Origin of the sequence: Methylophilus sp. (assembly GCF_052437885.1) — a bacterium.
Taxonomy (GTDB): Bacteria; Pseudomonadota; Gammaproteobacteria; order Burkholderiales; family Methylophilaceae; genus Methylophilus.
Map to the genome: position 1 here is coordinate 229,544 of NZ_JBQVPB010000003.1, position 57,671 is coordinate 287,214.

The window sequence follows — 57,671 nt, forward strand, 5'->3', positions numbered from 1 at the left end:
AAGTTTTCATCAAACATCACCAAAAAGAAAAATCTTTATTCATTTTTAAAGAGCTAGTTGGTAGATATAATTTAAATATAAAAACTATACCAAGTTTGACTTTTAAATTAGAAAGTCTCGCTTGGAGTCATTCGATCGTAAATGTAGAGAGATTGCTAACTATAACTTGCAGATCAATTTCTGCGGATTTACGGCGAAATCGTCATTCATTAAGGTTTCTACCAAAACTATTCATGAATCGTCTTGATTATTTCTCTAATAAAAAAGCAGCTGGTGCTCAATTAGTTGATAATGGGGAATCGAAGCATAAATTTTTCTGGTCAATAATTGATGATTTTATCGAGCAAAACCTCTCGCTTAGTACCGGAACCATGAATTCATTGAGTGGTTTTGAATTAATTAATCTTTGGATGAATAAGCCAAAGATTGATATTAACTTGAGGCAGCTTATTAACTAAATCGAATTACAATTTGCACTGGGAATTGTATATTAGCGGAATATTCCGGCTAGAGAAAAATCTACTTTGATTTCACTATTGGATTGGTAGTCAATCCAAATGCACAACGTATTTTCAGGTGTAGCCATTTTTGAATACGTGAGGATGTGGAACCGAACCTTAGTTAAAATGTGGGTAAGCTGCTTGGTTCACTACTTATCAATCATAGGGGAGCAGGTTGCATTTAGTAGTCCGAATTGTCGTCAGGAACGATTTGCATCATTGCTCTTTGATAACTCTTTACTTACTTCCCGGGACTGCTTTTTTTCGATTTGTGTAGTTTATAGGCAAGAATAGCCAAACCTACAACTGAGATTGAAATTATTACACTAAGGAAAATTGCAACATTCAGCATATTTATGATTTCCTTTTCAAATCATCGTTAGCCCATCTATTTTGAATTGCCTTTTGAATTTCTTCAATGGTGGCTTTATAGATGGTTTTATAGCTGAGTGAGCCAATATATCCTGGTCTTTCAGCACTATTTATCATTGTTTGAAAAGTAATATTGGTACCAATAGAAACTTCTCGTTTACTCATTCGTAAAAGCTCTATCTCCTCATCGTTAAGCATGCCTAGGCCTTTACCTTTACGCAACTGCATAAGTTTACGTGTGGATGGAGTTAGATAGATGCCTTCTGATATCTCATCGATTTTATTAACCATTCATTAGACCTTTAAAAGCAGAGCGTTGAAAATTCACTGTCGTTATGATAATTGAATTTAGGCTTTATTTTGCAATGAAGTAAAGGTGGATAGACTAATCTAATTAGTAAAAATGTTCTTAAATTCTTTGAATATGCATTAACTTCCCTCTGATACTGTTTCTGTAACTGCATAACTCGTCAAACTTCATCCATGGACAAAACAGCTTCTTTGGTCACCTCTAACATGATTTATTATTGTTGCCCTACCGCAGTGCATATAGAGTTGGTCCTGCATATTAGCAATCAGTTCTGCTTGACCACATTCAGGCCATTTCATTTGAATATCACTTACAAGAAATTAGATCAGTATGTGGCTATATGAATGAAGCGCTACCAATCTTGATTGGCAGCGTTTTATTCATTAACTTACCGTATATCAGATATCGCAATAAAGCACCCTCATGTGTTGCAGCACCTCTCATGCATGAAAGCGTATATGCTGCAACAGGCTGTAGTTCCGTCAAAGTTGGCACTACTAGTAATCCCTATTACATTGAAGATGCATTGACTTCATTGTTGAACAGTTTCTGTAACTGCATTACACGACGAACTTCACCCATCCGTAAAACAGCTTCATTACATGCCGGACAATATTCACCCCTTACATGATTTATTATTGTTGTTTTACCTTTGTACGTATAGGATTGGTCACGCACATCTGCGATCAGTTCTACTTGACCACATTCAGGGCATTTCATGTAAATGACTCCTTTTAAAATAATTGATCAGTAACATTCTCGTTCGGGTAGCCCATTACAAAAAGATTAGTAGCAGCGTGGAGCATTTGTAGCACTCTTTCGGTTGCCCAGTGTTGCCTCAGAAATGATTAATGCCCAGTTTACACTACTCTTAATCCACTAATTAATCGTTCTAATTCCTTAAATACTAGACAGTTCTGTTAGCTTGATTTGCTAATACATTGTGTTTACTACTATGAGATGAGCATTAATTCCAATATATGCTGAGCACTCATTCCAGTTCAATTTAAGCAGTAATTCCAGTTGAATTGAGCAGTTGGATGACAATTGTTTAGTTGATCACCCAAGCGCCTTCTCGACTATAAACAAGAGCCTGGGTCTTGAGGCCCAACTAGCGGTCAGTAAGTTTTTTCTTTGCTCGCAGCTTCCTCATCGACTCCCCTTTCAAATGCAGTACATGAGACTGGTGTATCACCTGGTCGAGGATGGCATCCGCAAGTGTGGGGTAAGGGAATAAATCATGCCATTGATCAAATGGATATTGAGTTGTAAACAGTAACCTCTAAAAGAAAAACCCGCATATAGGGGTCGTCTCAGAAAACAGAAAATAAAGCACCTTAAGCCGGTTGCAGAGGTAAGCGGCCTAAACTTGCCCGCGCCAGAGGTAATCGCCGGTCTGGTTGATGTGTTCCCAGCCCAGCGGCGACAGGTACTGCAACAGCGTTTCATCGACGGCATTGCCGTTGCCACGCAGCGCATGCGCTGCACCAGACAGACCGTGTTCCACAGCACAACGGCGGCCGAGGCTGCCGAAACTAAACCGCGACACGCTACTTTTTCGTTTCTAAATCTTGAATATAACTTTTCATTTCGCCGATTTCCTTGCGCTGTGCGGCAATGATTCCATCCGCCAATTTCCGAACCCTCGGATCAGTGATCTTTGCCCGCTCGCTGGTCAAAATAGCGATGGAATGGTGAGGAATCATCGCTCGCATATAATCTAAATCATCAACAGTCGTTTGGCTGCGTACCAGCCACAAGGAAACGGAAAAGACAATGACGCTAGCCGCAAAAATAGAGAGATTTACCCCCTTGTTGGGATACATCTTCCACATGAAGGCTAGCATTACCACAGCCATGGTAGCCCCCATGATAAGGGCCATATAGGCCCGAGTTTCGCTAAAGAAAACGTGATCAAGCGAATAGGTATTTAGATACATCAGGCCAAACATGATGATTGTTCCAGCCGCAATCATTTGTGCAAATGTTGTGTATTTCATCGATGCCATCGCATGGCCTTGATTAGATGAAGAGGATTTTTCCATTAGCTTCTCCTTGTTGGGTTATCAATCTAACAAAGACACTGTTTCAAGTCAGGCAGTTCATTTGTACCCCGTGATGACAATGGAGTCATCCCACAGCTTGAAGTGTCTTAACGGGCTTTATTTTCCGTTTTCTGAGACGACCCCATATAGCGGGTTCATTTTATTGTGCAACTGGCATATCAAGGCGGGTTTCAAAAAAATCTAAGCTAAATAGTCTTCATCTGCGACTCAAATTAACAGTTTTGTGCAATTGCAGTATGTGGAGTCTAAAGTTGCACATTATGAGGTCCAAACTGCAAGTTATGATGCTACTCACAGGAGGCGTTGTTTGATCTGGCTTAAAGTGTAACCTCATCGGATTCTTTAAATTAAAATAAAAATCAATTGACTTTCCCATTGTGGGAAGCTTTAGACTGATTTATATTTAATACAAGTTCCGGATTATGAGCATGTCTAAAAAGACTTTAAGTGATGCAATCCAAAATATCTCACTTCCTATCCAAGGGATGACATGCGCCAGCTGCGTTAGGCGTGTTGAAGCCTCCTTAACAAAGGTCCCTGGCGTAGAAAGTGTCTCAGTCAACCTGACAACTGAGCGAGCGACTATTCACGTTACCGAAGAGGTAAATCGCACAGCCTTGATCGAAGCTGTTCGTAAGGTTGGTTATGAAGTTCCAACATCCAAGATCGAACTCAATGTTATTGGGATGACCTGTGCGTCATGTGTTGGCCGTGTTGAGAAAGCGCTCAGGTCTGTACCAGGAGTTCTTGAAGCAACAGTTAACTTGGCCACTGAACGTGCATCCATTGAGGGTTCAGCCGCGCCAACAGCATTGATTTCCGCGATCGAGCGTATCGGTTACGAAGCTAAGGTCATTGACTCTCTATCCTCCTTACAGGCTGTAGCAGAAAGTCAAAAAGAGATTGAATTACTCAAATTGAAGCGGGACCTAATTCTGGCAGCAGCGCTGTCGTTACCAGTGTTTTTAATGGAAATGGGAGCGCATTTGATATCAGGTGTTCATGAATTAATCATGGATACCATTGGTATGAACACTAGTTGGTACATGCAGTTTATGTTGACGGCTTTGGTACTGGCTTTCCCTGGTAGACGCTTTTACCAGAAAGGCTTTCCTGCACTGCTTAGGCTTGCTCCAGATATGAACTCGCTCGTAGCAGTAGGTACCGCTGCGGCTTTTGGATATTCAATAGTCGCGACCTTTGCTTCTGGACTGTTACCGGAAGGAACCGTCAATGTCTATTATGAAGCGGCTGCAGTCATTGTCGTTTTGGTATTACTTGGCCGATTTCTGGAGGCCCGTGCCAAGGGGCGCACTTCCGAAGCAATCAAGCGCCTGGCAAAAATGCAGGTCAAAGAAGCGCATGTCATGCGCAATCATCGCTTTTTGGATGTCCCTATCAATGAAGTGGTGCTCAATGATGTGCTCGAAGTGCGACCTGGCGAGAGAGTGCCGGTAGACGGTGAAGTCACCAATGGTAAAAGTTTCGTTGATGAATCCATGATCACTGGTGAACCCATCCCTGTTGAGAAAACCCTGGGTAGTTCTGTAGTCGGCGGCACCGTTAATCAGAAAGGAATATTGGAGATGCGTGCGACAGCCGTTGGTAATCAAACCATGCTGGCTCAGATCATACGTATGGTGGAACAGGCACAAGGATCTAAGCTACCAATACAGGCGCTCGTAGATAAAGTGACTATGTGGTTTGTACCTGCCGTCATGGGTGCTGCTTTGCTCACATTTATCAGCTGGATGATTTTTGGTCCATCCCCTGCATTGACCTTCGCATTAGTGAATGCAGTCTCCGTGTTGATCATTGCTTGTCCATGCGCCATGGGGCTGGCTACACCTACTTCAATCATGGTTGGAACCGGGCGAGGTGCCGAACTGGGCGTATTGTTCAGAAAAGGCGAAGCATTACAGTTGCTCAAGGATGCCAAAGTCGTCGCAGTGGACAAGACTGGTACGTTAACAGAAGGACGGCCAGTGCTTACCGACCTTGAAGTTGCGGAGGGCTTTGAGCGGATTAGTCTTCTTGCAAAAGTCGGGGCGGTTGAATCTAAATCTGAGCATCCAATCGCCCGCGCTATTGTGGCCGCTGCCTCTGAAAATGGACAGTCGCTACCGTCTTTAACAGACTTTGAGTCTGTGACTGGTATGGGCGTAAGAGCAAATGTTGAAGGTGCTCTTGTTGAAGTGGGAGCTGATCGCTTCATGCGACAGCTGGGGTTAGATTTGAACGTCTTTGCACAAACTGCTGAGCGACTGGGTAAAGAGGGTAAGTCACCCTTATACGCCTCTATTAATGGTCAGCTAGCTGGCATTATTGCAGTTGCTGACCCTATAAAAACTTCGACACCGGGGGCAATTGACGCATTGCATCAGTTAGGTCTCAAAGTGGCTATGATTACTGGAGATAATGCCAAGACCGCACATGCAATCGCCCGCCAGCTTGGCATTGATGAAGTTATTGCCGAAGTCATGCCTGAGGGGAAAGTTGACACTGTACGCCACTTGAAAGCTACTTACGGGAAAATCGCCTTTGTGGGAGATGGCATTAATGATGCACCAGCGCTTGCAGAAGCAGATGTAGGCCTGGCAATTGGGACCGGTACAGATGTAGCAGTAGAATCAGCAGATGTGGTCTTGATGTCTGGAAATTTACAAGGTGTTCCAAATGCGATTGCTTTATCCAAGGCAACAATAGGCAATATTCATCAAAACCTGTTCTGGGCATTTGCCTATAACACGGCTTTGATTCCGGTAGCGGCGGGTGCACTTTATCCTGCCTGGGGCCTATTACTATCACCAATATTCGCTGCCGGAGCAATGGCATTTTCCAGCGTGTTCGTTTTAGGTAATGCCTTGCGCTTACGGAAATTCAAACCACCTTTAGTAGAATTCAACAGTCCACAATCCTTGAATAATAATGCTTGACCTTACCATTATTGGAACCTTTAAGGTTATATCACTACCAATTATTGTTAAAGGAGTTGATGATGGAATTTCATATTGAAAATATGACCTGCGGTGGATGTGCAAGAGGTGTGACAAGTGCCATTAAAGCCATAGACCCAGAAGCAAGCATTACAACGGACCCTTCAACCAGAACGGTCAACGTTGAAAGCAGTGTTGCAAAAGACGAGATCTTTTCAGCGCTTATAAATGCTGGTTTTCCACCTGCAAATAAGTAATTTTATCTGCCTGCCGAGCAATATCGGCAGGCTTTTTACCTATCACTTGGGCATCAGCGATGAGTTTATTTAATATTGGGCAAGCTGCAAAGGGGTCGGGTATATCGACCAAAATGATCCGGCATTATGAAAGCGTGGGCTTGTTGCCTGCCGCTTCCAGAACTTTTGCTGGATATCGTCAATATTCTAAAAAAGATATCCATACGTTGAGTTTTATTCGACACTCCCGTGACTTAGGCTTTTCTATCAAGCAAATTGAGGAATTATTAAGCTTATGGCAAGACCCGCATCGGCCAAGCAGTAAAGTGAAAGAATTAGCAAATGCCCATGTTGAAGCGTTAAACCAAAAGATTCAAAGCCTGATGTCGATTAAGTCGGAGCTACAAAAGCTAGTACATTGCTGTCATGGGGATGATCGCCCAGAGTGCCCAATCCTGGAGCAACTTGCGCTTAATCAAACATAGGGTAATTCATAATAGGAAAATTTCAGTTTGGCACTGAATCATTTTTAATTTAGGGGTATCATAACCTCATCGTGAGAAAACTCATTCAGATCTTCGCTATTTGGCTCATCGCAATCATTCTACCGGTGCAGGGATTTGCAGCGGTCAGCATGATGAATTGTGAGAAGCCACAAAACCAGCACATCCATGAAAGTATTAGTGGTCATAGCCATGAACACCACGAGGGTGCTGCGGAGAGTCGTGCTCACAAACATCAAGATGATGCTAAACACGCTTGTAATCATTGTTCCAAATGTTCAGTCTGCTGTTCAGGCTTCGCCTTTGCAGGGTCGGGTGATGACCTGAAGCATCATTTGATTGTTGCAGGTACGGCAATCGGTTTTATCATCCCAGATTTCACTAGCCACATATCCTCCGGTCCTGAGCGACCTCCGCGTTTTATCCTCATTTAGTCTGTTATTGGCTGAAGTCCTATCAGGTCTTTAGCCACCACACTTATGCTTTTGCCTGCTCACGGGAGGCAAAAGAATGCGTTTCCAATGGATGTTGGGAATTCTAAATGAGAGGTCTATATGAAATTTCCTACCCCAAAGAGAGCCTGGCTTGCCTCTCTCTATCAATATGTACTATGTCTTGCGATGACATTAGCATTGGGTATTGGCGCATCATTTGCGGAAGAAAGCTCCGCGCCATACCAGTCCACGTTTGAAGATTATAAGGCGACAAATAGTGACAATCAAACAGATTGGATTTCACTAGATTCTTCGATTGCAGACCAAGGGCATCAAATGTCGGGGATGCAGCACTCCTCGGATCAACCAATGAGTCATGAAGCGATGGGACATAGTATGTCTCATGGCGATACGCATGCTTCACATGACTCAAAGTCTCAGATGCCACCCATGGATCATGGCAATATGAAAGGCATGGATCATAACAGCATGCCGGGGATGGACCATAGCAAAATGCATGACATGAATAGTCAGGCTGAGGATATGGGCCACAGCATGGTAAGCATGGATCATAAATCATCTCCACCTGAAATGTCGGCACACACTCACGACCATGCCATGATGAACCATGCTGGTATGGATCATCACTCCATGCAAAATATGAGTCATTCAGGAAGTGATAGTGAAGAGGCTGTATCAATGACTCATGAGCATGGAAATTCAGAGGTTGAGCTTGCGGAAGAAGATCACTCAAGCCATATCCATGAGTCTTCAGAAGCCGTTAAACCAGAAGTGTCCTCAGAGCACACCGATTTCCAAATTATTCCAAATTTGCATCCGGCAGTCGTGCATTTCCCAATTGCGTTGACCATAGTGGCATTCATTTTAGGCCTAGCTGCTCGCTTGTTTCGCCAATCTGCATCATCCACTTCATTAGCCGCCGCAGGATATTACGTATTGATACTAGCCGCTGTGAGTGCTGTGGCTGCCGTTGGTTTTGGTTGGCTGGCATTCAACTCAACCATGAATCACGATGATGCTGGCCATGCTGCCATGTTGTTGCATCGAGCCTGGGCAATCCCTACTGCTGTTGGATTAGTGCTCCTTGCAATCTGGCATTCTTTTAAATCGCGTCAGGAGAGCCCGATGTCCATTCCTGTATTAGTTTGCCTGGCTGGTTTATCCATGTCTGTCGCGACAACGGCATGGCTGGGTGGTGAAGTAGTCTATCGTCATGGCATTGGTGTTCTATCTTTACCTGCCTCTGGTGGCCATCAACATGCTGGAAATCACCATGGTATGGCAAGTGAATCAGAAATGCCGGCTCAAGACAGCCATTCAGGTCATCAACATGAATCATCTGAAGGAGGTTCACATGAGCACTAATATTGGAAATCTCAGAGCACGCAGTGCCATTCTTGTTGCCGTAAGCTTGTTATTAAGTGGGTGCGCGACCTTCACAAAAGATGGCGGCATGAATGAGGTACAAAAACAAACTCAACCGCACCTGAAACAGGATTATGAATGGGCTAAGACTGAAGAGTCAAAGAAGTTCCTTCAGGACAAGACTCAGACATTGCTCACACAACCTTTGGATGTAGAGGGTGCAGTACAGGTGGCACTTTATAACAACAAAGGACTACAGGCTTCATTCTACGAACTGGGCATCTCGGAAGCAGACCTTGTACAGGCAGGCCGATTGCCTAATCCGCGCTTCTCTATGCTTTATGCCCGTAATGGTGGTGAGTATAAGATTGAGCAGGCATTCACGTTCAACGTCTTCTCATTGATGACTATGCCTAAAGCTGTAGAGGTTGAAAAAAGACGTTTTGCCCAGGCACAAGCATCTACCGCCATAGAGGTGCTGAAACTCGCCTATCAGACACGTGTTGCGTATTTCAATGCTGTGGCCGCCACTGAATTGGCTAAATATAGCGCACAAGTGAAAGAGTCTGCAGAGGCCAGTGCAGAGTTGGCTAAACGACTGCATGAAACCGGCAACTGGAATCGATTAGAGCAGATACGTGAGCAAAGCTTCTATGCTGATGCAGCCCTTGAATATGCCAATGCAAGAAACGCTGAAGTTAAGGCATATGAGGCCCTGGCCAGACAGTTGGGTGTGAAAGTCTCAGAGATCAAAATCCAATCCCGTTTACCTGATCTGCCTAAATCTCTTTCGGAGTTACAGGCTTTTGAACAAAATGCCTATGAACAACGTTTGGACCTGCTGGTTAAGCGCTCTGAAATGGATGCTTTGGCTAAGCAGCTTGGACTGACCAAAACTACGCGGTTCATTAATGTTATCGAACTAGGCCCTGCACGCGTATTAGAAGGCAGAAGGGGTGAGCCTTATAAAAAGGGTATCGATATTTCGTTTGAAATACCATTGTTTGATTGGAGTCAGGCCAAAGTGCCGCGTGCAGAGTCTATGTACATGCAGTCCGCACAGGAAGCTGCACAGTTGGTTATTAATGCGCAATCAGAGATTCGTGAGCGGTATAACACCTATCGCACCAAACATGATGTCACTCGTCACATCCGCGATGAGATTGTGCCCTTACGCAAACGCATATTGTATGAGGACCAACTACGCTACAACGGCATGCTCACAAGCCCATTTGAATTATTTGGCGATGCCAGGGCGCAAGTACAGAGCGTAAAAGGCTATATCGAATCATTACGTGACTTCTGGTTAGCGGATACTGAATTGCAAGCTACTTTAGTCGCCAGTCCTCGTTTGATGGAAGGTCAATAAGATGACAACTATGGATAGAAGAAATTTTTTTAAATATGCTGGACTTGGCATGGCTGGCGTTGCAGCCAGTGCGGTAAGTAAAGTGGCATTAGCTGCCATCCCAGAAATCATCACTTCTGAGGTGGCAAATACACAAGAGCCACTATATCCAGGTACAGGACGCCCATATCAGCCGGTCGTCACTTTGAATGGCTGGAGCCTTCCCTGGAAGATGAACAATGGTGTCAAAGAGTTCCACCTTGTTGCGGAACCTGTCGTAAGAGAGATTGCGCCCGGTATGAAAGCGAATCTTTGGGGCTACAACGGCCAAAGCCCTGGTCCAACGATCGAAGTTGTTGAAGGTGATCGTGTCCGTATTTTTGTGACAAACCGGTTACCCGAAAGGACAAGTGTGCACTGGCATGGTCAGCGCTTACCCAACGGTATGGATGGGGTCAGCGGGCTGACACAACCCGCCATTGAGCCGGGTAAAACATTTGTGTATGAATTCGAAGCCAAACGCCCCGGCACATTTATGTATCACCCTCATGCGGATGAAATGCTACAAATGGCCATGGGAATGATGGGAAGTTGGATCACGCATCCAAAAAATCCGAAATTCATGCCTGTTGACCGTGATTTCGTGTTTTTACTGAATGCATATGACATTGAGCCGGGCAGCTTCACCCCTAAAGTGAATACCATGCTTGATTTCAATTTATGGACATGGAATAGCCGGGCCTTCCCAGGAATTGATCCCATTGTGGTCCGTAAGGATGACCGTGTGCGAATACGGATTGGAAATCTTACAATGACAAACCATCCAATTCACATTCACGGCCATGAGTTTGAAGTCACAGGCACTGACGGTGGATGGGTGCCAAAAACTGCACGCTGGCCAGAAGTGACGACCGACATAGCTGTAGGGCAAATGCGTGCTATTGAGTTTATTGCTAACGAACCCGGGGACTGGGCTTTCCATTGTCATAAAAGCCATCACACCATGAATGCTATGGGACATGACTTTCCGACAATGATTGGTGTTAAGCAGAATGATTTGATGAAAAAGATCACTAATCTTGTACCTGATTATATGTCTATGGGTGGGACAGGAATGTCTGAAATGGCTGAAATGAGCGAGATGCAAATGCCACTCCCAAAAAACACGTTACCCATGATGATGGGCAACGGACAGTTTGGATCACTTGAAATGGGTGGGATGTTTACGACCGTGAAAGTCCGAGATGGACTCGCTAAAAATGACTATAAAAATCCAGGTGATTATAAACATCCAAGCGGCACGGTAGCTCATGCAGTTGAAGTGGATCTAACCAAGGTTGAACGTCAAAAGCCTCATACTGAAGGTGAGTTGGAAGTCAATGTCAGAAAACCAATTAACCATTCTGGTCATTAGTATCGTTGTGGCTTAGACTTTGGGTATTGCCCTTAACTAAGACAAACGGCTTGCAAATACGCAAGCCGTTTTGTTACTTACTCCAATGGCCTAAAACCCATTCCCATTGATGTGTTCCATAATTCCAACGCCAATGTGCTTTAACCCATTTTGTTTTACCCAGCGGACGTAACGTTTGCAAATTCTGTAGTCGATCTGCTGGTTTTGGTGGTTTTGGTGGTTTTGGTGTCTTAATTTTAAAAGTAGCCATATACACTCCGAATTAATGACAGTGATACCTACCGGTGTGGCGATCATGATGATAGCCGTTTTTATATGTGCCGCCGGAGTGGGCACGGTCAAGGCTTGAGCAAACTATGATGAGTACAGCAAATAAAGTAATAATCCCGCTTCATACCGAAACTCCCATTTTGAACATTTTAACCTGTTGCAAGTTGAAGAAAGTATGTACAGCTAGTTGCTAAGTAGGCTCTATGGAAACCTTACAGCATAATAACGAGATGAGTTTTGAACTGTAATAAGACATATTTAGTAGGATTCATATGGGCTGCTCTTTAGAACTGGAATGACTGCTCAACACGCTGGAATGACTGCTCAAAATCAATGGAATGCACAATACATTTCCTTGTAATTCAGCATCAATTGTAGAGTCCGATGGTAAATGTTCTTAAATCCCAATATCGGTTAAACTTTAATTGTCTAAAAAATAAGCTATTAACAATAATCTGATATTAAGGGAATGATACATTGGCTTTAATTAAACTTAATCCCAAAAGCTCACTCAATAAAGCTTTTCTGAAGGTCAAACCCAACAGACTTGAAATTGAGAAATTCAAAGCTTATTTAATCGGCCTCCTAGACAATATCAATGAAACTGAGTCAGAAGAGTTTCACAAAAATCTAATTTCTGAGTTTCTCAAAAAGACCTACTACGACCCAAGCTATTACATCAATACAAAGGGTAACAACGATCTAGTTATCCATAATGGTAAAGATGCAAAAGATAGTGTTGCGGTCATTATTGAAGCTAAAAAGCCTACTAATAAAGTTGAGATGCTTAAGCAGGAAAATATCAACACAAAAGGTTTTCATGAGCTTGTCTTATATTTTCTTCGTGAGCGAGTCATACATAAAAATCACGAAATCAAGCTATTAGGAAAAGCCATCGAGCAATCTGGGGCAAAAGCATGGTTCGATGTAGGGAATGCTATAAGCAAAGTTGCCAATAAACTCCCTCCAAAGAATAAATAATACATATTAGCAAGAGTAGGCCAAGATAATTCAAGGGAACCATATGAACCCGTTAGAATGTTCTTTCCGGCCAGACGTCTGCAACAGTCGGCAAAATTAATAATGAAATAACGTAATCAAAAATTGATTTGCGTTTGAAGTCAGCAACTGAGTGAATAGCTAAAACAAACTATCATTACTATGCCGTAATACTAGCCTTCCAATTCTTCAGGTCTTCCATAATCATGGACATTAGATCCTATACAGCATCTACCCTTCTTTTATGGCGTCATAATGAATTAGTCTTAAACCATTCATAACTACCAACAAACTGGCACCCATGTCCGCAAATACTGCCATCCACATGGTTGCGTTTGCAAAAAGAGCGAGTATTAAGAAAATAAACTTAATACCAAGAGCAATAGCTATGTTTTGCCATAAAATGGTATGGGTTTTTTTAGACAGGCGAATTGTTTCTGGCAAACGGCGAAGGTCGTCATTCATCACCAGAATATCAGCAGCCTCCATAGCAGTGTGAGTTCCAGCAGCACCCATTGCAAAACCAATGTCAGCTCTTGCCAATGCCGGTGCATCATTGATGCCATCGCCGGTCATCGCCGTTATGCCATATCTTTGCTGGAGGGCTTCAATTTCTTTAAGTTTATCTTCTGGTAATAAATTTCCTTTAATCTCAGTGATCCCAGCCTGCAGTCCAACGTTTTGTGCTGTTGCTGAATTGTCCCCAGTCAACATGACTGGAGTAACACCTAATTGCTTCAATTCTTGAATTGCAATAGTAGAGAATGGTTTGATAGTGTCTGCGACTGCAAAAACTCCCAGTACCTTCTCGTCATTCGCAAGCAAGGACACTGTTCTTCCGGCATTCAAATACGAACTAAGCTGAATTTCCAGGTTTTCAGTATTAAGATTAAGCTCTTTAATCCATCGATGATTGGCTAGGTAGTAAGTTTTATTTTCGATTAAGCCTTGGACACCTCTACCGGCGACTGCTTTAAAATCTGCCACATCTTTTAATGTGGCAGATGAATCTTCAGATATTGCTTTGGAAACAGGATGATCAGATCTATATGCCAAACTGACAGCAATACTCTCGATTTCAGCTTTATTTATATCACTATCAATGAGCGCAAAGGCCACTAACTTAGGTTTGCCTGCAGTGATTGTCCCTGTTTTATCTAATGCCACAGCTTTAATCTTGCGTGCTTCTTCAAGATAGACGCCCCCCTTAATTAAAATGCCTCGTTTTGCTGCCGCAGCTAAACCACTGACAACCGTCACAGGTGTAGATATTACTAAAGCACATGGGCAGGCTATCACTAACAATACCAAGGCCTTGTAAATGGATTGCATCCAGGTCCAACCCATCAACCAAGGCATCAAAAGTGCAACAGCAAGTGCGAGCACAAATACAGCGGGTGTGTAAACTGCCGCAAATCTATCTACAAACCGTTGAGTAGGGGCTCTTGACCCTTGGGCTTGCTCAACAGCGGTAATGATTCTAGAGATCGTGCTGTTTGTCGAAAGCGCAGTTACTCTGATTTCCAACTCAGCTGCTTGGTTAATGGTGCCTGCGTATACTTCGTCTGCAGGGGATTTATCAATCGGCAAGCTCTCTCCAGTAACTGGAGACTGATCAACTGCGCTTTGGCCTGCAGTAACAATCCCGTCTAGAGGGATACGCTCGCCTGGCTTGATACGTACTTTTGCGTCTAGCTGAATATTTTTAACTAAATCTCGTCCCCATGAGCCATCCGATTGTTGAACCTCTGCATTCTCAGGAGTGAGGGCCATCAAACTTTTGATGGCATTACGAGCTCTATCCACTGCCTTGGCTTCGATAGCTTCCGCAATAGCGTAAAGTGCCATCACCATTGCTGCTTCAGGCCACTGGCCGATTAAGAAAGCACCAGTGACGGCTACTGCCATTAACGCATTGATATTTAAGCGACCTTTTATAAGTGCTTTTAGGCCTTTCACATAAACATCCAATCCGGCCATGACAATTGCAATGCCTGCCAAGGCCATGCCCAGGTTGTTAACTTCCTGAGCGTCCGGGAACGAAAAATCAAGTATCTCAGCCACTGCCGACAAAGTTAATGCAACTAGTAATTTTCCCCAAGTTTCCCAAAAGCCCTTTTCCAGTTCTATCACGCTTGAGGAGTCAGAGTCTTCATCAATCAGATTTGGAGTAAAGCCTGCCTTACGAATGGCCTCCATGGCTTGTAAGACGCTTTTCGCATCCGCATCAATTACTAACTCCCTTTTGCCCAAGTTAAATCTAAGACTGCGTATGGTTTCGATTTTTCCTAAAGCACGACGAATTTCTGCTTCCTCGGCCGCGCAATCCATTTCATCAATTCTAAATTTGGCGAAGTCATTTCCTGTAGAAGGGCCAAGACTTGCTTCACTAGTACTATCCTCACTGATTTCAGTTGTCATCTCCTCAGGTGTACTGCTACAACAATCCTGACAGCTTTTATCATTGCTTTTAGTGCGTTTTGAATCATTCACGGCATGCTCCTAATGAATTCATAAAATTTAAATAATTTGTTGGGGCTGCAAGCACCCCTGAGCCTTGTACGGTAATTAATTATTTTTGCCAGTAGTTACTTTTTGATTTGCTTCTCTTCTGGTTTCCATCCAGTCATAAGCAACGGGTAAGAAAACTAATGTCAATGCTGTTGCAGTTAACAAACCACCAATGACCACCACAGCAAGTGGACGCAGAATTTCAGAACCTACGCCTGTCGCAAGCAGAAATGGAATCAGTCCGAAAATTTCGACCATTGCCGTCATCAACACGGGTCTCAAGCGAAGGGTTGTGCCTTCTAACACAGCTTCATCAATGGTTTTTCCTTCTTCACGAAGGCTATTAATGAATTCGACCAATACAATACCGTTCAACATGGATACCCCGAATACAGCTATAAATCCGATAGCAGCTGGTACTGAAAGGTATTGCCCTGCGATTGCCAGTGAGAAAATGCCACCAATCGCTGCAAATGGCACATTGGCGATAATCAGGCCTGCATATCGAAGTGAATGGAATGCCGTATATAGAAGGACGAAAATTAAGCCGATGGTGAGTGGGACAATGATTGCCAGCTTGGTCATTGCACGCTGCTGGTTCTCAAATGCACCACCCCATTGAATCCAATAACCAGTAGGCAGTTTTACTTTCTGATCAATGGCCGCTTGGGCTTCTTTAACAAAACCATCAATATCGCGACCTTGAACGTCCATTTGGATAACTGCATAACGCTGCAACTGCTCACGTCTAACAAACGAATAACCTTCTTCGGTCTCAACACTTGCTACTTGTGAGAGTGGTATTAATGCACCTTGTGCGGTCGAGATTGGAATGTCATTAATTGCTCGAATATCGCTTCTATATTCCGGCTGGAGCCAAACTTGGATGGCAAATCGTTTAACACCATCAATCAGCGTGGATACTGGTTTACCACCAATTCCTGATTGCACCACTTGGAGCACATCATCAGCGTTGATGCCATAACGCGCAATTGCCTCTCTATCAACGTTAATGATAAGTTGAGGCTTACCTACATTAGCCTCCAGAGCAAGATCAGTTACACCGTTCACCTTAGCAACAACGCCTTTTACCTGATTGGCAATACGGTCAATGGTAGCAAGATCCTCACCGTAGACTTTTGCAGATAAAGTCGCCCTGACACCGGAGATCAACTCTTCCACACGGGATTGAATTGGCTGCGAAGCCGATATCACAGCTTCAGGAACATCTTTCTCAACTTGTGCTTGTAGATTTGCTGCCAGCTCGCCATAAGTAATATGTTCAGGCCAAGCATCCACCGGCTTCAAGTGAACCAGAATTTCCATGTAGTTCACATCGGCAGTCTCACCTTTTTCAGGGCGACCAATCATGGCAAGGCTGCTTCGAACTTGAGGCATTTTTTTCAAACTTTTAGCCACACGATCTGAAACTGAAATCGATTGCTCCAATGAGGTGGAGGGGATGCCAGTCACTCGAAAGAGAATGTCCTGCTCTTGCAGATTTGGCATAAACTCTTTGCCCAAAAATGGGAACATCGCCAGTGCAGCTATAAAGGCAATACCAGTTGCACCAACAACGATTTTTTTGTGTGCAAGGCTTAATTTAAGAAGAGAGATATACTTAGGTTTCAACAGGCGAATCAGCCAGGGATCTTTTTCTTCCTTAGGTTTTAAAACCAGGGAGCAGAGAACCGGGATCAGCGTTAGCGTCAAAATCATCGAACCAATCATCGCAAACGTCATGTTGATTGCCAGCGGCTTGAACAGTTTTCCCTCTAGCCCAGTAAGAGAGAAGATGGGGAGAAATACGACTGTAATGATGAGCACGCCAAAGGTAATCGGATTGATGACTTCTCTTGAAGCGTCAAGCACGATTTTGGTTCTATCAACACTTTGGCCTGCATAATGGGCTAATCGACGGAAGCAGTTTTCTACAAGAACCAGCGGGCCATCAATTGTCATACCCAAGCCAATAATTAAGCCACCCAGCGACATAAGATTTGCAGATATCCCATATCTCTCCATGAAGATGAAGGCAATCAAGCGTCCCATTGGTATCGCAACTACAACAACCAGAGCAGAGCGTACCTCGCCAAGTAGCATGAAGAGCACAGCAATCACAAGTAAAGCACCTTCAACCATTGCTCGATCAGCCATGTTGATAGCTTTATCAATGATTGCTGTACGGTCATAAACCGTTTCCAGTATTACACCTTTAGGTAAGGTAGCTTTAACCAGCTTCAGTTTTTCTTTGGCAGCATCAACAACTTGCTGAGCATTTTCACCAATTCTGGCAAGCACCATGCCCAACACCACTTCTTTACCATCCTGAGTAACAGCTCCAAATCTGGGACCAGCACCTTCAATGACTTTGGCGATATTTTCTACATAAACTGGTGTGCCCTGATTTTCAGAAACAACGATACGTTCTATGTCGCGGCTATTTTTAACTAAACCCATACCGCGAACTAAGAATTGTTCTTGCCCAATATTGAGGTATTGACCTCCAACTTGATGATTGTTAGCGGTTAATCTCTCAATTACTTCTGAGAATGTCAGTCCATATTTAAAAAGGTTTTGAGGGTCGATTTGAACTTGGAATTGTTTCTCGTTGCCACCCCAAGAGGTGATATCGTCAACACCAGGTACAGTACGCATCACCATTCTTACATTCCAATCATGTATGGTCCGTAAGTCAGTGGTTGATTGGTTGTCCGACTTGAGGGTATACCAAAGCACCTGACCTAAACCAGAAGTGTTTGGCCCCAGGGTTGGTTCTCCATATCCTGCTGGCATTCTGGAGCGTGCATCTGCTAATTTCTCACTTACCAGGAAGCGAGCTTGCTGGATGTCTGTGGAGTCAGTGAAATAAACGCTGACATAAGACAGTCCAAAAAGTGAGACAGACCTGATTTCCTCAATCCCTTTTAAACCGGCTAAAGAGCTTTCTACTGGAAACGTAATAAGTTTTTCGACATCTTCGGAAGCAAGTCCTGGTGATTCCGTGTACACGTTAACTTGTACTGGTGTGACATCTGGGAAAGCATCTAATGGTACCAGCTGCCAGGCCCTGACACCAAAGAAGGCAGCAACGATAAATGCCAGAATGACCAGTAGCTTGTATTTAAGCGCAGCCTCTAATATCCAATTAAGCATATTGTTCTCCTAGTGCTCATCGCTAATTTGAGATTTGAGCTGCCTGGCTTTAAGAGCATACACGCCAGTCTGAACAACCATCTCACCTTCAGTGAGGCCAGATTTAATTTCAATTAACTCGTTATATCTGGCACCTAACTCAACTGCCCTCGAAATGAAGCCTCCATTTTTTAAGTTTACATAAACGTTGGGAATGCCTTGTACCATGACGACTGCTGCATTTGGAACTACCAGCACTTGCTTGGTACTAGTGTGGCTAAGTAGTACTTTCGCAAACATATCTATCCGTAGTTTAAGGTCAGGGTTGGGAAGCTCTATTCTCGCTTTGACTGTTCGAGTCGTCTTATCAACCATGCTTGATAGGTAGTTTACTTTTCCTTCAAAAACTTCATTTGGGTAAGCAGTCACTGTCACACTTGCTGATTTACCAACAGCTAATGATTGCAAGTCGCTTTCTGGTACATCTGCATCAATCCATACAGAGGACATGTCTGCAATAGTGAAAATGGTATTCGCTGGACTTGCTAACTCACCAATTACGACATTTTTCTCAATGACAGTGCCATCAAATGGAGCCTTGAGCAGATAGGTTGAGCCATTTTGTTCTGATAAGCCACCGTACATACGTAATCTCTCAGAGTCTGCATAAAGTGACGACTTAGCTCTCTCCAAAGCAGATTGGGATTCAATGAATTGTTTCTGTGGTACAACCTTATCTTCGTACAGCCTTGAAATCCGATCAAAATTAGCCTGAGCAAGAGCTAAATCTGTTTTTGAGCTTCTATACTGCGCTCTTGCTTCACCCATCTGAATACTGTCGATTTCAGCTAAAGTCTGGCCCGTCTTAACACGGTCTCCCAGATTGGCAATTACTTTAGAAAGCTTGCCTTCAATCCGAGGAGTGACGTGAGCAAGTTTGTTTTGATTCGCCTGAATGTTGGCGGTAAATATCAATTGATCTTGGACAGATTGCTTGAATACCGGGGCAATGGTTAATTGGCTCTGTTGGATGTCAGCATTGTTCAGCTTGATGACATTTTCACTGGGGTCACTCTCTTTGGTTGAAGAGGAGATTGTTTCAGTTTCAGGGGTTGAAGCTTCTTTAGAACTGCACCCAGTAAGAAGCATGAAAAAGATAATTGCTGAGAAAATCAGTGCAAATACATATAGTTGTTGGAGGAACTTTAGCATTATAGTTTCCTATTCTTTTACGGCCGAAGCCATTGGTGATAGCCAGCCGGATATATATTCCAGTTCAATCTGAACTAAGCGCAAATCCTTTTGTGCATCGATAATGTCGCGTTGTGCATCTACAACTTGTCGTTGCACAATCAATAATTGAGGCAGTCCTATTTCACCATTCTCAAAAGCTTTTTTGGAAAGAGTCAGGTTCTCCTCTAGTTTTGGATAAACCTCACTATTTAAGCGCTTAACTCGATCACGAATATTGTCTCGGCGCAGCCAGGCTGCTTCGATAGTAGCTTTGGCATTACGCGTTTCAGAAGTCAGGTTGATTTCCGACTGCGTGAGTTCGGCTGTTGCTCTGCCGATGCCCGCAGCGTTCCTACGGAAAATGGGCAAGGGCATGGATACACCGATGGATGAAATATTGTCGCTGCCTGCCAGACTTGCCTCAGTAGTGTTGATAAGAGACACAGTCAAATCTGGATAGCGCATGCTTTTCTGTAGTTCCAAACGTGATCTGGCTGAAGCTTCTTTACTCGTCAGGGATTGGATGCCTGGGCGAGTATCAAGCTTGGTGAATAGGTCCTGAAGTGTGTACTGTGTTTGAACAGGGGTTAATTCCCCAGCGACCTCGGGAAAATCATTTGCCTTAAGCTGCATGGTGGCTGCTAGTTGAGTTCTTGCACGTATTAACTGCTCATTTAAAGATATTAGTTGGTTACGCGCACGCTCAGCATCAACGATAGCCAGGTTTCCATCCAGCAAACTGTCTTCTCCGGCGCTCACTCGCTTTCTTGACAATTGAGTATTCTGTTCAATGAGTCTAAGGATATGCTGCTCAACTTCTATTCGTTTCTGGACAGCAAGCACAGTAATAAACTGCTCTTCTAATTGCGCATGCAATGCCCGATACTCTTCTGCAATGTCTTGGGCAATAGCGGTTTTGCTCTTATCAGCGGCTTGCCTACGAAAACGTTGCTGACCTGCAATCTCAAATGTTTGAGAAATACCTATGCCATATTCACCGCGATAAGGATCTAACGCACCTGTTTGAGCAATACGGCGCGTTCTGCCTTCAAGATTAAGTGTAGGATTGTAATAAAGAGGACCAGAAGCGTCTTGAAATTCACCAGCTGGAATACTCTGATTGGCGATTAAGCGTTTAAGACCTGGATTGCTCTGGGCAGCAATATTCCATGCCGCTTCAAGCGTTAATGGTTCAGCTTTGATAGCAGAGCAAATTAAGAAAGCTAATACAAATAGCCATCTTATAGATGTAGATTTATACAAGGTAAGACCTCATTCGTTAGTTCAATAATCAAGATGCGTGAATCTCTTCAGCATCTTAGAAAAATTGGCTAAACGAGCGCAGGGGGCCTGTAGAGGCTTTTCAGGACTGGATTGGTGAATTGATCATTAGATTCGACATTATAGATTGTCGTATCTAATGGTAAAACTTGGTTTGTGGCCTCGGCCGTAACAATGCCAAGAATGTGCGCAGAAATATGGCAAGCATGATTACAAAATGACTCAGGTAGAGTCGTATTGCTAACCTCTTTACCTGAATGCATTGCCGACCTCTGAATCAAATGAATGTCTTGCTTTACAGTTTGCGCAGTAACTGAATCATCAAATAAAACTTCAGGCGAGAATGCCCACGCCGTTGAGCTCAAGACTGAGATCAGCGTAAGAAAAGCCATGAATTTTTTGAAAATTTGAAGCATACACTTCAAATTTAACAATAACCCTTTGATTAGTCAATCATTTCCGTGTATCAAAATGTACTGAACCACAATGCATATTGATTTCCATAAATTGCTGCAAAATCTGCAGGGTAAAAATTCTTGATTCTGCAAAACTTGCAGGGTTTATGATAGTTTTATAAATAAACCCTTTAAAATCAAATAAATAAAAGTTGGCATATGGCTTGCTAATTACTAATGATTGCCATTAGACAGCTAAGCCAAATGTTTTTAGATAATTTAAAATCAAATATCACAAAGTATCTATCATTTCCACGGACTCAGACCGCATGGATCACACTGGCTTCGTTATTTATCATGGGCACTGGCAACATTTCGCTTTGTCAAAACCTGCTTAGAACATATCCACTTAGTTTTAACAATCTTCCATTTCTGGTCTCGTTATTCATATTCTTTTTCGTAACACTTGCAATTGTTACTCAAATACTCTGTGTAGGTAAATCTGCAAAATGGGTTTTGGCCATTCTTTTGATTGTTTCCTCACTCAATGCATACTTCATGGATAGCTTTGGAGTAGTCATTGACCACACGATGATGGATAACGTAGCCCAAACTGACGGTAGAGAATTGCAAGGATTAATTTCATTTGAGTTGATAGCTAGATTAATAATCTTAGGTCTTATTCCGGCATTTTTTGTGATTAGATATTTCCCTGAAAAACTGAATTTATCGCAAGAGTTAAAAAGCCGCTTCAAAACCATTTCCACCCTGTCTCTGACAGCTGTATTGGTAGTAATACCATTTACTGCTGGTTACGCTTCATTTATTAGAGAACACAAAATTGTAAGGTTTTATGCCAATCCAACATTTTCAATTTATTCGGCGTATAAATATATAAATCAAGAAGCCAAGGTATTTGAAGCCCGTAACGTCCCCTTAAAGTCTATTGCAGCAGACGCTTTCAGAAGTTCAGAAAGCAATCATAAGCGGAAGCTAATGATTGTCGTTGTGGGCGAAACTGCAAGGTATGACAGGTTCTCATTGAATGGGTATCAGCGATTAACTAACCCTAACCTACAAGCCACAAATGTGGTGAGTTTTAGTAACGTTTCATCCTGCGGCACCTCCACCAGTGTCTCTGTTCCTTGCATGTTTTCTTCATTAGGCCAACGTGGTTATGATAAGGAGTCAGCGCTTCAGCAAGAGAATGTGATAGATGTATTAGCCAGGAACGGCGTCGATGTTTTATGGCGTGACAACAATTCTGATTCAAAAGGTGTGGCACTTAGAGTTGAATATCAGAATTTTCAATCAACGAACCTGAATCCAATCTGTGATCCCGAGTGCAGGGATGTTGGCATGCTCGAAGGCCTTGATAAACATATTCAGTCGAAAGGTGAAAAGGACATACTCATCGTCTTGCATCAAATGGGTAATCACGGGCCTGAATATTTCAGACGTTACCCAGCAGCATTTGAGAAGTTTAGCCCGGTATGTAAATCGAATGAGCTCAAAGATTGCACTAAGCAACAAATCGACAATGCTTACGATAATGCGATTCTCTACACCGATTACTTCTTATCTAAAGTGATCAAGTTTCTGAAGCCATACGAAGAAAACTACGATGTCGGCATGATTTACATCGCCGATCATGGTGAGTCTCTAGGCGAATATGGGATGTATCTTCACGCAGCGCCTGTTGTGATTGCTCCCAAAGAACAAACAAAAATTCCACTGATTGTATGGACTGGAAACTCCTCCGCATTCCCAGAGAGCCATTTGAGGCAGCACAAAAATCTTGCACTGAGTCACGATGATGTCTTCTGCTCGTTGTTAGTGGTATATGACTTCAACAGCAAAATGTGTAAGCCATATATTGAAGCCGCAAGACATTTACAAAATTCATTAGATCATGATGCTGTTACTGCTGTAGAAGATAAAGATTTATCAAGTTAATTTTAAATATGCAATTTCGGGAGAAAAACGATGTTGAAAAAACTGGATGCCGAACTAAACATTCATCAAACCGCACTACGTATCCGCAGTCAGCGACAAGAATTGCTTTCTTCAAACATCGCAAATGCTGATACACCCCAATATAAAGCCCGTGATATTGATTTTAAAGCTGCTATGCAATCAGCTATGCAGCAAGCAGCTGGGGCTAATCCTGTAGAGCAACGAGCCAGCCTCTTAAATCAAACTAATAGTGAACATAAGAGTGGTGATGTAGATCAAGTAAAGGGGCACGCTGGAGATGTTCTATTTCGCTCCCTTGTACAAGGCTCTGTAGATGGTAATACTGTAGATATGGATTTAGAGAGAAATGCGTATGTGGACAACAGTGTTCGTTATGAAGCAGGCTTAACTTTTGTGACAGACAAAGTTAAAGAAATGATGACTGCGATTAAAGGTGAAAACTAACTGACAATATCTTTAGATAAAGGGTTGCATTCCAATCATATGCTAGACACCTAAATGGACGTAAGGCTCTGAGTCAAAAACGGATGAATGTCTCTAAATAAACTGCACCCAGTTTTAGAGGGCACTCCGATTGCTACTGCAGTATCATCCTCAGGATTTATAGAGATTGAGAAAATACTCAATGCTATTAGTGTTTAACCAGATTACAATTCTTTTTATTGTTATTTAAAGTCGCGGAATGTGAGTTATGAATTCAAAAAGCCATAAACCTACTGCACATTCTATAACGCCATCTACTGCAAAACTCATGCAATTGCGTGCAGGTAAAGGACCTGGGATGTTGAGTCAGGAGGAAGTGGAATTATTGCGAAAAAGTAAAAATGAGATTTCCGAAGCCTGCCAAAAACAGTTTAAGTTAATCGCGGATAATTCAAAATAGAAACTTGATGTGTTTAGGTTTATGGTCGAACACTCGTAGCACAATTGCTCCATCACTTATCGTGGCCCTCAAGCCAGAAAGACTGACTTGAGGGCCATCACAATTCCTTTCGATTAATTGTTATCTCGCTAATTCGTTAGAACCCACTGAACGATAGTTTTGATATCTTCGTCTTTGACGCGGGGACTATTAGGCGGCATCGGAATAGCTCCCCAACACCGCTCCCGCCAGCTTTCACTTTAGCAATTAGTCGTGGCTCAGCCTCTTTGTCTCCTTTATATTTTGCGGCAACTTCCTTATAGCTGGGCTCAGAAAGATATTCAGATAAACCGGTAGCAGTAGCATTTGGACCAATAAAAGGATTGGTGTTGCAGCAAGCAATAAACGCGCATCCGCACGGCCAAGATGCGAAAAGGTGACGACATAATCGATACAGGGTGTCAGTAGTACCAGCAAGAAACCCAGTTTTAACATGGAAATTTCAGGGAGTAACTGGATTAATAATCCAACCAACATTGGAATCACTAGAAAGTTAGTGATTAATAAAGCTGCTATGAATTTTGTTTGTTTAAACGCATTCTTAAGCTCTGCAATGGGGACTTGGAGGAATGTAACAAACAACATCAATGCCAATGCCGGATTAATTAAAGCCTCCATACTGGAAGTATTGATTGGCAACGTAAATGCCACTAATGCAGCGATGATGACCATCGAAAAATAAATGATGATCTGATGTTGTTCTAATTTTTCGCGGATGTGATTCATAGAGTTAACCAAAGAGTTGATTGGGTTTTGAGATAGCCTGCAAAAGATTATAATTATATTTCAACAATCATTGAAATATAATTCTCTGGAATGGCATTATTTTTTATAGCAAACATGTAAGACCAAACAAGGTAGCGAACATGAGAGTCATGAATGAGAAGCAGGCTTTATCCAGCTTTGCGGCGATATCGCAAGAAACACGATTAAAAATTGTCAGATTACTGGTTGTGGCTGGCGCAGATGGATTATCCGCTGGAGAGATTGCCGAAAAGCTCGGGAGTGCCGCTCCCTCACGCATTTCGTTTCATTTATCTCATCTTGAGAAAGCAGGACTTGTTATCAGTCGCAGAGATGGCAGATCCATTATCTATAGTGCTATTTTTACAGCATTATCTGATCTTGTGGCTTTTTTAATGCATGACTGTTGCGAAGGCCATTGCAAGTATTGCGATGATGCCATTGCATTATTTGCTAAATGCGAAGGTCGTCCAACTTAGAACTTAATGCAAGGCGTAGTCAGAACGGATCTGAATCCCTTGCGACGGATGCCTCCCACTAGGTAATTCTAATACTTCAGTATCAGACGCATTCTTTGCATTATGCATGTCGACTGAAATGCGCATACGCACGAACTTCATGTGGGAGAACTCGTACAGAATTAAGTGCCCCCTTTAAACAAAGCGCGAGCGGCAACATTCTTTGGTAATTTTAAATACGCTGGTAGTGAGCGTTCGTAACCTCCCTTATAGTGATATGTCGTATCACGAACATTAGGTACTAACTCGGCACCACCTATAGGACATTTCATCTTTATCATCCATTATCGAGACCCTGTTTCAGAATTTCAATCTGCCTAATTGCCGAGGCCGTTACCTCATCATAAATACCTTGATCTTTCAAAAAATCTTCGAAGTTCCCCCCTGCATGAGGGTTGTTTTTACTAGTGTCTGGCAAGCCTTTAAATAGCCCTATCATCTTTTGCAAGTTATCCAAATGTTCAGATGGTTCTTCTTGTACATCCCATACTTGTTCAACACTTATGCCCATAGCATTTGCAACTGCATTAGCTCCTATCGCTAAAAATACCGTATAAAATGCGTGGCTGTATTCGCTGATATCTTCCTCTTCTTCCACGATCCGGATATAAGCACTGATGTCTCTGTTATCAGCTAAAAAATGAGCTGCGTTGAAGTCTTTAAGGGATGCCACATTAATCTTCTTTGTCATTTTGAAGTATGAATATTTTCCTGTGTAACAACTTTCACTCTTTCCTAAGTTCTTGAGGAACCGGCTTAAGGATTATTGAGTTATCTTTAACTCGGATATCAACTTCATCCCCAATACGCAATTTTAGTAACTCAAAAAATTCATGTGGTATTTCTAATTCAAATCCATCATCAATTTGTTTTAAGGTAGTTCGCATCGACATAGGCAAATAAATGAACAATATATTGTTCATTATCCCATCAAATGGGTATCGTACCCTAGTGGTATGAGGTCAAATATTCGTTAATTATTAGAATTTATAATGGCTCATCCCAGAAATGACCAATATGTTGCGTGGTTATATATTGGTCGCAAAGGAAAGATGCAAGTTCCCCAAAAATAGGAATTTGCAATGGATCTCAAAAAAGCCTTTGGAAAGGTTTTTGCCCGATCAAGAAAACAAGCGGGCTTAGTGCAAGAGGATTTTGAGCCAATAACTTCACGATCGTATATTAGCTACATTGAGCGAGGAGAGGTGTCTATAACTATGGATAAATTGAACGCATTATCAGAAGTTATGGGCATGCATCCAGTATCTATGGTTTTTCAAGCATATCTTGCATACGATAAAGATATATCTGCTTTAGATCTAATGGCTAGAATTATGGAAGATCTTAAGAAGTTGGAAGATTAGTGTCACAACATAATAATGCTGTAACTCGGTAGATAATAACTAATGGTCAGTTAAGTGATAATACGCATTTGTTATGAAGCTTTAGCGGCCTCATCAATTCTTCTTATCAATAGGCTGGCAAACACTAAATATTGAGCTGCTTTAATTTCATCTAAGTCATGATTCAATGAATGAGCTTTAGGATTTCTAATTCCTTGATAGGCACCTTGAATTATTTGGATAAAACCTTTCTGGTCATTTTTACCAGATTCACTTTCTAATTCACTTAGTATCAAATAGGGGTTTTCTAATGACAAAGCTTGAATAACAAGCTTGGAGCCATCTTCTTTAATGCCCGTTCTGCTTCTAATTAAATCAAATATCGCTGTAATAGAGTTCAGTACAGCTTCACGAATATGGCCATCTTTATATTGAGTTAGGCTACTAGCAGTAATAATTGGATGTAGTAAGTCTTCAAATCCAATGACTCTTGGTTCGTTAGTGGCATTTCTCTCATATTCCTCGGCTTGCAATTCACAAGCAGGGATATCAAATTTGATAATATCTTTATAGTCTACAAATTGTCCAAACCTAATGTGCCTAGACATATTTCCAACATTGCTATTATCCAATTGTTTTTGAGTGAATAATTGATTTAACTGTTGCCAATCTTGTCTTAAATATCCTTGAACTAACCTGGCTGCTTCATCATTTTCATCATTTAGATGTTCAATGCAATCCATAGCCTTAAAGTTTATTTCACGGAGAATGTGGTAAACATTGGCAGTCCATTCAAGCATATTTATTCCTGGTTTTATAGATTGTTTTGATAGGGGCCTGTTTTTTGCAGACTGGTATCCGCAGATTTATTCAATAATGCGTCATTCATGATGCATGTAGTAGTCTTTAATTTTTGTTCTTTCTTCATCATCAACTCGCTTAATAATATCATTCATTTTATTTACGTCATCTTCAGTTAAATACCCTTGCTTCTTTAGGTTTATAGGTAATTCTCAAGAACATTTGATTTGGCTTAAATTTCTTGTGCAGAATATCGTGAGCGAAATAATGCGAAAGCTACACATACGGTGTTTGAATTGAAACCATATGCTAGGTATCTCTCTTTTAAAAATGAAAGATTTTCATTTAGAAACAATTCAAAACTTGTTGTTATGTGTTCTTTTTCAATATTTGGTTGATTGAGCAAAGCCTCAATATTTTTCTTATCACTTAGGTTTAACTTTTTATCTGTGCTGACCATTACTATTTTATTGTTAGCTGAAAGAGCACACTTTATTGATGTGTTCTCGACTCGAGCATAGTTTTTACTTATGGCTGCTCGAACATAACCCTGATGGTTTGTTATATCTTTTTTATTAAGTTTCGAAACGTAATCTAAATTTGCCAAGATATGGATTGGCGAGTGTTTTAACATAATGTGATCAACAACTTCTTGATTAAATCCAACCTTGTTTAGTTCTGATTTAGCTACACTTGAGTCGGCATTTTGAAATCTGATATGGTAAGGTTTTCGGCTTATTTCGAATGAAATTGCCGTTACATTTCGTCCAGTTTTGTGTTTTCGAAGAGATATATCGTATTCAGTATGTGTATTAATTTGTTTGATTGCAGGTTGAATCACTCTTGAGTTTAAAAATTTAAACTCAATTAAATACCCTTGGTGTTCTTTAATAGGTTGTAATTTGTTAACGAAATCTTCGATTGATGTGGGTTTTGTTGCATAAGTCTCATTCCCAATTATCATTTCGTATATCAAAGCAATGTAGTAACTTTTTAGTGCTTTTAAGCTTGAAATATCTAATGTAATAAATCTATGACTTGTTTTTTGAAGCTCAAAGAGTGTTTTATTTATTTCGAATCTAATACCATCATTTGATGTAAGTACTTTTATAGGTTGATTGATAACTTTGATCTGCCCAGCTTGGTTGCTAAATCGTAGATCATTTAGGCCAAGTAACGTGTCTCGAATATCTGAGTTGGAGGTTACCGATGCAATTTTCTTTATTGCAGAAACTTTAATCAAACCTGATTGCTGCTCTGAAATAAAGCCTACGCTGAGAAGCGCATTGAAAAACCTCCATTGAAGGATGGTGATAACTTTATTTCTATCATTAAAAAAAATTAAATCTACAAGGTTAATCCCTTTAAGAAATGGTTCAGGATTTTTCGTAGAGTTATGCATATGTTACTGAGGTAATTATCCAGCAGTCAGTGGAGTAGGGTGCTTTAACCAGGATTTCGTCATCGACAGATTTCCCAATACAAGCTCTTGCGATAGGCGAGTCAATAGAAATGTAGTCTTTTCTCTCATAAATTTCCTCAGGGCCAACAATCCTAAATTTAAGCTCTTTACCATTTTCATCTTCTAAAGTTACCCAAGCCCCAAAAAAGGCTTTTCCCTCTTGTTGAGGATCGTAGTCAACTACTTTAATGTCTCTTAAAGTGACCTCAAGAAATCGAATGCGTCTATCGATTTTACGTAATGCTTGTTTATTTGTTTGATAGTCAGCATTGTCTGATCGATCTCCTAGGCTTGCAGCCCACGCAACCATTTTTGTGATTTCTGGGCGCTCCTCTTTCCATAAGCGATTATGCTCAGCAATAAGCTTTTGGTAACCTTCTCTAGTAATTATTTTTGATTTCATTACATACTATCCAGTGCTTTTTTAATTGCCGATAACGTCCCTGCTTTAAAAATTATTTCGCCTCTCTCATTCTCATATTCTCCATATTCTGTAGGCTTGAAATTCCATTTGTTTTGAAATCTTTCGGAGATTAAATATTCGAGCGCTCTCCGTTCTATATCATCAAGTTTACACAATGGTTCCGACTGAGATTTGTGATCATACACATCAATTCTTAGGCTTGGCGGGAGGATTTCTTTTAACTTTTGATTTGCAGATTTAAGCTCTGCAGCCATTATTAGTACCAGTAATTTATGCTTGGGATTAGCAATTTCTTCAATCCAATCCTCATCTTTTCTAGGGGTATCTATTTTTATTTTTTTAGGGGTAGATTCTAGAAAAGCCCGTAAAAGTGCTCTATAGGGTTCTCCTGATTTATTTCTGATACTTTGCGCTTGTGGAACACCGCGCTTATGTCCAAGTTTTGCTATGGTGACTATAGAAAAGTCATCAAGCCCTCTCTCTTTTTGCTCAATGCAGATTTCGTAAATAGCATCCAAGGTTACTTGAGTCTTTTTCGAGGCATTTTCCTTTAGTTTTGATAGTATCTCAGCTGGATTCATTCATTCCTCCTAACATCCCGCTTTCAATTTTAGTTATGAATTTAATTTCTGTAGGATATATTTGTTCATCATCACTGAGATCTTGTAAGAGAATTTCTCCATGCAAAACTTGATTGATTTTCGACCAAGTTTTAAGTCTATTTTTTAACAGCTTGAACATTTCATTCCCAGCAATTAGCTGCTCTGATTCAGAAAGCAGAAACATTTGAGGAGCAATCCCATTAACGTATGCCATTTGATCAAGAAGTTGAGTCCTTGGTAAGATGGCATTTTTTGCAGATGCTGATCTATAAATTGTCGCATTTTCACAAACCTCTTGAAGTTGCTGAAAATACGAAGACTCGTTAATCTCGATTTGAAGCTCAGAGTCTTGCATGGTTATTAGAGAAAAAATATTTTCATCATTATTTTGTGTTGTTGATTCTTTATTTATGATGCTTTGGTTGAGTTTGACTAATTTGTAAGCTGATTGAATATCACATAAGTAAACATCAAGTTTTTTTGCTGCATTTTCATAATCTGATTCTAAAACTCTTATTGTCGATTCAAGCTCCTGTCTTTCAAATTGATTTAATTTTTCTCCACGAATGTTTGCTAGGTATTCTTCTCGATCAATAGCGTTTAATCTGTCCGTTACCACATTAATTTCTTTTTGCAGCTCGTTACATTTTTCAGTTTGAATATTTGCTTGTAGTAAGATTTCATTTGTTATGGATAAAAGTCCACCCAAGTAGGCGGGACCAGTCAAAAAATGTCTGCATCGAATGCAGTTTTGTGAACCAATGTATCCGGAAGGAACGGGTGATCTAACTTGGGATGCGCCAATAATATCGCCCCCATCATCACATCTTGAGGCAGCAAATGGGCAAATTCCGAAATCTCTAAATACAAAATTACCTGCGGGAATTGCATTCGTTAAGGATGCAAGCAATTCTGAGTTTGATGCTACTAAATGATTTTTAACTTCTTCAATTCTATTTTGTTCAATAACCTTTTGGGTAGAAATTGCTTGTGATTTGAGAGCAATTTTTTCTCCCTCCTCAAGCTTTTGTCTGATATCACTGTTTGTGACTTTGCAATAGTAGATGGTCATTACAACTGATGAGTGACCCACAATTTTCATCACAATTTCCACCGGCATACCCATTTCCATTATGTATGCGGTTATTAAACTTACTCTCATGGAGTGAGGTGTGTACTTGGATTCGTATCCAGATAGAGATGCCAAGCTTTTATTGCAAGTCGCTAACCTAAGGTTGCTTGGCTGAATGTTGTATAAAGTAGCTGCTAATCGGGGTGCAAGCGCATTTGATATGTTCTTAGGCTCTATATCCTTAAATGCCCTGAATAAAAAACAGTTTATACCCTTAGCTTTTAACTGAGTGACATTAAAATTAGTTCGCTTGCAATCGCTCCAGGTTGTTGGGCTGTTGATTGAGTTGTATTTTTGCTGCCACTTCCTGAGTATAATCAACCAATAAGCCAAGTCTTCTGGCATCCAAGGGATTGAGTAAGATTTTCCATCGTTTTTGGTTTTGTTCGTTGTTACAAATGTACCAAGTTGCCCATCCTCTGACATTTGCATAATGAACGATTGTTTTGATGTAAGACCAGCAAGTGGAGAAGGGTTCTTATGCCAAATAATCCGCCCTGTCTCATCGAGGTCAGCAATAAAGTTATCAGCTTCTCCTGAGTCGTTATATGCAATTTGAATGCCACGCAAAGGTATCTTGGTAAGGGCATATAAATGTAACCAATCAATAGGAACCCAAATATAAAACTGACTCCCAATTCTTTTATAAACGCAATTTTTGTCGTTTCTATCTATCAAACTCTCATCAACTTGAATCCAATCAGCATCGAATACTTGTAGATGTTTTAAGTCTTTGAATGATTTTGCATGATGAGGCACTAACCACTCCTGTGCTTTTTTAACAAAATGATATTGAAGATAGGGCTTTGTTGTTTCGTTTGGTGCGCTACTTGAATATTGGTTTGTTGGGACATATAAGAATGGATTCCTTGCATCTAATACTCTTTCAATTTCTCCAGTTTCTTCATCTTCAAATGTAAGCTCATTCTCGATTACATAATCAAGAAACTCATTAACTGCAACAATCATTTTTCTTTGCAAGTTTTGTGCTGCTAGATTGTTTACTAATTCTCTAAATGCTCTGACATCCACTTTTTCTTTGGTTAAAAGTTCAGTCGGTGATTTACTTTTATCAACTCTCTCAATAAAAAAACGCACGAATCTACATAGGTGACTTAGCTTGGTTTGCCCCCCCTTAGCTACCTTCATGAACTCATCAATTTTTATAGCCCATTGCCTAAAGTCTTGATGGATAAATATAGTTGTGAATGGCTCCTCTTTGCCAAGAAACTTATACCAATTCTCCCAAGTGTTCGCATATACACCTTGTGGATCTAAAGGAAATGTCGGGTCATTTAAGCTTAAAATAAATTTTTTGTAAGACTTTTGTGAGTCAATATTATTTCGTTGAACAACCCTTTTTAGGTCGCTGTAGGATAAAAACTCTGGAATATCAAAGAAATCTTTGTAACTTATCCATTCAAACGAATAAGTTCTCTCTGGGTGAGCTGGAAAACCATGGAGACTGTATTCTCTTTTGTAATCAACACTGTTACGAATGCCCAGACTCTTACATTCTGCTTTGAGTTCGACAAGAGTATATTTTGTGCCTCGAATGGCTTTAGTAATCGATCTGCTATCGTGCATTATTATTTTATGCCGTCCATTTTTTGTCTGATTTCTTCATAAGTCGGTTGCGTGTATACCAAGTGAGAGAGTGCACTCTTGTGATGCATGGCTTTTTGCATTTCAACTGGATCAAGGCCTAATAATTTTGCGCGATACCCATAAGCGTGCCTATGTCCATGTTCTGTAGTGCCATGGGATTTTTTAAGTTTGAGTCCGATTTTATTTATGGCAATTTCATATTTTCTTTGGAAGTTTTTTAAAGTCTCCGGGTCACCATTCAATTGAGTAAATGCAAAAGGGTGAGGTTTGCTTTTTGGAGGCTCAACTCTCTGATACTTCAAATAGCTTGCCCATATTCCTAGAAATCTCTCAGCCATTGCTGGCGGGCAAAATACAATTTCAAAATAGCCACTTTTACTTGTTAGTAGTGGTTCTTTCCAACCTGAGAACAATCTTTCTGTATTCCTATATTTGGTGCGACTAGTGTAGGTGGTTGTAGCTTCCAAATATTCCATTCTATTTTTATAGGTTGAGGTCGGGGACTCTCCAATCTCAGGATGGTATACCCGAATCATCGCTTCGTTTTTACGAATTGGGTGCAAAGTGATGTCGCCAACATAAAGGTGAAATAACTCACTTTTGCGTATTCCGCCAAAACTCATTAAAAAAATCATTGCTTGAAGTTGGAAGTCAGTTGTTCCATCTTTCCGTAGACAGCCAACCGTCAGTAAATTTTCTAAATGCTCATCTGGAAATCTAATTACGGGTTCTATATCGATGTATTGACTTTCAAATGTCTGAATCAGTCTTATCTGTTTATTCGCATGTTTTGCGTCATGACTTGAGGAAAGGTGATTTAAAAAAACATTTGCTTGTTTGTGATAATAGGCACACCAGTTAAGCCTCTCTTCATAAGAAGTCGCTTTTTTAAATGGATTGCTACGTGATTTCTCATGTCCTTCTTGAGCTGCTAGAAAGTCTGTATATTGAGTAATGTGCCCGAGTAGGCTGTTTGCATCAGCAGTTTTTCTTGGGCGCCAAAATAACCCAGTTTTATCGAACATATCCTTGTAGTCGATTGTGCCGGTAACAAGGCTTAGAGTGAAAGCTTTTAAGAGTTCTGTGGTTTTCTCAAAACTGTTATTTGCATTTATAAATTCAATTAGCAATCGTAATGCGAAAATCGAGCGCTCTCGCCAGGACTCACTTTTATTCGAGTTCCAGCTTAAATATCTTAGATGGCTAATGATGATTCCGGATTCAGTAATTAGAGCTGGAAATTTAAATTTTTGACCGCACTCACAATCCACATAATTGACATGAATTTTTGTAACAAAAGGCATAATAAATTTTATTTAGTAATCGGCTTTTTCATTGATAGACGATTCATCCTATCATTAGAAATTGGTAAATCAACACTCAAAAAGTATATTTCTTATAGGGGTTATAATATATCTATGGCAAAAAACGCTTGCGCCAGATCGATAGCCGCATCCGTTTTCTCACCAAGCGCATGGAGTCAGCCGAGATCGTCTATAGCCGCACGCAAACCAATACAGAAAAAGTTTTTTTTGGTGCCTGGGTGACCTTGTTCAACCTTGAGGATGACAGTGAGATTGTTATCCGCATCGTCGGCCAGGATGAACTGGACCCTACGCAAGGCTATATCTCGTGGGTGGCACCTATGGCGAAAGCTTTATTGGGCAAGAATCTAGGTGATGCGGTGCGTGTGGTCACCCCGGCGGCTGAAACCGAATACGAAATCACAGATATCCGTTATGAATAAGGATATCCGTTATGAATAAGCGCCTGACGGCACGACTTTTGAACTAAAATAAGCCTGGTACCTCTATACTGTCGCTATGAAACAACGTCTTTGCATTTTCCTGATCTGCTGGTTGCCATGCCTGGGCATGGCTGCTAACGTCATGTCCATGCAAATGATGCTGTCGCAGTTGCAGCCGCTAGCGGCGCATGCGCATGTGTCTGCCAGTGAGATGCCTTGCCACCAGCATGCAACAAACGCTGCTGAAAAGGCCAGCGAAACCGGCACGCCGCAGCCACATCACTGTGATGTATGCGGGTTCTGCGCCATCAGCGGCGGTGTAGCGCATTTTCATGCCTTGCCGCATATACCACTGATAGCTTCAGGTTCGGCTGCGCCATTATTCCTGGCCGCGCCTGTACACTCACTATCCTACCCCCCCGCCATTAAACCACCCATATCCAGCTAGCAGGCAGGACAGATCCGTCTGTTGATCTGTCCCCCATGTAGATCACGCTTTGCTTTAAAGCGTTTTTGACCAGTTGCATATGGAGGGTTTATGTATAAGCAATACACGATTGCACCTTTGTGCGTTTTCTCAGCGGGTTTCTTGTTTTTAAGCCAGTTAGCGTTGCCAGCCCAGGCGGCGGCACTGATGGGCTTTGAAGACAGCGCCATGCTCATGACCGAGATCGGTCGCTATAACCAGGAATGGATGTTGAACTACTCGCCCGCACTTGGGCATGCCATAGGCGTGGAGCAGATGCGCATGTCGGGTAAAGGCGAGCGGGCGACCACCATCACTGGTGTCAATTACACCGGGTTGATCAAACGCTGGAACCTGCCAGCCGCGCAAGCCAATATCTGGTTTAACGGCAGCGTAGGTGAGGCCAGAGGCCAGCACGATGGCTTTGCCTACACTCCCAGCCTGCAGTTTGATATGGAATCGACCCGGCTGTATTTTCTGGCCAAGGCGCGCATGGTCAGGGCGCCGGGCATGAACTATGACACAGCGGCGGTGCAGGCCGGTTTCTCGTTTTATGAGACCGGGTTTGACCAGACCCAACCGTGGTTCGTCATCGAAGCCAAAACCATGCGCAATAACGACCCTGGCCTGCAGCTCACGCCTGCATTACGCCTGATCAACAAAAACTATTTTCTCGAATTCGGTGTGACCAATCCATGGCAGGGAGAAGGCTTTGCGCCGCGCCTGAATGCCATGTTTGTGTTTTAACCAGTTAATTTTAAAAGGATATGACTATGAAAAAAATTCTGATCGCCCTGATGTTATCTGCCATGGCTACTCCCGCTTTTGCGGTGACCACTATCAAAGCCGAAGTCAATGGCATGGTGTGCGCGTTTTGCGCCAAAGGCATAGAGAAAAAGCTCAAGGCATTGCCGGAAGGGCAGGGCGCCTTTGTTGATTTAAAAAGCCGCGTGGTGGCCTTGCAATTGAAAGACGGCAAGGATGTCTCTGATGAAAGCTTTAACAAGGTGATTCAGGACGCCGGCTACTCCGTCAGCAAAATAGAGCGCGTGAGCCTGAGCCTGGCCGAAATACAAGCGCAGGTGGCGAATGCGGCAAAAGCAGGCGGCAAGTGATGGCTACCGGCATAGATAGTCTGCAGGCGTCCAGGCGGCTCAATCTGCTGTCACTATTCACCAGCGGCTCGACCTTGATCTGTTGCGCATTGCCCGCGACGCTGGTGGCGATCGGTTCAGTGGCGACGCTGACCAGTTTGATCAGCCAGTTTCCACAGCTGATCTGGATCAGCGAGCATAAACCACTGGTGTTCGGGCTGGCCGCTGCCATGTTGCTGCTGGCTGGCTGGCTGCAATGGCGGGCCCGCTCACTGCCATGCCCGGCTGACCCGGCATTAGCCGCCTTATGCACAAAAACACGCAGGCAAAGTTTGTGGGTCTACCTGTTTTCGCTGGCTTTATTCGTGATAGGCACGTTGTTCGCGTTTGTGGCGCCACTGCTGCTCGACTAGCGTTAAAGCGCCTGGTATCAGCATTTACTAAAACAAAAAAGCCGACCTCAGGTCGGCTTTTTTGTGAGCTGCAAGTTTTAGTGCGGCGTTGCCGGGTCGGGCTCGGCAACAAAGATCTCTACCCGGCGGTTTTTTGCACGGTTAGCGGCATTGTCATTCGCGGCAACCGGCTCATGCGAGCCACGACCATCTATGGTGATACGGCTGGTGGCAATGCCGCGCTCGGTCAGGTACTTGCGCGCACTGGCCGCACGGTTCACGGATAATGGGTCATTCACTGCATCCGAGCCGCTATTGTCGGTATGACCAACAATGGTCACGCGTGCTGCCTGGTTAGTTTGCAAGCCTCTGGCGAATTTATCCAGGATAGGGCGGAAGTTGGGTTTGATATCTGACTTGCCGCTATCAAACGAAATGTCGCTGGGAATCTCCAGTTTAAGCTGGTTGTCGCTGGTTTTAGTCACCGCCACCCCGGTTCCTGCGGTGGCCTGCTCCATTTCCTGTCTTTGCGCTTCCATTTTTCTGGACCAGATATTGCCGGCAATGGCACCTGCGCCCGCACCTACAGCTGCGCCTATCGCCGCACCTTTACCGCCATTGGCCAGGGCACCGACCACGCCACCTGCCGCAGCACCTATACCGGCGCCTTTTGCAGTGCCTTTCTGGGTTTCAGTCATACTGGCGCAACCGGATAAAGCGATGGCAGCGCTCAACAGGGAAACAGTCACTATCTTATGCATTTTTCCTCCCGGGGAAAGTGTTTGTGATTTTGGTTGGTCCTGAATGCGCCAGCTAAGTTCAGTCAGCCGGCGCCTGCTGGCGAATTTTTTTTGCTGCCGTGAGTCAGATTTTTTAAATGCGTTTAAAAATTATATTGATTGCGAATAATAATGATTCGTATTTATAATGCATTGATAGAAGATAGCAATGCACACCATGCGTATCCATTTTCCGACATTTTAAAGGTCAGACATGCATTCCAGCTTACGAAAAAATGGTTCCAGGCCGGCAGCCAGCCTGGGCTGGCGGAATTTAGGTTGGCGCTCTGTCGCTTATGCCTTATCAGTGGTCGTAAGCCTGTTTTTACTGAATGAAGCCTGGCACTGGATCGCGGGGCAGCCGACCTTGCGTATCGCTTTGGCATCTGGCGCTATCGCTGCATTCGCCACTGCGCTGGGCGTCGTGCCCATGCTGGTCACGCGCGCGCCTGGTCGTCGCATACACGATACCCTGCTTGGTTTCGGTGCCGGTGTGATGCTGGCTGCCACCTGTTTCTCACTGATCATACCGGCGCTGGCATCCGCTCAGGAGCAGGGCCATGGCCCGTGGGGCGCTTCTATCATCACTGGCGGCGGGATACTGTTAGGTGCGGCCTGCCTGATGTTGCTGGAACGCACCTTGCCGCACCAGCATTTTTTTGGTGGTGCCGGCACAGAAAGTGCGCAACGTATACGCAGGCTATGGTTGTTCGTGTTTGCCATCGTGCTGCACAACATCCCTGAAGGCCTGGCTATCGGTGTGTCTGCTGCGGGCAATGACGCCGCACGCGCAGCTGCATTGGCCACCGGCATCGCCATCCAGGATGTGCCGGAAGGGCTGGTGGTCGCGCTCGCGCTGAGCAGTGTAGGCATGGGTAAATGGAAATCGGCGCTGCTGGGTGCTGCATCCGGCCTGGTCGAACCTGTCGCTGCCGTACTCGGCGCTGCGGTACTGATCTACAGCCAGCCCATGCTGCCATGGGGGCTGGCTTTTGCCGCAGGTGCGATGCTGTTCGTGGTCAGCCATGAGGTGATACCCGAATCACATAGACAGGGCCACGAACTGTTCGCCACCACCGGCCTGCTGGTCGGCTTTGTGCTGATGATGATACTGGACACCGCCCTGGCCTGAATCAGCCAGCAACATGATGAAACAGAACGATATCTGCCATGCATGGAAAGCACTGACACATGAAGGCAATGCGCATTTTCATGCCTGCGCTTATGTGCAGGCGCTGGCCTGTTATGAGCATGCACGCAGCATGCTGTTGCAGCACTTTGCAGACTGGGATACGCCTGACAATGCGGTAGCGGCACTGGTGGTCAGCTACCTCAACCTGGCCGATGCCCAGCAGCGCCTCGGACGCAGTGACGAAGCGGCTGACACACTGTGTATGGCTCACGAACGGCTGGTGATGTCCAGCCGCCATCCGGCCGCCGAGCCCGCGCTGCGTGAAGCGGCGTGCCGCCATCAACGCGAGACCTTTGCCGCACTGACCCAGTTCGCGCATACCCAGGGCCATGACTCACGCGTTTCACCGCTGGTCGAGGCCTGTCTTGCACGTACACAAGCACAGTCGCAGGTGACGCATGAGCCCGGCGCAACCGCAGCCGGTTCACGCCTGCATTGATTTTTACCCTCCACAAAAAAAGGAAATACCATGCCCCACAGCCTGCCGCCTCTCCCTTATGCCGTAAATGCGCTTGAACCGCATATCGATACGCAGACCATGGAGATACATCATCAGCGCCATCACCAGACCTATATCAATAACCTGAATACCGCATTGGCTGGCTCAGGCCTGGAAGAAGAACCGGTAGAGCAGTTGCTGCGCCGCTTTGATAGCCTGCCGGAAAAACTGCAGACTGCGGTGCGAAACCAGGGCGGTGGTCATGCCAATCACTCGCTGTTCTGGAGTGTGATGACGCCCGCGTTTGATGGCCAGCCCAGTGCCGGTTTGCTGGCGGTGATAGACCGCGACCTGGGTGGCCTGGATGCCTTAAAAACAGCATTCACCCAGGCGGCCATCAGCCGTTTTGGCAGTGGCTGGGCCTGGCTCAGCGTCAACCCGCAAGGCAAACTGCTGGTGGAAAGCAGCGGCAACCAGGATAGCCCGCTCATGCATGGCAACACCCCCATCCTGGGTCTGGATGTGTGGGAACACGCATACTATCTGCGCTACCAGAACAAACGCCCGGAATACATCGCGGCGTTTTATCATGTGATCAACTGGGCCGAAGTCGAACGCCGCTGGCTGGAGGCGAGCCAGGCTTGATCCAGCGCTGGTCTACACCAGCCATGTGATAGCAGCTGGCAGTCTATGCCAGTTGCTGCCGCCAGGGCTGGTGGTCATCCCACTGTCATGCAGCGCAGGCATCATGCCGCCACCGAGCAGGCTTTCTGTTGTTGCAGCGCAGACTGCGAAAGCATGATAAGCGACTGAAAATACATGATTTTTCGGCTATGAATCGAAGTTTGCATGCGTATAATCCCACTTTAAGCAAGTAATCAGGCAATCTGTGGTTGAATTATCTGTGCCGGATGACAGTCACTCATACAGTGACTCCTTCAGGCTGAACAGATTTCAGGCATTAAAAAGTACTCATGAATCCTCCCATCATTTTGGATATTGAAGCTTCAGGCTTTGGCGTAGGCAGCTACCCGATAGAGATCGGCTATGTAGACGCGGCCGGCGCCGTCTGGAGTGCGCAGGTACAGCCGCATGCAGAGTGGCTGCACTGGGATGACGAAGCGGAGAAACTGCATCAGCAATCACGCCAGGAGCTGGAGCAACACGGGCAGACTGCGCGCGCGATCGCCATCCACCTGAATAAGACATTCGCCGGGCAGACTGTGTATACCGATGGCTGGTACCAGGATTTTGTCTGGCTGCACAGCCTGTATGAAGCGGCTGGCATGAGCCCGGCTTTCAAGCTTGAAGATCTCAGCGTTTTGCTCAGCCCCGAGCAGAAAACGATGTGGCATGACACCAAGCAGGGCATACGCGATGCATACGGGCTACAACAGCACCGTGCAGCGATTGATGCCCAGGCCTTGCAACTGACCTGGTTAAAAACCAGTGAAATGGCGACTGCGTTCGCTGGTTGATTTCGTTAGCCAGATCTTCTGATTCAGTCCGCTGACTTAGTCTACAAGTCAGGCCGCCTACAAACTGGACTAACATACCAGCGGTTCAGGTACACTATTCCGCACTTTTCGCACCCTTGTTTAACCGCTTCATTTAAACCACACATGTCTGCTTCAAGTTCACCTAGAGCCCATTGGGATATATTCTGCCGCGTGGTCGATAATTTCGGCGATATCGGCGTCAGCTGGCGTTTGGCGTGCCAGCTGGCAGATGAGCATGCGATCAAGATCCGCTTGTGGGTGGATGATAGTGAACTGGCCAGCCGATTTTCTGGTGCAGGGCATGCATCCGTCACCTTGATGCCATGGACGGATGCCTCCAGTTTCTCGCATGCGGCAGAGGTGGTGATAGAGACCTTTAGCTGTGGCCTGCCGCAAGCCTATCAGCAGCTGATGTCGGTAGAAACAGTGTGGCTGAATATAGACTACTTATCCGCCGAAGACTGGGTGACCGGCTTTCATGGCAGACCCTCTCCGCAAGCCAATGGCTTGAATCGTTATTTCTTCTACCCCGGATTTAATGCGCAGACCGGCGGCTTGTTGCGTGAACAGTTTCTGCCGGCACTGGCTGAGCGAGCCGGGCGATCAGCAACGGCAGCCTGGCAGCATCTGGGTCTGGCTGCCATGCCGGAGGCGATCAATGTCTCATTGTTCTGCTACGCGCATGCCCCGGTGCCAGCCTTGCTGGCATGCCTGGCGGCTTCGCCGCAAGCGGTCAGGCTGATCGTGCCCGAAACGCTGGCACCGCTGGTCGCGCAGGCGCTGAGTCAGCAAGCGTTGGCGGCAGGGCAGACCATACAGCATGGACACTGCAGCATCACTGTGATCCCGTTTTTATCGCAGATAGACTATGACCTGTTACTGGCGCTGTGTGATCTGAACTTTGTGCGCGGTGAAGATAGCTGGATACGCGCGATCTGGGCGGCCAAACCCATGGTCTGGTTGCCTTACCAGCAAGCGGAGAACACCCACCTGCAAAAACTGGCAGCCTTTTTGCAACACTATCAGGCAGCAGCCAATGATGAGCTAAAAGCGGTACTGCGCTGGCTGATGCAGGCCTGGGCGGCAGGTGAGTGGTCCGCTGCGCACTGGCAGGGTTTTATGACGCACAGGCAAGGGCTGTTGCAGCATGCGCGCCACTATGCGAACCAGTTATCGCAGCAGCCAGACCTGGCCACTAAGGTGGTGATTTTTATTGAGAAATTGCGCGCAAATCGGGTATAATGCGCCGCTTTATTATCCACAAATTCTATTTAAAGGCTCTAGTATGAAAATCGCTCAGGACTTACGCGTAGGCAACGTGATCATGATTGGTAATGATCCTATGGTTGTTGTGAAAGCCGAATACAACAAATCCGGCCGTAACTCAGCGGTCGTGAAGATGAAAATGAAAAACCTGTTGACTGAAGCACCAAGCGAAAACGTGTATGCCGCTCAGGACAAGTTCGACGTGATCGTACTGGAAAAGAAAGAAGTGACTTTCTCTTACTTTGCCGATCCAACCTACGTGTTTATGGATGCCGATTACAACCAATATGACGTGGATGCAGAATTCATGGAAGATGCGCTGCCATACCTGGAAGATGGCATGCCCTGTGAAGTGCGTTTCTACGAAGGCAAAGCGATCTCTATCGAACTGCCAACCACAGTGGTACGTGAGATCACTTACACTGAGCCAGCTGTTAAAGGCGACACCTCAGGTAAAGTGATGAAGCCAGCGAAGATCGCTTCCGGTTTTGAGATCCCGGTCCCATTGTTCGTCAGCCAGGGCGACAAGATCGAGATCGATACCCGCACTGGTGAATACCGTAACCGTGTGATGAAATAATCGCAACGCTGACCAGCATTAAAGAAACCCCGGGCATGCCCGGGGTTTTTTATTGTGCAGCACTTTTTATTGTGCAGCTCAATTTGTTGCGCAGCTCAATGTGAATAAAGGCGTGTTTAGGGAAATGTTGGGCAGATTATCAGGAATGATTCACTGTCTGGAATGATTTTTTTCACTGACAATCGGTGACAGCTTTACACCATCTCACTTTCAGGAGGGTTGCAATGCGTCATCAGCAAGTCAGTACCAAGCGTGTCATTGTCATGTGTCTGTTGAGCCTGGTCGGGCTCACTGTGTGTTCAATGCCTGCGGCTGAGACAGACGCGCGCTCGCTCAAGCATCCCCTGGTCGGTTACTGGGAGTCTAAAGTCGCCGGCAGCAGTTGCCTGGAATCCTACTGGTTCAAGGAAGATGGCACGGCGGTGTTTACCAGTGGCGATGAACAGCTGGAAGCGCGCTACGAGGTCACGCCAAACCCGGATGGACAGGGATTCTTCAAACTCACACACCGCGTCACCCTGAGCAATAAAGGGCTGGACTGTACCCGGCAAACCTCAGAGATCAATACCGAGCAAACCAGTTATGTGCTTTTTCAGCCGGATGGGCGCAGTTTTATCTCCTGCGACAATGATGAACCGTCACTTGAAGCCTGCTTTGGCCCGGTTGAATTAAAGAATAACGCCAGCAGAAACCTGCCCTGAGCGTTAAGCGCTTTAGTCTTATGTGGCAATCAAGACTGGTTTTGATCAGGCACATGATGCCTGTGCTGGTGGCCTGTCTGGGCCTGGGCTTAGGCCATTCTACGCAGGCCCTTATTCATGGGCTGACCTTTCCCGGCATGGCCATTTCCACCGTCAAGCTGAGCATACAGCATGCCCATTATCTGCAGTCAGTTGAAAAGTGGGAGTACTACGATTCTATCTGCAGCGCAGCCATCGTCGGCCGCAAGCCGCTGACACTGCTCACTGCCGCGCATTGCCTGAAAGAGGTGAGGGTGACCGGCCCCACCGATCTGCCCATGCTCTCCATCGCGCAGCCTGAACTGCTGGGCATAGAGGACATCAGCCTCAAGCAGGCCTTTTACCGCCCGTTCGAAAAGGTATCTGAAGACCTGACCCAGGATGTGGCGGTGCTGGTGTTTGAGGCAAAAGTATTGAGCCCTATCCAGCCCTTGCGCATCCGTCTGGATGATAGATTGCCTGAGACCATCATGATTTGCGGCTACGGGCGTGGCTATGGTGAAACAGACACCAGGCACCCGCGTTGCGGCGAGCGTAAGCCGGTGCACGATCTGTCTGACTTCTATCAGGTATTGCCCAAAGCCTACCGCGAGATGGATGAGATGCTGCATTTGCAGGCGCAGACCCAATTCGCCTATACCCAGGAATTAGTGCATGCCGAAAAAGCATTGCTGGCAGTGAACCGGCTGAATGAGATGGACCAGTATGATCACACCATCGCCATGCCTACCGTAGGCGATTCTGGCGGTCCATGGCTGGTGCTCAATGCGCGCGGTGAATATGAGTTGCTGGGCATCACCAGTCTGGTCGAGCGCTTTTATAACCCAAGCCCGCACTGGCCTTTCTTTCAGAAGCAGGTACCTCTGTCTGAATACCCTTATGTCGCATATGGCTTGCGCTTGAGCCATCCTGAAGTGCTGGGCTTTTTACAGTACGCGCAACATAGCGGTGCCGATATACAATTTACTTCGGCACCATTGTTTCCTTATAGCTCGCGCTGATGTTTCCCTATAGCCGCCAGCGCTGATCGTCAGGCGCGCCGGGCCGGCTGTAAAGTTCAAGCGTTGAGTTTGCTATCGACCTGTTTCTCTGCCGCCAGCCAGTGATCAGAACTGGGGCCGTGGAAACCATGTTTCTCGGCGATGTAATATGCCGCGACTTCTATCATCTGCAGGCGATTGGCGCTGGTGACGATAGCAGGGGAACTGTTTTTCTTGCTGGTGCTGGTCTTGGTGGCGCTGGTCTTGCTGGCAGTCTTTTTGGCGGCTGGTTTGGCAGTCACCGCTTTGCTTGCCGCGGCTTTTTTGGCGACAGGTTTTTTACTGCCGTTGTCAGTGGTTTTGCTGGTGGCCATCATATCTCCTTGATCTAGAGTGAAAAAAGTGTGAGGCTTGTGACCTCATGTGAATCATCTTATTAAAATGTAACACTTGCCGTCAAGCCGTTAAAGGTGCTGACTCTGAATTTAATCACTAGTTCGCCGCTTTATTCGGGAATATTTCCTTTTCAAGCCCGGCTATTTATGATGTAGTGCATGCGCACCCGCAATTAAAGGATATCCATGTATAAAAAGGCCCTGACGTCACTCACCATCCTGTTCTTCATGATGGGCTTCATCACCTGTCTCAATGATATTCTGGTGCCATACCTGAAAGCCATTTTTTCACTTAGCTACAGCCAGGCGGCGCTGGTGCAGTTCTGTTTTTTTGCCGCTTACGGGCTGACCTCCATCCCCTTCAGCAAACTGATAGAACGTGTCGGCTACCAGAAGGGCATGGTGATAGGCTTTACTTTAGCGGCATTGGGCTGCCTGCTGTTTTACCCGGCGGTGGTGTTGCATACCTACCCGCTGTTCCTCGCCGCGTTGTTCGTGCTGGCATCTGGCATAGTGTTGTTGCAAGTTGCGGCTAATCCCTGTGTGTCTGTCATAGGCCCAAAGGAGACCGCTTCTTCACGCCTGACCATGGCCCAGGCATTCAACTCACTGGGCACTTTTATCGCCCCTTTGTTTGGCGCCTACTTCATCCTGTCTGCGCTGACAAACTCCACACATGCTGAAGGAGTGGTCTACCCTTATTTCTTTATTGCAGCGGTGTTGATCATCATCGCGCTGGTGCTCTCGCGCATAGACCTGACTGGAATGGACACTGGCGAAGCAGACGACACTGGCTGGTTGCAGGTATTAAAAGAAAAAGGCTTGTTGCTGGGTGTGATAGGCATATTCGCCTATGTAGGCGCCGAAGTCGCCATCGGCAGCTTTCTGGTCAATTACGTGATGGACATCAGCCAGGTGACAGAGACCCAGGCAGCGCCGCTGGTGGCTTTTTACTGGGGTGGCGCCATGGTGGGCCGCTTTCTCGGTATCTTCACCCTGAAAGCGTTTGCACCTGCCAGAGTGCTGATGGCGCATGCATTACTTGCCGTGATCCTGATCCTGATCTCCATGCAGAGCACCGGCACGCTGGCGATAGGCAGTATGGTGTTGGTCGGGCTGTGTAATTCCATCATGTTCCCCACCATTTTTACCCTGGGTATCAAAGGGCTGAAAGCAGGGCAGGAGAAGAAAGCTTCAGGCTTGCTGGCAACAGCGATCCTGGGTGGCGCGATCGTGCCGTTATTGACAGGCTTGCTGGCCGACAGGCTGGGGCTGCATCATGCATTTATTCTGCCTGTGATTTGTTATGTATATATTGCCTGGTTGGGTTTTAGAAACTTAACAAAACTCAGTGATTGATCTGCTGTTTTAACCAGGCTCGGGTGAGGTACGCGGCCGTCTTCTGCCGCCATACAATCTGCCACGCCAGCCGCGGACAGTGATCCAGCCTATGCCCAGTAACAGCAGTATGGATAATGTAAAGCTGGTGATAGTCTCAGACGCGCTGCAGTGTTGATATTGCACACATGTTTCTGAGATAAAGATGGCAGAGCAAACGCTGAGGATAAAACCATACAGAAACCCGTATGCTGCGATGATTAAAAGCCTGCGCCATACTGCAGGGTAAGTGTAGGGATCATTTTTGGCTAGCCGTTCAGTCAGCACGTCGTAGCTGGCTAGTCCTGCCGGATTCTTGTTGATGACGATTGAATACGCGACCAGGTCATGTATCGCCTGGTGTTTGGTGGTGGTAAGCACGAAAAAAAACGAGAACCAGCCGAATAGCGTTTTGACAATGAATCGGGCAGTGGCGGCAACAATATTGATCCTGCTCACGCCATCCATACGCGTCACGCGTATGCCCATCACATGATGGCCTATGCTACCGCCAGTGACTGTCACCAGGACGGGATCTAAAATCAGGATAGGCAACACGATCAACATCAGCTTGGCGATGGCGGATGAAACGCCTATCGCATTACCGACCCATAAGCTGATGACGATCGCGACTATCGTTAATACCCAGTCGATCAGAACAGCCCTTACTCTTTTTATCAGTCTAGGGTAAGTGATAGTAGCCATGGATGAATCCAGAGATGATTGTAATTATTAAACTGGCTAATTAAGCCGCATCATCCTGTCAGTATAGTACAAATGGCTAAGCCAGGCGGCATTAAGCCGAGGTGCCGCCCACGGTGAGGCCATCGATCTTCAGCGTAGGTTGTCCTACCCCTACTGGCACACTCTGGCCTTCTTTACCGCAGGTGCCGACACCGCTATCCAGTTGCATATCATTGCCTATCATGCTGACTTTGGTGAGCACATCGGGCCCGTTACCGATCAGGGTTGCACCTTTGACCGGGTAGGTGATCTTGCCATCTTCTATCATATAGGCTTCAGCGGCGCTGAATACGAATTTGCCGCTGGTGATGTCGACCTGGCCACCGCCAAAGTTGGCTGCATACAGGCCTTTTTTCACCGACTTGATGATCTCTTGCGGGTCTTTATCGCCGTTCAGCATATAGGTGTTGGTCATGCGTGGCATGGGGATATGCGCATAGCTCTCGCGGCGCGCGTTACCCGTCAGGCCCATGCCCATCAGTCGCGCATTCAGCGTATCCTGGATGTAGCCACGCAAGATACCGTCTTCTATCAGCACGGTATTTTGTGGCGCATTGCCTTCGTCGTCCATGGTCAGTGAGCCGCGGCGATCGGCGATGGTGCCATCATCGACAATGGTGATGCCTTTGGCGGCGACTTGCTGGCCTATCATATTGGAGAAAGCGGAGCTGCCTTTGCGGTTGAAATCACCTTCCAGGCCGTGGCCTATGGCTTCGTGCAACAAAATGCCTGGCCAGCCACTGCCTAACACCACCGTCATGCTGCCAGCCGGGGCAGGGCGCGCATCCAGGTTCACCAAGGCCTGGTGTACCGCTTTTTGTGCGTAGTCCTGCAACACCTCATCGGTGAAGTAGCTGTAATCAAAACGGCCACCACCACCACTGCTGCCTTGTTCCCTGCGGCCATTATGTTCGGCAATCACCTGTAATGACAGGCGTACCAGCGGACGTACATCGCCTGCCATCACGCCATCGCTGCGCGCGACCATCACTACTTCATATTCTGCTGCGATCGAGGCCATGACTTGTGTCACACGCGGGTCTTGCGCTTTGGCATAGCGCTCCAGTCTTTCCAGCAGCTTTACTTTGGCGTCAGCACTCAGGCTGGCGATAGGGTCTTGCGGCAGGTAGAGTGGGGCATGGCTGCGCGTGAGTATGCTGTGGCCGGTTTTTTCCTGCCCCAGACTGGCGATAGAGCGCGTGGCCTGGGCCGCTTGCTGCAAGGCATCCAGGTGTATGTCGTCTGAATAGGCGAACGCGGTTTTTTCACCGCTGACCGCACGCACGCCCACGCCCTGGTCGATATTGAAACTGCCGGATTTTACCTGGCCTTCTTCCAGCCCCCACGACTCGCTACGGCTGTACTGGAAATAGAGGTCAGCATAATCGATATTGTGCGTCATCATGCCAGACAGGACTTTGCTCAGGGCATCCTGGTCCAGGCCGGCAGGGCGGAGTAGCATGTCATTGGCAGTAGTGAGTAGCGTTTGCATAGTGGTCAACTTATTAATACGTCATTGTTTGAAGTGTTTTCATCAAAAGAGTGCCATCACGGCGCTCAGCATTTTCATGAAATAGCAGTAATGGTTTTGTGTTTCAGCGCCGGCAGGCTCTGGCGCAGGTTCTTGATATAGTTGCGGTTGATATTGGCAATGACAATGCCCGAGCCGCGTGGCAATCTGTCCAGCACCACACCCCAGGGGTCAACTATCATGCTGTTGCCGTGGGTCTCACGGCCAGAGAGGTGATAGCCACCTTGTGCCGAGGCGACCACATAACAGAGATTCTCAATGGCGCGTGCCCGCACCAGCGTTTCCCAGTGGGCTTTGCCAGTGGTTTCGGTGAACGCGGAAGGCACGACTATCATATCGACCTCACCCATGGCGCGGTAAAGTTCGGGAAAGCGCAAGTCATAGCAGATCGATAGCCCGATGCGGCCGTAAGGCGTATCGATCGCAACTACGCTGTCACCCGCTTCTATGGTGTTTTCTTCATGATAGTGCTCGGTGCCCATGTCCAGGCCGAACAGGTGGATCTTGTCATAACGGGCGACCTGCTCGCCTTTTTCGTTATAGACCAGGCAGCTGTTACGGATCTTTTTGGACTGACTGCTCTGCATGGGCACTGAGCCGGCAATGATCCATATTTTGAACGCTTTGGCAGTCTTGCTTAAAAAATGCTGGATAGGGCCATCATTGGGTTTTTCGCTGATAGCGACTTTGTCGGTATCTTTGAGGCCCATGATGCAAAAGTATTCTGGTAACACCACCAGTTTGGCACCGGCTTTCACTGCCATTTCAATCAGGCGTTTGGCTTCTACCAGGTTGGCTGCCACATTCGGGCTGGAAGCCATCTGAATGGCGGCCACTTTGACGATGTCGTCTTTTGCTGCGGATTTCAGTTTTTTTGTTTTATTGTCTGCCATGGCATGTTTTCCGTTGGAACTAGAAGAAATGTTTTTAACGTTATCCAGTGTGACATCACTGTATGCTTTTTAAGGGTTGAACAGGCTGCTTAACCGGCTCTGCTTTATCGATATCCACCTCTTGCGGATTATCCCAGGTGCCGGTGATCATATATTCGCTGGCGCTGATCTTGTTCAACGGGTCTTTTAGCAGTTTTTGTGCGACAAACGCGGCAACGCCTACAATAGGGCCACCAGCCAGTGCTGCCAGCGAAACCGAGTCACTGATATGCGGAGTGACTTTCACTTTCAGGCGCTGGGTCTCGGTTTTTAGATTGGTTTCGCCTTTCAGCCGTGCTTCTGCAGCCGGGCCGGTCATAAACAGGTCATCGCTATGCAAGATTCCATCACGGATATTGGCGGTGGAGGTGATCCTGTCAAAGGCGAAGCCCTGGCTGAACAGGTCGCGGAAATCCAGCGTCAGGCGGCGTGGCAGGCTTTGCAGGCTCAACAAACCAAGCAGGCGGCCCACGCCTGGCTGCACTTTGAGGATCTGGCCTTTTTCAAGCTGCATGCTGAAATTGCCATCCAGCCGCTCTACCGCGAACTGGTGCGGGCTGCCCGGCCAGCCTATCTGGCCTGCCATGGTGCCGGTGCCACCTTTGACCATCTCGCCGCCTGGCTGAAAACGCTGCAGGGTCTTGCCGAGGTTGTTAGAGCTTAAACTGAATTTCAGCGAAGTTTGCGGGTTGCGCACCGAGTTGCGCCAGGTGCCGTCCGCGGTCAGCTGGCTGTCGGCATTATCCAGGTTCATTTTCTGTATCACCCAGTTTTCGCCGCTGTTGTAAGCTTTGATATCCAGACTGCCCAGCTGTTTATCGCCAAACTGGAAGTCCTGCGCCGAGATCTCCACCTCGGGGTAGGTCATGTTCAGACGGCGCACTTCGCCTGCGCTGGCAGGCGTGTCGTCGGTATCCAGGCTGCGTGGGATACGCAGATAGCTCAATTTGGCGATCAGCTTGTTGTTGGGTTTAGCGGTGATCCAGTCTGCATCGCCTGCCAGTTCCTGGCTCTGGATGGACATTTTCAGGCGCTCCTGCTCAGGTGTGATACTCAGCTTGATCTGGTGCAGGTTGCGGTCAAACACTTGCAAGGTGCCGGCACTGAGGTCTATGCGGTTGAACGGGAGGTCGACCGGGCGCGCGGGCTCAGTGCCAGCGCCTGCGGTTTGGCCGGTGTAGGCTAGCCATTCGTCTACATTCAGTTTCTGGAAATCCGCGCGCAGGTTGATACCCTCACCAGCAGGCATGCGTGGCGGCGTATTGACCGAGATCTCGCCGGCGCTGACTTTCGGCTCTGGCCCGACGGTGCTGCGTAAAAGGTTGGCATGTAACCAGTCGTTATAGTGAATGGCGATCTTGTCTGACTGGTTGTTTTCCTGCCGCAGGCGTATGGTCAGGTTGGCCGGTGTTTCGACTGATTTTTTCATGGGTTCCGGCATATCTATGCCCATGCCTATCAATTGTGAGCGGATATCCAGGCGGATATTACCGCCTGGCTGGATCAGCAGGCTGCTTTTCCAGTCTGTGGTGCCATGCAATGCCTTGGTCAGCAGATTGCTATCCAGTTTTCTGAGTGCGCTATCGGTGATACGGCCGCTGCCCTGGATGAGCACGGATTTATCGCTCCTGGAAGTCAGGCTGACCGAGGCCGGGTTGTCAAACAGTGACAGCTGCACGCCCTGCGCCTGCAGGCCTTTTTCAGTAAACTTGAGGTGACCATTGATATTGGTCATTTCCGGCATGGAGATCTCGGGGTTGGCGGCGATGCGGCCATTCCTGATCGCATAATCGCCCTGAAACTGGCTGACATCCACGTCATTCAGCGGGATCTGCAACGCCAGTTTTAATTCAGCATCGCCTGCGGTTTTCAGGTAGTCGGTAAAGCCCATGGTCACCTGGCGTACCGGGCTGGTGTTGACGAATCTGACGCCTTGCTCGACCGTGCCGGTCACTGTGGCTTTCACATTCAGCATAGGCCAGTCTGCATCCAGTCTGGGGATCTCAACTTGTGCCTGCGTGATATGCTGGCCGACCGTGGTGCCGTTCTTTACGGCGATATCCATGCGCTTGCCTTCAAACTTGAGCAAAGCGTCCACGCCTTGAACCAGTGGCCAGCCAGTACCGTATTCCAGGCTGGCATGATCGATCTGGGCGGTGACCTTGAACAAACCTAGCGCCGGGTCAGCCTGATGGGCTGCATTCACAAACGGGAAATCCTTGATGCGGCCCTTGATGATCAGTTCACCACGGCGGATCTGGCCAGCCAGGATGGAAGTATCCAGCCAGTGCAAGGTCGATTCACCGAGGATCAGCGGGTAATAGAAAGGCGCGTGTTTGGCATCGCCGCGTTCGATCTGGGTCTGTAGCTGTATGCTGTCGCCGCCGGCAGCGCCCAGCTGGTATTCCATATTGGTGCGTAGCGCGAGATGCGGGTTAGACAGGTGCAGGTTGCGGGTGCTGATCAGGGTCTTTTTACCGTTGTTTTCCCAGCTTATACTGCCTTGCAGGCTGTCGATAGGCACCGGCCAGCGCAGCACGCCGGCCAGATCTATACTCGCCTTTTGTGTGTCCAGCTCTATGCTGCCTGCATTCGGGCGTATAGTCAGCCGGCCCGACCAGTTATCCAGCCCTGGAAACTGCTCATAAGCCCGTGTGTGTATGGCGTTGAGGTCGGCCGCCAGCGCGTAATCCTGCCATTTACCGTCACGGCTCAGCCAGCGAAACTTGATCTGGCTGAATTTGCCGCTGGGGGCGGTCTGTTCCAGCAACTGCGCGAAGTTGGATTGCTCGTTTGCTGCTTGTGCTGTTGCAGCCTCGGCAACTTGCGCCTGTGCGTCCGGCAAGCGCAGCGCTAGCCATTTGGCCAGTGCCTGCCCTTGTTCAAGTGCCAGTTTTTTTACCGTTAGCACACCTTCATGGCCTTGATTATCCCATTGCAACTCACCGTTGGCATCTTCAAGCTTTAAACCGGGCGCAATGTCGGCAGAAAAGTGTTTCAGGTGGATCATGTGGCGTTGCTCTACGCGCTGCCAACGCACTTCGCCACTGACCGCATTGGCTAAAAAGGTGTCGCTAGTGCTGGGCTGGGTGACAGAAACCGCCTTCAGATCTACCTGGGCTGCCAGGCGTTGCAGTTGCATGGCTTCAAAGGCAAAGGTGGTCGTCAGGCTGCCTTGCCCTTTATTCACCTGCATCGGCAGGTCTAACCAGGGGCTCCAGGCGGCCAGATCCATTTGCGGCAAGCGCAGGGATACTTCGCCGTGCCAGACTTCCGGTTTGGCCACATCGTGGCCTATTAGTACCGACTCCAGCGTGATGCGCTGCCGGGTGCCGGTAGATACCAGGCTATCCATATGCACGGTGTGGCGGTTGAGCAGCCGCTGCCAGACCGGGGTGAGTATCTCTATATTGAGGTCTTCAAGCAGTAATGGCGGCGCCTGGCGCTGTTCATCCACCCAGGTCACGGTGGCGTGCGTGATATTGATACGTCTTTGTGACAGCAACCAGTTGGAGAATGCCGGATTGCCCTTACCCGACATTGAAATGCCAGCCAGATAGAGCTCGCCATTCTCGGTGCGGCGTATGATCAGGTTAGGCGCATCTATGCGCAGGCTGGTCAATGAAGGCGCTAGCAGCACCACGCTGCTCCATGACAGCCGGGTCGTGACTTTGGATAATTCCAGCGCCGGACGGTGCTGCTGGTCAAATACGGTGACATTGCCCAGGGTCACATGCGGCGCAAAGCCACTCCAGCGTATGGCGATATGCGCGATCGTGACTTCCTGCTGCATAGACTGGCTTAATGTCTGGGCGATGCGGTCTTTGTAATCATCAATGTGTGGAAATACATAAAACTGGATCACACCGATAATGCCTGCCAGAACCACCAATACGACTATAGAGAGGGTGATTAGCCAGCGTTTGATTTTTTGCAGAGGCATGAGCAGGGAAAGGTCTTGAATGCAGGTGGTTTATCAACAGACTATTTTACTCGAAAACAGTTGCAGCACCGCAGCAGATGCTGGATTAACGGCGAGAATTATGCAGTCTGATGCGGATGAATCGTTTAAAATGCCGAATTTGCATGATTCTGGCGCCTGAGCCAGGCGATATGCGCCAGTCAATCGGCGACAGATCAGGCCCGGTAAAAAAATAATTGAAGTGAAATCAAGCTCTTTAGTGAAAGTCGTACAGTGAATATCAAGTTAAATGAAAGTGGCCGGTCGTGATTCAGTTTAAGCAACTGACCTTTTCAAGGGCAGGCAAGGCCCTGGTCGAAGGCGCCAGTTTTCAATTGCACCCCGGGCATAGGATCGGTTTGACCGGCGCTAACGGCGCAGGTAAATCTACTTTATTCGCCTTGTTGCGTGGCGAGCTGGTCGCCGATGCCGGCGAGCTGTTGATGCCTGCGCAGTGGGTGATCGCGCATGTCGCCCAGGAAACTCCCGCACTGTCACAATCTGCACTGGACTACACCCTGGATGGCGACGAAGAACTGCGTGCCCTGCAAAGCAGGCTGGCCAAAGCGCAGGCGGGTGAGGAGCATGACCCGATGCTGGTCGCCGAATGGCATCAGCGACTGGCGGATATTGACGGCTACAGTGCCGAATCCAGAGCCAGCACCCTGCTGGCTGGTCTGGGGTTCAGCCAGGCGCAGTTAACACAGGCGGTGAGTGATTTTTCCGGTGGCTGGCGCATGCGCTTGAATCTGGCACGGGCCTTGATGTGCCGGTCTGATCTGTTGCTGCTGGATGAGCCTACCAATCACCTGGATATTGAGGCGGTGATCTGGCTGGAAAGCTGGCTGAATGCCTATAGAGGCACGCTGCTGCTAATCTCCCACGATAGAGAGTTTCTCGATAACACGGTCAATCATATCCTGCATATCGAGCAGCAGAAGCTGGAATTATACCGTGGCGGCTACAGTGATTTTGAACGGCAACGTGCCGAAAAGCTGGCTTTGCAACAGGCAAGTTACCAGAAGCAACAGCAACATGTCGCCCATCTGCAAAAGTATATAGACCGTTTCCGGGCGCAGGCCACCAAAGCCAGACAGGCGCAAAGCCGTATCAAGGCGCTGGAACGCATGGAGCGCATCAGTGCCGCGCATGTGGATTCTCCGTTCAGCTTCGGCTTTAGAGACCCCGGTTCTGCACCTGACCCATTACTGGTACTCAACCAGGCCAGGCTGGGTTACAGCGATAAAGTGCTGGTGAGTTTCGCACACCTGGCCATCCGCCCGGGCGAGCGCATAGGCCTGTTAGGCAAGAACGGCGCGGGTAAATCCACCCTGATCAAGACACTGGCACAGTCTGAGACCTTGCTGGCTGGCGAGCGCATAGAAGGCAAGGATCTGCGCATAGGCTATTTTGCGCAGCATCAACTGGAACAACTGGTTGCCAGCGATTCGCCGTTACAGCATCTGCAACGGCTGGACCCAACTGCGCGCGAACAGGAACTGCTGGATTTTCTGGGTGGCTTTGATTTCAGGGGCGAAATGGCCAAAACGGCCTGCGGCCCGTTTTCCGGCGGCGAGAAATCCAGGCTGGCGCTGGCCATGTTGATCTGGAAGCGGCCCAACCTGATCTTGCTGGATGAGCCCACCAATCACCTGGATATTGAAATGCGGCATGCCTTGTCGCTGGCATTGCAGGCCTACGAAGGCGGCATGGTCATGGTGTCGCATGATAGAACGCTGCTGGCCACTTGCTGCGAAAAGTTCATGCTGGTGGCGGATGGCAAAGCCGAGGTATTTGACGGCGACCTTGACGACTACAAGCAGCATCTGCTGAAGATGACGCAGGTGTCTGCCAGCCCGGCCAACGCGGCGGAGACTAAGCAAAACAGCTACCATCAGCAGAAAGCTGACCGGCAGGCCAGGCTGGTCGAGCGGCGGCCATTGCTTAAAGCACTCGCCACCCTGGAATCGCAAATGGCCAAGCTTGAAGCTGAAAAAAATACCCTGGAAAGCCGTCTGGCAGACAGTGCTATCTATGAGGTCGCGCAAAAAGCCGAATTGCAGACTTTACTGATGGCACAGGCCGACAACCGCAAACAGCTGGACAATATTGAATCTGAATGGCTGGCATGTCAGGAAAAGCTCGAAGCCCTGCCTGAATGACGCTTATTTTTTAACTGAAGGATAACCTATGGAAATGACTTATACCGAGCGACTGAAATTACTGCATCAGCTGTGCCAGATTGAAACCAGGCAGGTGGTACAGCGCTCAGAAGAAGAGGCCAGGGAGGCGTTTGCCCATGTTGATGTTGAGCAGTCGACCTATTACATTGCCAGCTTTATCACCTTCAAAGCCATACAGGCGGCAGGGCGTCATCCGGGTGAAGAACTGCAGAGTGATTTTGAAATGCTGGGCGTCTATCAGTGTTTCGCATTGATGGTGTTTGCTTTTTTATCCATGCCACTGACGCAGGAAGGCCATCAGCCGGATTACGACGAAGCGCAGGTCATGATAGGCAGTGCGCTGTTTGAAGGCATAGACCATGAATTGCTGGCCGAGATCATAGAATCCGGCTTCAATAAATTCAGACTGATCGCCGAGGCGGATGCCGAGCATTGGCTGGAATATCGCGAGAATCTGGATAAAGTCACCATCAGTTATATTGTGGCGGCTACCGACGATGACAGCCCACATGCGGCGGCAGAAGTACTGCCTTTATTTGGACAATTACTGAGTCAGCTTTGCGAAGCTTTTAGTGCAATTTAGCTTTTAACGCTAATTATTTAGCAAATTGTTTAAAAAGCTTAACAAAGCTGATATAATTTGTAAATGTTAGTAAATTTTTTGCTTAACGCTTGTTAATCTATTTGGTTGTTCTATACCATTCTAAGGCTAGGGTTTAAAGCCTTCTGTTAAACAGTAAGAGGATAAAATGAGCAAGCTGCTGTTGATTGACGATGATGTTGAGTTAGCCAATATGCTAAAAGAATTTCTGACCCAGGAAGGATTTGGTGTCACGACTGCGCACGACGGTTTGACTGGTGAGCAATATGTATTGGCCGGAAAATTTGATCTGGTGATCCTGGATGTGATGATGCCAGGCCAGGATGGTATGCAGACGTTGAAAAACGTCAGACAGCATTCAGATATCCCGGTGCTGATGTTAACAGCAAAGGATGATAACGAAGGCCGTATCGAAGGCCTGGAGGGCGGGGCGGATGACTATGTGCAAAAACCCTGTCTGCCGCGTGAGCTGGTAGCCCGTATCCGTGCCATCTTGCGCCGCCAGAATAGCGATACACCTAAAGGCAATGATATCGTGGTCGGCCAACTGGTGGTTTCCAGTGAGCGCAGAAAAGTGTTCTGGGGTGACCAGCCTATCGTGTTCACCAGCACCGAGTTCAGCCTGATCGAGATCCTGGCCAAACATGCCGGGACTATCGTCAGTAAAGAAGACCTGTCTATCAAAGCGCTGGGCCGGTCATTAGTGAAATATGATCGCAGTATTGATGTACACTTGAGCAGTATCCGGCAAAAAATATCAGAAGCATCCGGCGGTGTAAACGTGATTCAAACGATTTACCGTGTCGGTTATCAATTAGTCCGAGACTAACCATTTGAAGTAATAGCGGGGGCTATGGGGCGGCTGTTCTGGAAGTTATTTGCAGCACTGTTTCTGGCGCTTATCTCCACCGTGATCACGGTAGGGAATATCGTGCAGTGGGAACTGCACCAGAAAAACGCGCACACGCATGGCTTACCCTCGCAATCGTCTGCGCTGACGATACAGTCTGCTTCACACCCGGCAAAAACAGATGCAGGCCAGTCTGGCCACTTTCATCTCAGTAATGAACTGAATTATGTAGAGCTGTTGCTGAATTTCCCGTTCTCGGCACTGGTGTTCTGTGTCATCACCAGTACTATCTTTGCCGGCGTGCTGGCCTGGTCTATCTCTCACCCGATCAAATTACTGCTTGAACATTTGCGTACCGCCGCGGATGGCAATCTGCTGGTGCGTGTCAGCCCCAAGATCACGGTCAGTCATGACGAATTTGCCGAGTTGGGTGCTGCCTTTGATCTGATGGCCTTGCGCCTCAACAGCATGATCAAAAGCCAATCCAATATGCTGCATCATGTGTCACATGAGTTGCGTTCTCCGCTGGCACGTATCCAGATGGCGGTGGGCCTGGTGATGCAAAATCCGAAAAAAATGCAAAGCTCCCTGCAGCGCGTTGAGCTTGAGGCCGTGCGCATGGAGAAGATGATCGCCGAATTGCTGGAGATTTTCCGTTTGGAATCCGGCATGCAGAAACTGCAGAAAACCGATCTGGATCTAAAAAGCCTGCTGGCCGGCATAGTCGGCGATGTGCAGTTTGAAAAGCAGGATGCGCGCATACACCTGGATATGCCGGATAGCAGCATACTGATTTATGGCCAACTGGAGCTGTTACAGCGCGCGATTGAAAATGTGGTGCGCAATGCCGTCAAGTACGGCCCTGCACTGGGTGAAGTGTCCATAGAACTGCAGCGCAGCGAACGTACCGGCGAAGTCATCATAGAAGTGCAGGACCAGGGCAGCGGCGTAGAACAGCAGGAACTGGAACAGATCTTCAAGCCCTTTATCCGCGGCCGCAGTGCTTCTCAGATCGATGGCCATGGCATAGGCCTGGCTATGACCAAACACATCGTGGAAGC

General features: G+C 46.3%; 55 protein-coding genes and 3 pseudogenes (2 of these 58 running past the window's edge). 32 read left to right on the top strand and 26 right to left on the bottom strand.

The genetic code is table 11. The features are described 5' to 3' along the window. Positions 1-458, top strand: partial view of a hypothetical protein gene (locus ACT6RZ_RS04340; RefSeq protein ID WP_444700964.1) — the 3' portion only. 445 nt of this gene lie to the left of the window's left edge; 458 of the gene's 903 nt are visible here — the last part of the coding sequence; its start codon lies beyond the left edge, outside the window; its stop codon occupies positions 456-458. 396 nt (positions 459-854) lie between these two features. Here the strand turns inward: ACT6RZ_RS04340 and ACT6RZ_RS04345 are convergent, their stop codons facing one another. The 5 genes and pseudogenes from ACT6RZ_RS04345 to ACT6RZ_RS04365 all read right to left on the bottom strand — a co-directional run bounded on the left by ACT6RZ_RS04345 (position 855) and on the right by ACT6RZ_RS04365 (position 3,227). Beyond that, positions 855-1,163 carry a hypothetical protein gene (locus tag ACT6RZ_RS04345; RefSeq protein ID WP_444700965.1) on the bottom strand — a complete coding sequence of 103 codons (309 nt, stop codon included), beginning with the start codon at positions 1,161-1,163 and terminating at the stop codon, positions 855-857. Positions 1,164-1,692: 529 nt separating this feature from the next. After that, entirely contained in the window at positions 1,693-1,902 is a 210-nt protein-coding gene (locus tag ACT6RZ_RS04350; protein WP_444700966.1) for a type II toxin-antitoxin system MqsA family antitoxin, read from the bottom strand. A 391-nt stretch (positions 1,903-2,293) separates the two neighbouring features. Continuing rightward, positions 2,294-2,458 (bottom strand): ATP-binding protein, encoded by a 165-nt coding sequence (locus ACT6RZ_RS04355; RefSeq protein ID WP_444701054.1) that lies wholly within the window; start codon positions 2,456-2,458, stop codon positions 2,294-2,296. 61 nt (positions 2,459-2,519) lie between these two features. Next, positions 2,520-2,703, bottom strand: a pseudogene (locus ACT6RZ_RS04360) (Tn3 family transposase); the annotation flags it as partial. A 29-nt stretch (positions 2,704-2,732) separates the two neighbouring features. Then, positions 2,733-3,227 (bottom strand): DUF305 domain-containing protein, encoded by a 495-nt coding sequence (locus ACT6RZ_RS04365; RefSeq protein WP_444700967.1) that lies wholly within the window; start codon positions 3,225-3,227, stop codon positions 2,733-2,735. 449 nt (positions 3,228-3,676) lie between these two features. Here ACT6RZ_RS04365 and ACT6RZ_RS04370 point away from each other — a divergent pair, with 449 nt between their 5' ends. The 7 genes from ACT6RZ_RS04370 to ACT6RZ_RS04400 all read left to right on the top strand — a co-directional run bounded on the left by ACT6RZ_RS04370 (position 3,677) and on the right by ACT6RZ_RS04400 (position 11,505). Then, positions 3,677-6,184 (top strand): heavy metal translocating P-type ATPase, encoded by a 2,508-nt coding sequence (locus ACT6RZ_RS04370; RefSeq protein ID WP_444700968.1) that lies wholly within the window; start codon positions 3,677-3,679, stop codon positions 6,182-6,184. A 62-nt stretch (positions 6,185-6,246) separates the two neighbouring features. Then, positions 6,247-6,441 carry a heavy-metal-associated domain-containing protein gene (locus tag ACT6RZ_RS04375; RefSeq protein WP_444700969.1) on the top strand — a complete coding sequence of 65 codons (195 nt, stop codon included), beginning with the start codon at positions 6,247-6,249 and terminating at the stop codon, positions 6,439-6,441. A 59-nt stretch (positions 6,442-6,500) separates the two neighbouring features. Then, positions 6,501-6,905, top strand: a complete 405-nt coding sequence (cueR, locus tag ACT6RZ_RS04380) for a Cu(I)-responsive transcriptional regulator (protein WP_444700970.1) — start codon at positions 6,501-6,503, stop codon at positions 6,903-6,905. Between the two features lie 71 nt (positions 6,906-6,976). Next, the gene (locus tag ACT6RZ_RS04385; RefSeq protein WP_444700971.1) at positions 6,977-7,357 is read left to right on the top strand and encodes a hypothetical protein; all 381 of its coding nucleotides are present in this window, start codon (positions 6,977-6,979) and stop codon (positions 7,355-7,357) included. A 120-nt stretch (positions 7,358-7,477) separates the two neighbouring features. After that, positions 7,478-8,743 carry a DUF2231 domain-containing protein gene (locus ACT6RZ_RS04390; RefSeq protein WP_444700972.1) on the top strand — a complete coding sequence of 422 codons (1,266 nt, stop codon included), beginning with the start codon at positions 7,478-7,480 and terminating at the stop codon, positions 8,741-8,743. Further along, positions 8,733-10,112: a TolC family protein gene (locus tag ACT6RZ_RS04395; RefSeq protein WP_444700973.1), complete on the top strand. Its 1,380-nt coding sequence runs from the start codon at positions 8,733-8,735 to the stop codon at positions 10,110-10,112. The genes ACT6RZ_RS04390 and ACT6RZ_RS04395 overlap by 11 nt, the downstream gene beginning before the upstream one ends. Position 10,113: 1 nt before the next feature. Next, complete coding sequence (locus tag ACT6RZ_RS04400) at positions 10,114-11,505, top strand: multicopper oxidase family protein (protein ID WP_444700974.1); 1,392 nt, start codon at positions 10,114-10,116, stop codon at positions 11,503-11,505. Between the two features lie 73 nt (positions 11,506-11,578). Here ACT6RZ_RS04400 and ACT6RZ_RS04405 read toward each other — a convergent pair whose 3' ends face one another. Beyond that, a complete protein-coding gene (locus ACT6RZ_RS04405) occupies positions 11,579-11,755 on the bottom strand; it encodes a hypothetical protein (protein WP_444700975.1) in 177 nt (58 codons plus the stop codon). A gap of 497 nt (positions 11,756-12,252) precedes the next feature. Here ACT6RZ_RS04405 and ACT6RZ_RS04410 point away from each other — a divergent pair, with 497 nt between their 5' ends. Next, entirely contained in the window at positions 12,253-12,756 is a 504-nt protein-coding gene (locus ACT6RZ_RS04410; protein ID WP_444700976.1) for a DUF7149 domain-containing protein, read from the top strand. A 249-nt stretch (positions 12,757-13,005) separates the two neighbouring features. Here the strand turns inward: ACT6RZ_RS04410 and ACT6RZ_RS04415 are convergent, their stop codons facing one another. The 4 genes from ACT6RZ_RS04415 to ACT6RZ_RS04430 all read right to left on the bottom strand — a co-directional run bounded on the left by ACT6RZ_RS04415 (position 13,006) and on the right by ACT6RZ_RS04430 (position 20,916). Beyond that, a complete protein-coding gene (locus ACT6RZ_RS04415) occupies positions 13,006-15,267 on the bottom strand; it encodes a heavy metal translocating P-type ATPase (RefSeq protein ID WP_444700977.1) in 2,262 nt (753 codons plus the stop codon). Between the two features lie 75 nt (positions 15,268-15,342). Further along, positions 15,343-18,441 (bottom strand): efflux RND transporter permease subunit, encoded by a 3,099-nt coding sequence (locus tag ACT6RZ_RS04420; protein WP_444700978.1) that lies wholly within the window; start codon positions 18,439-18,441, stop codon positions 15,343-15,345. Between the two features lie 9 nt (positions 18,442-18,450). Further along, entirely contained in the window at positions 18,451-19,632 is a 1,182-nt protein-coding gene (locus ACT6RZ_RS04425; protein WP_444700979.1) for an efflux RND transporter periplasmic adaptor subunit, read from the bottom strand. A 9-nt stretch (positions 19,633-19,641) separates the two neighbouring features. After that, a complete protein-coding gene (locus ACT6RZ_RS04430) occupies positions 19,642-20,916 on the bottom strand; it encodes a TolC family protein (RefSeq protein ID WP_444700980.1) in 1,275 nt (424 codons plus the stop codon). Between the two features lie 677 nt (positions 20,917-21,593). Here ACT6RZ_RS04430 and ACT6RZ_RS04435 point away from each other — a divergent pair. The 3 genes from ACT6RZ_RS04435 to ACT6RZ_RS04445 all read left to right on the top strand — a co-directional run bounded on the left by ACT6RZ_RS04435 (position 21,594) and on the right by ACT6RZ_RS04445 (position 24,189). After that, positions 21,594-23,285: a phosphoethanolamine transferase gene (locus ACT6RZ_RS04435; protein WP_444700981.1), complete on the top strand. Its 1,692-nt coding sequence runs from the start codon at positions 21,594-21,596 to the stop codon at positions 23,283-23,285. Between the two features lie 30 nt (positions 23,286-23,315). Beyond that, positions 23,316-23,750 (top strand): flagellar basal body rod protein FlgB, encoded by a 435-nt coding sequence (gene flgB / locus ACT6RZ_RS04440; protein ID WP_444700982.1) that lies wholly within the window; start codon positions 23,316-23,318, stop codon positions 23,748-23,750. Positions 23,751-23,997: 247 nt separating this feature from the next. Then, positions 23,998-24,189, top strand: a complete 192-nt coding sequence (locus ACT6RZ_RS04445) for a hypothetical protein (protein ID WP_444700983.1) — start codon at positions 23,998-24,000, stop codon at positions 24,187-24,189. Between the two features lie 128 nt (positions 24,190-24,317). Here ACT6RZ_RS04445 and ACT6RZ_RS04450 read toward each other — a convergent pair. Both ACT6RZ_RS04450 and ACT6RZ_RS04455 read right to left on the bottom strand, forming a co-directional pair. Continuing rightward, positions 24,318-24,496 (bottom strand): annotated as a pseudogene (locus tag ACT6RZ_RS04450) (c-type cytochrome); the annotation flags it as partial. Further along, a complete protein-coding gene (locus ACT6RZ_RS04455) occupies positions 24,436-24,954 on the bottom strand; it encodes a hypothetical protein (RefSeq protein WP_444700984.1) in 519 nt (172 codons plus the stop codon). The pseudogene ACT6RZ_RS04450 and the gene ACT6RZ_RS04455, both read right to left, overlap by 61 nt. 140 nt (positions 24,955-25,094) lie before the next feature. On the opposite strand from ACT6RZ_RS04455, the gene ACT6RZ_RS04460 reads away from it, so the two are divergent. Beyond that, the gene (locus tag ACT6RZ_RS04460) at positions 25,095-25,451 is read left to right on the top strand and encodes an ArsR/SmtB family transcription factor (protein ID WP_444700985.1); all 357 of its coding nucleotides are present in this window, start codon (positions 25,095-25,097) and stop codon (positions 25,449-25,451) included. A gap of 316 nt (positions 25,452-25,767) precedes the next feature. Here the strand turns inward: ACT6RZ_RS04460 and ACT6RZ_RS04465 are convergent, their stop codons facing one another. Next, positions 25,768-26,163, bottom strand: coding sequence for a hypothetical protein (locus ACT6RZ_RS04465; RefSeq protein ID WP_444700986.1), 396 nt, complete (start codon positions 26,161-26,163; stop codon positions 25,768-25,770). A gap of 52 nt (positions 26,164-26,215) precedes the next feature. Continuing rightward, a complete protein-coding gene (locus tag ACT6RZ_RS04470) occupies positions 26,216-26,413 on the bottom strand; it encodes an AbrB/MazE/SpoVT family DNA-binding domain-containing protein (protein WP_444700987.1) in 198 nt (65 codons plus the stop codon). A gap of 159 nt (positions 26,414-26,572) precedes the next feature. On the opposite strand from ACT6RZ_RS04470, the gene ACT6RZ_RS04475 reads away from it, so the two are divergent. Next, complete coding sequence (locus ACT6RZ_RS04475; protein WP_444700988.1) at positions 26,573-26,854, top strand: helix-turn-helix domain-containing protein; 282 nt, start codon at positions 26,573-26,575, stop codon at positions 26,852-26,854. Between the two features lie 71 nt (positions 26,855-26,925). Here ACT6RZ_RS04475 and ACT6RZ_RS04480 read toward each other — a convergent pair whose 3' ends face one another. The 6 genes from ACT6RZ_RS04480 to gmtY form a co-directional block, all read right to left on the bottom strand. Next, positions 26,926-27,633 carry a TIGR02391 family protein gene (locus ACT6RZ_RS04480; RefSeq protein ID WP_444700989.1) on the bottom strand — a complete coding sequence of 236 codons (708 nt, stop codon included), beginning with the start codon at positions 27,631-27,633 and terminating at the stop codon, positions 26,926-26,928. A gap of 233 nt (positions 27,634-27,866) precedes the next feature. Then, entirely contained in the window at positions 27,867-29,036 is a 1,170-nt protein-coding gene (locus ACT6RZ_RS04485) for a replication initiation protein (protein ID WP_444700990.1), read from the bottom strand. Beyond that, entirely contained in the window at positions 29,029-29,499 is a 471-nt protein-coding gene (gene greB / locus ACT6RZ_RS04490) for a transcription elongation factor GreB (RefSeq protein ID WP_444700991.1), read from the bottom strand. The genes ACT6RZ_RS04485 and greB overlap by 8 nt, the downstream gene beginning before the upstream one ends. Further along, positions 29,499-30,101, bottom strand: coding sequence for a gamma-mobile-trio protein GmtX (gene gmtX / locus ACT6RZ_RS04495; RefSeq protein WP_444700992.1), 603 nt, complete (start codon positions 30,099-30,101; stop codon positions 29,499-29,501). Before gmtX ends, greB begins: the two co-directional genes overlap by 1 nt. Further along, entirely contained in the window at positions 30,088-32,841 is a 2,754-nt protein-coding gene (gene gmtZ, locus ACT6RZ_RS04500) for a gamma-mobile-trio integrase GmtZ (RefSeq protein ID WP_444700993.1), read from the bottom strand. Before gmtZ ends, gmtX begins: the two co-directional genes overlap by 14 nt. Positions 32,842-32,843: 2 nt before the next feature. Continuing rightward, positions 32,844-34,166, bottom strand: a complete 1,323-nt coding sequence (gene gmtY, locus ACT6RZ_RS04505; protein WP_444700994.1) for a gamma-mobile-trio recombinase GmtY — start codon at positions 34,164-34,166, stop codon at positions 32,844-32,846. 107 nt (positions 34,167-34,273) lie between these two features. Here gmtY and ACT6RZ_RS04510 point away from each other — a divergent pair. The 5 genes and pseudogenes from ACT6RZ_RS04510 to ACT6RZ_RS04530 all read left to right on the top strand — a co-directional run. Then, positions 34,274-34,609, top strand: a pseudogene (locus ACT6RZ_RS04510) (GreA/GreB family elongation factor); the annotation flags it as partial. Positions 34,610-34,685: 76 nt separating this feature from the next. Continuing rightward, positions 34,686-35,057 carry a hypothetical protein gene (locus ACT6RZ_RS04515; protein WP_444700995.1) on the top strand — a complete coding sequence of 124 codons (372 nt, stop codon included), beginning with the start codon at positions 34,686-34,688 and terminating at the stop codon, positions 35,055-35,057. Between the two features lie 90 nt (positions 35,058-35,147). Next, a complete protein-coding gene (locus ACT6RZ_RS04520; RefSeq protein WP_444700996.1) occupies positions 35,148-35,822 on the top strand; it encodes a hypothetical protein in 675 nt (224 codons plus the stop codon). Between the two features lie 26 nt (positions 35,823-35,848). Further along, positions 35,849-36,190, top strand: coding sequence for a heavy-metal-associated domain-containing protein (locus ACT6RZ_RS04525; RefSeq protein WP_444700997.1), 342 nt, complete (start codon positions 35,849-35,851; stop codon positions 36,188-36,190). After that, entirely contained in the window at positions 36,190-36,582 is a 393-nt protein-coding gene (locus ACT6RZ_RS04530; RefSeq protein WP_444700998.1) for a hypothetical protein, read from the top strand. Before ACT6RZ_RS04525 ends, ACT6RZ_RS04530 begins: the two co-directional genes overlap by 1 nt. Positions 36,583-36,659: 77 nt before the next feature. On the opposite strand, the gene ACT6RZ_RS04535 is transcribed toward ACT6RZ_RS04530, so the two are convergent. Further along, entirely contained in the window at positions 36,660-37,322 is a 663-nt protein-coding gene (locus tag ACT6RZ_RS04535; RefSeq protein ID WP_444700999.1) for an OmpA family protein, read from the bottom strand. A gap of 232 nt (positions 37,323-37,554) precedes the next feature. On the opposite strand from ACT6RZ_RS04535, the gene ACT6RZ_RS04540 reads away from it, so the two are divergent. The 8 genes from ACT6RZ_RS04540 (at position 37,555) to ACT6RZ_RS04575 (ending at position 44,057) form a co-directional block, all read left to right on the top strand. Next, positions 37,555-38,472: a ZIP family metal transporter gene (locus ACT6RZ_RS04540; RefSeq protein WP_444701000.1), complete on the top strand. Its 918-nt coding sequence runs from the start codon at positions 37,555-37,557 to the stop codon at positions 38,470-38,472. A gap of 13 nt (positions 38,473-38,485) precedes the next feature. Further along, entirely contained in the window at positions 38,486-38,971 is a 486-nt protein-coding gene (locus tag ACT6RZ_RS04545) for a hypothetical protein (protein ID WP_444701001.1), read from the top strand. Between the two features lie 30 nt (positions 38,972-39,001). After that, positions 39,002-39,616 carry a superoxide dismutase gene (locus ACT6RZ_RS04550; RefSeq protein ID WP_444701002.1) on the top strand — a complete coding sequence of 205 codons (615 nt, stop codon included), beginning with the start codon at positions 39,002-39,004 and terminating at the stop codon, positions 39,614-39,616. A 329-nt stretch (positions 39,617-39,945) separates the two neighbouring features. Next, positions 39,946-40,449 carry a hypothetical protein gene (locus ACT6RZ_RS04555; RefSeq protein ID WP_444701003.1) on the top strand — a complete coding sequence of 168 codons (504 nt, stop codon included), beginning with the start codon at positions 39,946-39,948 and terminating at the stop codon, positions 40,447-40,449. A 144-nt stretch (positions 40,450-40,593) separates the two neighbouring features. After that, entirely contained in the window at positions 40,594-41,712 is a 1,119-nt protein-coding gene (gene earP / locus ACT6RZ_RS04560; RefSeq protein ID WP_444701004.1) for an elongation factor P maturation arginine rhamnosyltransferase EarP, read from the top strand. 43 nt (positions 41,713-41,755) lie between these two features. Beyond that, positions 41,756-42,316, top strand: coding sequence for an elongation factor P (gene efp, locus ACT6RZ_RS04565; protein WP_444701005.1), 561 nt, complete (start codon positions 41,756-41,758; stop codon positions 42,314-42,316). A gap of 224 nt (positions 42,317-42,540) precedes the next feature. After that, positions 42,541-43,017, top strand: coding sequence for a hypothetical protein (locus tag ACT6RZ_RS04570; RefSeq protein ID WP_444701006.1), 477 nt, complete (start codon positions 42,541-42,543; stop codon positions 43,015-43,017). 20 nt (positions 43,018-43,037) lie between these two features. Further along, positions 43,038-44,057, top strand: a complete 1,020-nt coding sequence (locus ACT6RZ_RS04575) for a trypsin-like serine protease (protein WP_444701007.1) — start codon at positions 43,038-43,040, stop codon at positions 44,055-44,057. Positions 44,058-44,113: 56 nt separating this feature from the next. On the opposite strand, the gene ACT6RZ_RS04580 is transcribed toward ACT6RZ_RS04575, so the two are convergent. Then, positions 44,114-44,410: a DUF2934 domain-containing protein gene (locus ACT6RZ_RS04580; protein WP_444701008.1), complete on the bottom strand. Its 297-nt coding sequence runs from the start codon at positions 44,408-44,410 to the stop codon at positions 44,114-44,116. 207 nt (positions 44,411-44,617) lie between these two features. Here ACT6RZ_RS04580 and ACT6RZ_RS04585 point away from each other — a divergent pair, with 207 nt between their 5' ends. Continuing rightward, positions 44,618-45,790 (top strand): sugar MFS transporter, encoded by a 1,173-nt coding sequence (locus ACT6RZ_RS04585; RefSeq protein ID WP_444701009.1) that lies wholly within the window; start codon positions 44,618-44,620, stop codon positions 45,788-45,790. A gap of 9 nt (positions 45,791-45,799) precedes the next feature. On the opposite strand, the gene ACT6RZ_RS04590 is transcribed toward ACT6RZ_RS04585, so the two are convergent. From ACT6RZ_RS04590 to ACT6RZ_RS04605, 4 genes are all read right to left on the bottom strand, one after another. Then, on the bottom strand, positions 45,800-46,513 hold the full coding sequence (locus tag ACT6RZ_RS04590) for an RDD family protein (RefSeq protein ID WP_444701010.1): 714 nt from the start codon (positions 46,511-46,513) through the stop codon (positions 45,800-45,802). Between the two features lie 91 nt (positions 46,514-46,604). Beyond that, complete coding sequence (gene tldD, locus ACT6RZ_RS04595) at positions 46,605-48,044, bottom strand: metalloprotease TldD (protein ID WP_444701011.1); 1,440 nt, start codon at positions 48,042-48,044, stop codon at positions 46,605-46,607. Positions 48,045-48,118: 74 nt separating this feature from the next. Further along, positions 48,119-48,976: a carbon-nitrogen hydrolase family protein gene (locus ACT6RZ_RS04600; RefSeq protein WP_444701012.1), complete on the bottom strand. Its 858-nt coding sequence runs from the start codon at positions 48,974-48,976 to the stop codon at positions 48,119-48,121. A gap of 55 nt (positions 48,977-49,031) precedes the next feature. Next, positions 49,032-52,958, bottom strand: a complete 3,927-nt coding sequence (locus ACT6RZ_RS04605; protein WP_444701013.1) for a YhdP family protein — start codon at positions 52,956-52,958, stop codon at positions 49,032-49,034. A gap of 284 nt (positions 52,959-53,242) precedes the next feature. Between ACT6RZ_RS04605 and ACT6RZ_RS04610 the strand changes: the two genes are divergently transcribed. From ACT6RZ_RS04610 to ACT6RZ_RS04625, 4 genes are all read left to right on the top strand, one after another. After that, the gene (locus ACT6RZ_RS04610; protein ID WP_444701014.1) at positions 53,243-55,138 is read left to right on the top strand and encodes an ATP-binding cassette domain-containing protein; all 1,896 of its coding nucleotides are present in this window, start codon (positions 53,243-53,245) and stop codon (positions 55,136-55,138) included. Positions 55,139-55,166: 28 nt separating this feature from the next. Beyond that, entirely contained in the window at positions 55,167-55,742 is a 576-nt protein-coding gene (locus ACT6RZ_RS04615; protein ID WP_444701015.1) for a hypothetical protein, read from the top strand. 166 nt (positions 55,743-55,908) lie between these two features. Then, positions 55,909-56,589 carry a response regulator transcription factor gene (locus ACT6RZ_RS04620; RefSeq protein WP_379054946.1) on the top strand — a complete coding sequence of 227 codons (681 nt, stop codon included), beginning with the start codon at positions 55,909-55,911 and terminating at the stop codon, positions 56,587-56,589. A 24-nt stretch (positions 56,590-56,613) separates the two neighbouring features. After that, positions 56,614-57,671, top strand: the 5' portion of a protein-coding gene (locus tag ACT6RZ_RS04625; protein WP_444701016.1) for an ATP-binding protein. It continues 94 nt past the right edge of the window; the window shows 1,058 of its 1,152 coding nt (coding positions 1-1,058); its start codon is at positions 56,614-56,616; the stop codon falls past the right edge of the window.

Coding starts and splice junctions, on each gene's coding strand:
- gmtZ (WP_444700993.1), bottom strand. CDS start 32,841: ATGCACGATAGCAGATCGATTACTAAAGCCATTCGAGGCACAAAATAT.
- ACT6RZ_RS04400 (WP_444700974.1), top strand. CDS start 10,114: ATGACAACTATGGATAGAAGAAATTTTTTTAAATATGCTGGACTTGGC.
- ACT6RZ_RS04395 (WP_444700973.1), top strand. CDS start 8,733: ATGAGCACTAATATTGGAAATCTCAGAGCACGCAGTGCCATTCTTGTT.
- ACT6RZ_RS04555 (WP_444701003.1), top strand. CDS start 39,946: ATGAATCCTCCCATCATTTTGGATATTGAAGCTTCAGGCTTTGGCGTA.
- ACT6RZ_RS04475 (WP_444700988.1), top strand. CDS start 26,573: ATGGATCTCAAAAAAGCCTTTGGAAAGGTTTTTGCCCGATCAAGAAAA.
- ACT6RZ_RS04570 (WP_444701006.1), top strand. CDS start 42,541: ATGCGTCATCAGCAAGTCAGTACCAAGCGTGTCATTGTCATGTGTCTG.
- ACT6RZ_RS04585 (WP_444701009.1), top strand. CDS start 44,618: ATGTATAAAAAGGCCCTGACGTCACTCACCATCCTGTTCTTCATGATG.
- ACT6RZ_RS04470 (WP_444700987.1), bottom strand. CDS start 26,413: ATGAACAATATATTGTTCATTTATTTGCCTATGTCGATGCGAACTACC.
- ACT6RZ_RS04605 (WP_444701013.1), bottom strand. CDS start 52,958: ATGCCTCTGCAAAAAATCAAACGCTGGCTAATCACCCTCTCTATAGTC.
- ACT6RZ_RS04445 (WP_444700983.1), top strand. CDS start 23,998: ATGAATTCAAAAAGCCATAAACCTACTGCACATTCTATAACGCCATCT.
- ACT6RZ_RS04545 (WP_444701001.1), top strand. CDS start 38,486: ATGATGAAACAGAACGATATCTGCCATGCATGGAAAGCACTGACACAT.
- ACT6RZ_RS04580 (WP_444701008.1), bottom strand. CDS start 44,410: ATGGCCACCAGCAAAACCACTGACAACGGCAGTAAAAAACCTGTCGCC.
- ACT6RZ_RS04530 (WP_444700998.1), top strand. CDS start 36,190: ATGGCTACCGGCATAGATAGTCTGCAGGCGTCCAGGCGGCTCAATCTG.
- efp (WP_444701005.1), top strand. CDS start 41,756: ATGAAAATCGCTCAGGACTTACGCGTAGGCAACGTGATCATGATTGGT.
- ACT6RZ_RS04550 (WP_444701002.1), top strand. CDS start 39,002: ATGCCCCACAGCCTGCCGCCTCTCCCTTATGCCGTAAATGCGCTTGAA.
- ACT6RZ_RS04455 (WP_444700984.1), bottom strand. CDS start 24,954: ATGAATCACATCCGCGAAAAATTAGAACAACATCAGATCATCATTTAT.
- earP (WP_444701004.1), top strand. CDS start 40,594: ATGTCTGCTTCAAGTTCACCTAGAGCCCATTGGGATATATTCTGCCGC.
- ACT6RZ_RS04405 (WP_444700975.1), bottom strand. CDS start 11,755: ATGGCTACTTTTAAAATTAAGACACCAAAACCACCAAAACCACCAAAA.
- ACT6RZ_RS04485 (WP_444700990.1), bottom strand. CDS start 29,036: ATGCATAACTCTACGAAAAATCCTGAACCATTTCTTAAAGGGATTAAC.
- ACT6RZ_RS04425 (WP_444700979.1), bottom strand. CDS start 19,632: ATGCTAAAGTTCCTCCAACAACTATATGTATTTGCACTGATTTTCTCA.
- cueR (WP_444700970.1), top strand. CDS start 6,501: ATGAGTTTATTTAATATTGGGCAAGCTGCAAAGGGGTCGGGTATATCG.
- ACT6RZ_RS04520 (WP_444700996.1), top strand. CDS start 35,148: ATGTATAAGCAATACACGATTGCACCTTTGTGCGTTTTCTCAGCGGGT.
- ACT6RZ_RS04525 (WP_444700997.1), top strand. CDS start 35,849: ATGAAAAAAATTCTGATCGCCCTGATGTTATCTGCCATGGCTACTCCC.
- ACT6RZ_RS04620 (WP_379054946.1), top strand. CDS start 55,909: ATGAGCAAGCTGCTGTTGATTGACGATGATGTTGAGTTAGCCAATATG.
- ACT6RZ_RS04515 (WP_444700995.1), top strand. CDS start 34,686: ATGAAACAACGTCTTTGCATTTTCCTGATCTGCTGGTTGCCATGCCTG.
- ACT6RZ_RS04575 (WP_444701007.1), top strand. CDS start 43,038: ATGTGGCAATCAAGACTGGTTTTGATCAGGCACATGATGCCTGTGCTG.
- gmtY (WP_444700994.1), bottom strand. CDS start 34,166: ATGCCTTTTGTTACAAAAATTCATGTCAATTATGTGGATTGTGAGTGC.
- ACT6RZ_RS04365 (WP_444700967.1), bottom strand. CDS start 3,227: ATGGAAAAATCCTCTTCATCTAATCAAGGCCATGCGATGGCATCGATG.
- gmtX (WP_444700992.1), bottom strand. CDS start 30,101: ATGAATCCAGCTGAGATACTATCAAAACTAAAGGAAAATGCCTCGAAA.
- ACT6RZ_RS04420 (WP_444700978.1), bottom strand. CDS start 18,441: ATGCTTAATTGGATATTAGAGGCTGCGCTTAAATACAAGCTACTGGTC.
- flgB (WP_444700982.1), top strand. CDS start 23,316: ATGTTGAAAAAACTGGATGCCGAACTAAACATTCATCAAACCGCACTA.
- greB (WP_444700991.1), bottom strand. CDS start 29,499: ATGAAATCAAAAATAATTACTAGAGAAGGTTACCAAAAGCTTATTGCT.
- ACT6RZ_RS04345 (WP_444700965.1), bottom strand. CDS start 1,163: ATGGTTAATAAAATCGATGAGATATCAGAAGGCATCTATCTAACTCCA.
- ACT6RZ_RS04350 (WP_444700966.1), bottom strand. CDS start 1,902: ATGAAATGCCCTGAATGTGGTCAAGTAGAACTGATCGCAGATGTGCGT.
- ACT6RZ_RS04370 (WP_444700968.1), top strand. CDS start 3,677: ATGTCTAAAAAGACTTTAAGTGATGCAATCCAAAATATCTCACTTCCT.
- tldD (WP_444701011.1), bottom strand. CDS start 48,044: ATGCAAACGCTACTCACTACTGCCAATGACATGCTACTCCGCCCTGCC.
- ACT6RZ_RS04540 (WP_444701000.1), top strand. CDS start 37,555: ATGCATTCCAGCTTACGAAAAAATGGTTCCAGGCCGGCAGCCAGCCTG.
- ACT6RZ_RS04480 (WP_444700989.1), bottom strand. CDS start 27,633: ATGCTTGAATGGACTGCCAATGTTTACCACATTCTCCGTGAAATAAAC.
- ACT6RZ_RS04375 (WP_444700969.1), top strand. CDS start 6,247: ATGGAATTTCATATTGAAAATATGACCTGCGGTGGATGTGCAAGAGGT.
- ACT6RZ_RS04435 (WP_444700981.1), top strand. CDS start 21,594: ATGTTTTTAGATAATTTAAAATCAAATATCACAAAGTATCTATCATTT.
- ACT6RZ_RS04590 (WP_444701010.1), bottom strand. CDS start 46,513: ATGGCTACTATCACTTACCCTAGACTGATAAAAAGAGTAAGGGCTGTT.
- ACT6RZ_RS04460 (WP_444700985.1), top strand. CDS start 25,095: ATGAGAGTCATGAATGAGAAGCAGGCTTTATCCAGCTTTGCGGCGATA.
- ACT6RZ_RS04600 (WP_444701012.1), bottom strand. CDS start 48,976: ATGGCAGACAATAAAACAAAAAAACTGAAATCCGCAGCAAAAGACGAC.
- ACT6RZ_RS04390 (WP_444700972.1), top strand. CDS start 7,478: ATGAAATTTCCTACCCCAAAGAGAGCCTGGCTTGCCTCTCTCTATCAA.
- ACT6RZ_RS04535 (WP_444700999.1), bottom strand. CDS start 37,322: ATGCATAAGATAGTGACTGTTTCCCTGTTGAGCGCTGCCATCGCTTTA.
- ACT6RZ_RS04615 (WP_444701015.1), top strand. CDS start 55,167: ATGGAAATGACTTATACCGAGCGACTGAAATTACTGCATCAGCTGTGC.